The organism is Lactobacillus sp. UMNPBX16 (assembly GCF_002553775.1).
Lineage (GTDB): Bacteria > Bacillota > Bacilli > Lactobacillales > Lactobacillaceae > Lactobacillus > Lactobacillus crispatus.
In genome coordinates this window covers 115,344-173,014 of sequence record NZ_PCYU01000014.1, presented here as the reverse complement: position 1 = coordinate 173,014, position 57,671 = coordinate 115,344, and the positions used below count along the sequence as shown (strand labels likewise).

Here is a 57,671-nt window from a genome sequence, read left to right as displayed (position 1 = left end):
TAGTGGTCAACTTCGTTTGCGCCTTGATCACTTAATTGAAAGACGCTGATTCCACCTTTATCGCCAGCGTTATTAACAGTAAAAATTAAATTACCATCTTTTCGGAAATAAGTTGGACCACCAACGCTAATAATATTCTCAGCTTTGCCTAAACGGGCATCATTTGCTGCACCGGTAATAGGTAATTCATAAATCCCTTTGGAAGTTTTTTTGGTGTAACCTCCGATTAAAACCTTCATATATGTGGGCCTCCATCTCTAAATAAAAATAAGTCTAAAATAAAGTATAGCATGAAAGCGGATTAGACGCTTAAAAACACGATTTCCTGTTGAGCAAAAAATAATCGCCGATTTTGGGCTGCTTAAGTTTTTAAGCAGCTTTTCTTATGCTAAAATTATTTTTAAGGAGAGATTATATTATGAAATGGATTGCAAATATTAAAAAAATTGGTAAAAAGGCCGTCGATAATAAAGATGGCATGGTAATTTTATTTGGCGAGGGTGCTAATAAGGATTTGGAAGACGTTTCTGTCATTCAAAAATTCAGTACTGAGACGCCAGTTAGTGGTTTTGTTTTTAAAAAAGGCGATACAATCACTGTTGATGGTCAAACCTATGTTGCAAACTATGTTGGTCCGATGGTAGAGAGCAACATGAAGGCATTGGGACACGCAACCTTGTTCTTTAACCGTCCCGTTTCTAAGACGCCACTTGCTAATGCGATCTACTTTGATCCGGATATTGATCAACCATTACCTAATTTTAAGGTTGATGATGATATTGTTTATGAACACATTTAAAAATTAGGATGAATAGATGGAAAATAACCAACATAGGGGTGGAACTGTTTTTAAAAAATGGTTCTTAGATAATCGTTTTAGTATTGTTTTATTAAACGTCCTGCTATTCTTTTTAATTATTTGGGTCTTTAATAAAGTATCTTTTGTATTGAATCCTGCCTGGATCTTCTTTAGTGCAATTTTACCGCCATTATTATTAGCGGTAATTCAGTACTATATCATGAATCCGGTTGTTGATTGGTGTGAAAGAAAATTTAAGATTCCGCGAGTGGTGACAATTATAGTTTTATTCTTACTAGTAGTTGTCGCATTAATTTGGATTATTAATATCTTGGTTCCAATTGCACAGAATCAGATTAATTCATTGATAAAGAACTGGCCTCATATTTGGAATGATGCGGTTAATGCAACACAAAATGCGTTGCAAGATCCGCGTTTACATTCATTTAAAGGCAGTATCAAAGGCATGATTGATAATACGCAGAAGACCTTATTTAAATCTGGACAAAGTACCATCAATGCAACTATCGGCAATATTTCATCTGCCGTCAGCATTATTACAATGGTGGCTATGACTTTGTTAACTGCACCGTTTATTTTATTCTTCATGTTAAAAGATGGTCATCAACTGCGGCCATATATTACCAAGTTTGCACCTGAAAAGTGGCAACCTAGTTTTAGCAAATTATTATATGATATTAACTATGCTGTTGCTTCATATGTCCGTGGTCAAATTACTGTTGCCTTTTGGGTAGGTGTGATGTTCTCATTGGGTTACATTCTAATTGGTTTACCATATGGCGTGGCTTTGGCAATTTTAGCTGGGTTTATGAACTTAATCCCATACTTTGGTACACCATTAGCAATGATTCCTGTAATTGTAATTTCAATTATGACTTCAGGTTCAATGTTAATTAAGGTCTTAATTGTTTTTGCTATTGAACAAACAATTGAATCAAGAATTCTTAGCCCATGGGTAATGGGGAATAAAATGGAAATGCACCCAATTACAACAATTTTACTCTTGATTGGTGCTAGTGCCGTCTGGGGCTTATGGGGTGTAGTTTTCGGTATTCCAATTTATGCGATCTTGAAGATTATTGTGTCTCGCGTGTACAATTATTATCGAAGAGAGTCTAAACTCTTTGAAGAGAATGCTGTTTCTTCGACCACGGGGGATGCAGATCATGACGAAAGCGAATAAATACTAGATAGTTTTAAAGCGTGGCTTAAAAGCTACGCTTTTTTGATAAGGAGTTTTTTGAATGACTAATCATGTAGTTTTGTATGAACCATTGATGCCAGCTAATACTGGTAATATTGCTCGTACTTGTGCGGGGACTAACACTGTCCTTGATTTGATTGAACCACTTGGTTTTCAAATCGATAATAAAAAAATGAAGCGAGCAGGTCTTGATTATTGGGACAAGGTCGATGTACGCAGACATGATGACTTGAATGCCTTTTTGAAGACCTTAGGGCCTAATGATGAGATGTATTTAATTTCTAAATTCTCATCAAAAAATTATGCACAAGTCGATTATACTGATCCTAACAAGAATTATTACTTTGTTTTTGGTAAAGAAACAACTGGTTTGCCAGAAACTTTTATGCGTGAATACTATGACCGTAATTTACGTATCCCAATGTCTGATAACATTCGGTGCTATAACTTGTCTAATTCTGTAGCAATGGTTTTGCTAGAAGCTTTACGCCAGCAAGGTTTTCCTAATATGGAAACAACCCATCATTATGAAAATGACAAGTTAAAAGATGACTATGATCGTCCTGAAAGATATGAACGTAATCTAGGGGAGAATAAATAATGGATTTTGAAAAACAGACAGATATTATCGTACAGGCATTTCATTATGATTTAGTTGATGAAGATACCAAACCAATTAGTGACGTTAGACCAGGAATTAGAAAATTAGATGTTAGCGGTGACGATGAGCATTCAGAAGAAAATGGTAGTTACTATGATGTTGCTATTCAATATGATGTAATTCCTGCACCAGCTATGTTTGAAGCAAGCGGCTTGATTCATCAAATCGTGCAATTAAAAGATTACCATGGTGATGGCTCTGACATTAGTAATTCAGATTGGCAGTTACTAACTCGACCATTAGTTGAGCAACTTGAGACCTTGATCTATGAAACAACCCAATTAACTTTGGGTCAGCCGGTTAACTTGAACTTCAAGGCTGAATTCGATAATTAATCAGGTGAGTACATGCCTGCAAAAAAGAAACAAAGAAAGGCCAAAAAGAGCTACAATAAGCGAAAAGCAAACAAAAAGCAAAATCTTAATTGGAGTATTTGTGGTTTAGTCTTGATTTTAATAGCGGGGCTAGCTTTTGTCCGTTTCGGTATTTTGGGTAAGCAAATTGCAAATTTGATTCGAATGTTCTTCGGGGATTCCTATTTGTTTGCGGCAGGTTTACTGGGACTTTTTGGCCTAGTAAATTTAATCTATAATCAACCGATTCACTTAACAATTAAGCGTAGCTTGGGGTTAGCAATCGCTTTTTTGGGAATTCTGTTAATTCAATGTAACTTGTATTTTGAACATGAATTAGTTAACAGTAATTTCCTGAATTCTTTTTGGCATGCAATGGCTGCGGAGTTTGGTCGTGCTGGAGTCACTGAGAGCATTGGTGGTGGATTAATTGGTTCATTAGCTTATCAACTTTTTTATCCACTACTAGGGCAAATCGGTGTCCGTGTTTTTGCTATTTTATTGCTGCCAATTGGAATTTTGATGTTTTTTGATGTTAAATTTAGAACAATTATCGAAAAATTCCAGACAGTTAGTCAATTATTCATCAAAAAGAATAAAGAAGCTGGGGTAAAGGTCAAAGATAAATATAATGACGTTTTGGAAAAGCGGCGTCAGAAAAAAGAGGAACAAGACGAAGATTTAGTTGATGACGATAAACCGATTTTTCCTAATGTAGCAGACTTTGACCCTGCCGATCCAACTGATGACGATGTAACGCCGACGGCTGAAGACGTAGAAGTTGAGCCAGAGACCACACCTGATCCAGAACCACAAATTCAAATTGCACCACAACATGATGACGGGGTAAAGGAACTACCTAAGTCACATTCTTTTGCGGAAGATGATCAAAAGTTAAAGCAGGAATTAGCCGATGTCGATCATGGTGAACTAAAAACTGATGCGCCAGTCAATAAAGCTTATAAGATGCCACCTTTAAGCTTACTTGATCCAATTAAATCGACTGATCAGAGTACTGACCGTGATTTAATTAAGAAAAATACCCAAGTTTTGCAATCAACGTTTAAGAGTTTTGGCGTTAAGGTGATTATTAAAAAAGCTATTTTAGGACCAACTATTACGCGTTATGAAGTCCAGCCAGCTGTTGGCGTTAAGGTAAGTCGAATTGTAAACTTAGCGGATGATTTGGCTTTGGCGCTTGCGGCTAAAGATATTCGAATTGAAGCACCAATTCCTGGTAAGCCCTTTATCGGAATTGAGGTACCTAACCGAGCAACGTCTGTTGTTTCATTCAAAGACGTGATGGAACATCAAGATAATAAAGCCAAAAGCGATCCGATGGATGTACCATTGGGTAAAGATGTAACTGGAAGCATTATTTCTGCCAACTTAGCTAAGATGCCACACCTATTGATTGCTGGTTCAACTGGTTCTGGTAAGTCCGTAGCGATTAATACAATTTTAGCCAGTATTTTAATGAAGGCGCGGCCTGAAGAAGTTAAATTAGTTTTAATTGACCCAAAGATGGTCGAACTTTCAGTTTATAATGGTGTGCCGCATTTATTGATCCCTGTGGTGACCGATGCTAAGCTAGCCGCAAATGCACTGCGCAAAGTTGTTAAAGAAATGGAGCGCAGATATAAGCTATTTGCGGCTGGTGGCGTGCGAAACATGAGTGAATATAATCAAAAAGTTGCTGAAAACAATCGTGATAAAACTAAACCAGTGATGAAGCCGTTACCTTATATTCTAGTTGTAGTTGATGAACTTAGTGATTTGATGATGGTTGGTGGTCACGATGTTGAAGGCGCGATTGTTCGTTTAGGACAAATGGCACGTGCTGCCGGAATTCATATGATTTTGGCAACTCAGCGTCCAAGTGTTGATGTTATTACCGGTCTGATTAAAGCAAATGTACCATCGAGAATTTCCTTTGCTGTATCAAGTGGAGTGGATTCAAGGACTATTTTGGATCAAACAGGTGCAGAAAAATTACTTGGTCGTGGTGATATGCTTTATATGCCAATTGGGGCATCTAAACCTGAACGTGTTCAAGGTGCTTATATTGCTAGTGATGAAGTTGAACGCGTAATTGAATGGGTTAAGAAGCAACAAGAGGTTAGTTATGATGAGACAATGATTCCTAAAAAAGGTGAAAATTCATCAAATGCTGATAGTAAAGATGATGAGCCAGCAGATGAATTCTATGAGCAAGCTGTTGATTTAGTACGACGTCAACAGACGGCTAGCGTGTCAATGTTGCAGCGTAGGTTTAGAATTGGTTATAATCGTGCTGCTAGAATTGTTGATGAAATGGAAGCTAAAGGGATTGTTGGTCCATCTGAAGGCTCTAAGCCACGACAAGTTTTAGTGCCACCAATAAAGAATGAAGGTAATTCAAACAATGCTCACAACTAATATTGCAATTAGAAAAAATAAAAAGTTTACAACAGCCGCTATTGGCTGTTTTTTGCGTTTGCCGCTGACTAAACATAATTTAGCTTATGCTAGTTTGCTAGCGCGAATACAGATGAATAGCAGCTTAAGTTATCCGTCACTTGCTTTACAACAAAAAAGATTGGCAGAATTATATGATTTACAGCTGGAGATTATGCCACAAGTTTTTGGTAAAGAAATACTTTTGACTTATTATGCCAATTTTGTTGAGCCGATTGAGATTTTGGATCCACATTATACGTATGAAGAAATTCTTAATGTGATTGCACAAATAGTTAATCAACCTAATTTTGCGGAACCTTTGGTGGAATATGCTAAACGTCAATTAGCAGAAGAATATCAAGAACTGATTGAACAACCATCCAATTATGCGTTGGAGCAGTTTTTTAAATTGTGGTATCAGGATCAACCTGATTATGCGGAGACATTTATTGGCTCACTAGATGAAATCAAAGCTGCGACTAGCACGACTATGATGCATTATTGGCGTAATTTAGCTAATGTACCAATGCAAATTTTAGGAATGACCAGGGATAATAATCTGGTTTCTAAATTAGCTCAGGCTATGTTTCAACAAACTGGTTTAACTAAATCATTTCAAACAGCTAGTCTAACTATTCCAGCTAAAAGAAAGTTGATTGAAAAAGAGGATGATCAAGGAAATGTGCAAGCTCAATTGTTAATGGGCTTTGGTTTAGAACAAAGTATTGATTATCGCGGTCAAGTAATGGGAATATTATTATCGCAATATTTGGCAGGTGATCAATCATCTAAATTATTTACGCAAATTCGGGAGCAATTGGGAGCAGCTTATAATGTTGAAGCAAGCTGCTTTGCCAATAATTCTTTGTTTTTAGTCAGTGCAGGACTTGATCCTAGTAAGATTGCAGCGGCTCGAAAAATTATTTTATCCGAAATGGGTAAACTAGTTCAGGGTGAAGTAGAAGATGATTTATTTAAAAAGGCTAAAAAGGCAATTTTGCGTAATATGAAGATTGGTCTAGACGGTCAAAACTGGCAGATGGGTCAAATGTTGCGTGATGAATTGTTCTCGGGATATTTAGACTTTGATCGTGAAAATGCAATTAGGAGAGCTACACCTAAGCAGTTAGTAGCTTTCGTACAAAATTTATTCTTTAATGAAAGTTATGTTTTAAAATGATGACACCAAAAATTATCAAAAAAGAATATCAGTCAGGCTTTAAAGCCGAAATTATTTTAAAGCCACATTTTTATCAACGATTTTTCGGTATAATTGTTGACTTTGGTAGTAGTGATCCACAAAAGGTTGCCGGTTCGGCTCATTTCTTAGAGCATAAGCTATTTGCCAAAAAAGATGGTGATCTGTCAACGCAATTTGAAGATATTGGTGCTGACGTTAATGCATTCACGTCTTTTAATGAAACAATGTTTTATTGTAGTGGAATTGAGCATACGCCTAAAATGATCGATCTCTTGTTTGAATTGGTAGGGCAGCTGTATTTTACTAAGGAAAATATCGCGCAAGAGGCTCCGATTATTGAACAAGAATTGGCCATGTATCAGGATGACCCAACTTGGAGCGTAAATAATGCGATTATGCATGATATGTTTGGTGATTCTAATCTAGGGATCGAAGTTGTAGGTACGAAAGAATCAATTAATCAAGTTACAGTGAAAAACTTGACCCAAGTTTATGAGGCTAATTATGTGCCAGAAAAGATGCAATTTGTTGCTTGCGGTGATTTTTCTGATAATCAAGTGCAAACGATTTTGCGGCAAGTAGGAAAGCTGCAGCAAAAATATTTGCACGGGAAAGGTAAAAGCACAGCTGAAAAACAAGTTAGTTTTCGCATGTTACATGATCAAGTCTTGCCAGCCAGAGGTAATTCTAATTCCTTTGGTTTAGGAATTCGCTTTAAAAACTTTAAGAAAGTATTATTAAGCTTTGATTTGACTCAAATTCTGTTAGAAATAATGTTAGAATCAAAACTAAGTGCAATGGGACCATGGTTTGAAGAAATGAGAAAAAAGCAGTTGTTAATGGATTCGCTGCAGATTTCTGTTAATTACACCAGGCAGGGCGATTTTGCTACTATTTTTGGTGTAAGTCCTCAAGCTCAAGAAGTAATTGCAGAAATAAAGAGGGTATTGACGGAACCAATTAAGAAAAATTCAGCGGAATACCGTTTTATTAGACAAAACTTCATTTTGCAAAAGAAAGAATGGTTAGCACGCACTGCTAGGACAAGTAATGATCTGTCTTATTTGGCAATTGAATTAATTGAAGAAAATTTAGATCATGAAAATTTAACACAAAATATAGCTAAATTGCAGGCGATGAATTTTGATCAGTTTTATGACTACTGCCAAAAGATTATGAAAGACAGTGAACTTTGTTCTGCTTACTTAGAAAACAAGTAAGGGGTTGATAAAGTTGAAGCGAGCAATTGTCTTTGGTGCAACTGGCGGTATTGGTCAAGATATTTGTCGAGATTTGGCAGATGCCGGTTGGTCATTATACTTGCATTATCATTCTAATTCTCAAAAAGCTGAAAATTTAGTTCAAGAGCTGTTTGCTAAGCATCCTGACCAGGATTTTATGTCGCTACAGTTGGATTTTGCGACAGGGGATGCACAGTTAACAGATTTTGTTAAAAACTTGTTGCCAGTTAATGCAGTAGTTTTTGCTCAAGGAATTACTAAGTATGGTTTTTTAGGTGATGAAAAATTAGCAAATATCACTGATCTGATTAATATTAATCTTACTGTGCCAATTAAGTTAACTAAATTGTTAGAGCCACAACTGATGAAACGAGATTTTAGTCGTATAGTTTATTTAGGCTCAGTCTATGGTGGTGCAGGTAGTGCATTAGAAAGCGTCTATAGTGCAACTAAAGGTGGTTTAACCAGGTTCGCTCAGGCTTATGCGCGTGAAGTTGCTTCCAATAACTTAACGGTTAATGTAATTGCGCCTGGTGCGGTTAAAACCAAAATGAATGCATTCTTTTCTGAGGATACGATTCAAGAGGTAAAAGATGAAATCCCAGTTGGTCGTTGGGCCGATGGCAGTGATATTTCATACTGGGTTAGAACACTGCTAGATCGACGTAGTAGTTATTTAACAGGACAGACAATTTATGTTACAGGTGGATGGCTTTTATAACTAAGACGTTGTAATAAGAATTTTATGGTATACTCAACATGATAAATTAAAATTTGAAGAGGTAAATATGGCAGATATCGGAGATAAATTAAAGAGCGCCAGAGAGGCTAAGGGACTTTCAATTGCAGATATTGAAAAAGCTACTAAAATTCAGAGCAGATATCTTGAAGCGATTGAGAAGAATGAATTTGATAAACTTCCAGGCGATTTTTATGTTAGAGCATTTATTCGTCAATATGCACAAGTTGTTGGCTTGGATGGTAAGGAGTTATTAAGTGATTACCACGATGATGTACCAGAAGCTAAGCCAGATGAGTACGTAGAAAACTCGATTGATAATAAGAGTGAAGAAGTACGAGAAACCACCGACAATAAGAAAAATTTGTGGAAGAATTACTTGCCACGAATTGCGATCGGACTTGGTGTAATTATCGTAATTCTTGTAGTGTACGTTTTGTATGCTCGTCTTTCTTCAGGTGGTCAAAAGAACCAAGCTGATAATAATGATGTAACTGTTTCATCACAAAAGTCATCATCGTCATCTTCTAAGAAAGCTAAAAAAGTAGTAGTCAATAAAGTTAAGGTTACTAAGGTTAGTGACAATGAGTACCGAGTTACTGGCTTGAATAAAAACCGTCGCCTAGTTGTGCGTGCTGGTGAAAACCAAAATATTTCAGCAGGTGTACAAGTCAATGGTAATGCTAATAGCTGGCAATCAACTTTACTTGCTAATCAAAAGCACACTATGACTTTGCCAAGCAATGCAGAGAGAGTAGTGATTACTTTAGGCAACGATAATGGTACTTCAATCACTATTGCAGGTAAGAAAATCCCATATACAGCAAACAATGCGTACAGGACAATTACTTTGTTGATTGGTAAGGCTAAGGGAACTACTAGTCAAAATAATAGTAGTTCTAATAATACGGGCTCTACTAATAACAATACAACCAATAGTAGTTCTACCCAAAGCCGTACAACTACTCAAAGCAGTGCTACTCATCAAAGCAGTCGTCAACAATCATCTACTACTACTCAAAGTAGCCAACAAACCCAACAAAGTAGTCAAACTCAACAATCATCTACTACTCAATCATCAGCAGACACTAACAATGGCAATGATGGTGGAAATAATAACAACAATTAAAATCTAGGAGTGTTAGAATGAATTTACCTAATAAACTTACTGTTTTTAGAATCTTTTTGATTCCAGTATTTATGTTAATCATCATTTTTGGTGGGAATGCTAGTGTTCAAGCAGCAGGCTCAACTGTTGTTTGGAGTCGTGTTATTGCTGCTATCGTTTTTGCTGTTGCTTCGGCTACTGATTGGTTTGACGGTCACATTGCGCGTTCACGTAATATGGTAACCAATTTTGGTAAGTTTGCTGATCCATTAGCTGATAAGATGTTAACTATGACTGCTTTCATTTTCTTAGTTGAATTGAAACTTGCTCCAGCATGGGTAGTAGCTATCATCGTTTGTCGTGAATTGGCTGTTACTGGTTTGCGTTTGATCTTAGCAGAAAATGAAGGACAAGTTTTAGCAGCAAAGATGCCTGGTAAAATTAAGACTACTTGCCAAATGTTATCAATCATTTTCTTATTGATTGGTGACTTCTTCCACATTGGTACTATCTTACTTTACCTTGCGTTGATCTTTACTATTTACTCAGGTTACGATTACTTCCACCAATCATGGGGCGTATTCAAGGGCTCAATGTAAAATAGTATTAAGTCAAGAATGATTAAAAGAAGCATTTGCTTCTTTTTTATTTTGTAAAAAAATAATGGCGATTTTTTGCGTAATAAATAATAGAGGGTAAAAAATCCTTTGAACGTTCGTTTGCATTTCTCTTGCAAATTGGACGGCGGTCAAAGTATAATTATTAGGTACGAAAAATAGGAGGACATTAATGGCCAAAGACGAAAAACAGGCTGCTTTAGATGCAGCGCTTAAAAAAATCGAAAAGAATTTCGGTAAGGGTGCTGTAATGCGGATGGGCGAAAAAGCTGATACGCAAATTTCAACAGTGCCAACAGGTTCATTAGCTTTAGATGCTGCTATCGGTGTAGGTGGATATCCTCGTGGTCGTATTATTGAAGTTTATGGCCCAGAATCATCTGGTAAGACTACTGTAGCCCTTCATGCTGTAGCTGAGGTACAAAAGCGTGGTGGTACTGCAGCTTATATTGATGCAGAGAATGCGATGGACCCTGCTTATGCTGAAGCTTTAGGTGTAGATATTGATTCATTAATTTTGTCACAACCTAATACTGGTGAAGAAGGTTTGCAAATCGCTGATACTTTGATTTCCAGTGGGGCAATTGACATTGTAGTAGTCGACTCTGTTGCTGCCTTAGTACCACGAGCAGAAATTGAAGGCGAGATGGGGGATGCCCATGTTGGTTTACAAGCGAGATTAATGAGTCAAGCTTTGCGTAAGCTATCAGGTAATATTTCTAAGACTAAGACTATTGCCATCTTTATTAACCAGATTCGTGAAAAAGTTGGGGTAATGTTTGGTAATCCTGAAACTACCCCAGGTGGTCGTGCTCTTAAGTTTTACTCAACTATTAGATTGGAAGTAAGAAGAGCTGAACAGATTAAGCAATCAGGAGATGTTCTTGGTAACAGAGTTAAAATTAAAGTTGTTAAGAACAAGGTTGCTCCACCATTTAAGGTGGCAGAAGTAGACATTATGTACGGTAAGGGAATTTCACAAAGTGGTGAATTACTGGACATGGCTGCTGATAAGGACATTATCGATAAAGCAGGTTCTTGGTACTCTTACAAGAGTGATCGAATTGGTCAGGGACGTGAGAATGCTAAGAAGTATCTAGAAGAGCATCCAGATATTTATCAAGATATCCAAAAGCAAGTGCGTCAAGCTTACGGGATTGATGAAAAGTCAATTGCTGATCGTGAAGATCCAGAAAAGATCAAGGAGAAGCGCGAAGAAGCCAAGACAGAAAAAGAAGCTGCTACAGATAAAAAGTCTGATCAAGCTAAATAATTATGTCAAAAACCCTGGATTTATTTTCCAAGGTTTTTTGATTTAATTGACATGAACAGATAGGTTCTTTATCATAAAAGTTGTGTGAATAATTCTAAAAAAGGCGATAGTAATCATGAATAATATGTTAACAATTATGATTCCCGTCGCAACTGCCATTGTTTCACTCTTGGTGGGTTCAGTGGTTGGTTATGCAATTCGCAAGCATTCTTGGGAACAAAAAGCTCAAAATGCCCAGAATGATGCTGACCACATTTTAGCTGATGCTAAGGCACAGGTTGCTGCAGCACAAGCTGAAGTTAATGCACAAAAGCAAGCAGCAGCGGCTGTTAAGCAAAGTGCAGAAAATACTAAAAAAGAAAAAATTCTTGAAGCTCAAGAACAAATTCGTGATTTTAGGCAAAAGACCGAGGATGAGTTAAATTCCAAGAAAGATAATTTAGCTCGGGAGAAAAATCGTTTACAACAACGTGAAGATACCTTAGATCATAAGAATTCTTTATTAGATGAACGTGAAAGTGGACTCACGCAAAAGGAAGACCAATTAAAGCAGCAGTATGCTAGCTTAAAGGCAAAATTAACTGAGGCTGAAGAATTAGTAGAAACTAGACGGCAAAAGCTTTATGACGTAGCTAAGTTGGATGAGGAAGAAGCCAAGAAGATTGTGCTTAGTCAATTATCTGATGAACTAGTCAAAGAACGAGCCGAGATGATCAGAAATAGTAACGAAGAAGTAAAAGCTAAAGCTGATCATTATGCTAATCAGGTCATTGTGGATGCTATTCAAAGTAGCGCGGCAGATACAGTTGCCGAAACAACTGTATCTGTTGTTGATCTGCCAAATGAAGAGATGAAGGGACGGATTATTGGTCGTGAAGGACGCAATATCCGTTCATTTGAAGCTTTGACTGGAATAGATCTAATTATTGATGATACGCCAAAGGTTGTTACCTTGAGTGGTTTTGATCCAATTAGACGTGAAATTGCCAAAAGAGCGATGGAACGCTTAATCAAGGATGGCCGCATTCACCCAGCTAGAATTGAAGAAATGGTCGATAAGGCCAGAAAAGAAGTTAACGATGACATCTATGAAGCAGGTGAAAGTGCTTTGATGGAGCTGGGAATTCACCGGATGAATCCTGAATTAGTTAAGACGCTAGGTCGTCTTAAATATCGTACTTCTTATGGACAAAATGTTTTGTCACATTCAATTGAAGTTGGTAAGCTAGCAGGCACGATGGCTGCAGAATTAGGCTTGGATGAAAAATTAGCAGTTCGCGCGGGGTTATTACACGATATTGGTAAAGCCATCGATCATGATATTGAAGGTTCCCATGTAGAAATTGGGGTTGAACTAACTCGGAAATATCATGAACCAGATGTTGTAGTAAATGCGATTGCTGCACACCACGGCGATGTGCCTAAGTTGTCGTTTATTGCTGAACTTGTTGTTGCAGCAGATACGATTTCTAGTGCTCGTCCTGGTGCAAGAAGCGAGAGTTTGGAAAATTATATTAGACGTTTGACCGAATTGGAAAAGATTGCTAAGAGCTACCAAGGCGTTAAGCAGGCTTATGCAATTCAAGCGGGACGTGAAGTTCGTGTGATGGTTGAACCTGACGAAATTTCAGATGATCGGACAGTTATTTTGGCACGTGATATTCGTAATCAGGTTGAAAAAGAACTTGATTATCCAGGTAATATTAAGGTTACCGTTATCCGTGAAAAAAGAGTTGTGGCGATCGCTAAATAAATTAAAAAGTTTGGAAGATAATTTTTCCAAACTTTTTTTGCTATTTGTGCAAAATACTGACTACTTGTATAATTAGAACAAGTAAATAAGGAAAGTAGCCAAATATGTTTAAAATTATTGTTGAATTATTCTTATTAGTAATTATTTCAGCGGCAATTACACCGTTTATTCGACGGCTTGCCTTTGTCTTAGGAGCTGTTGATAATCCTAATGCCCGGCGAGTTAATAAGAAACCAATGCCAACGATTGGTGGACTGGGGATTTTTGTTACTTTTAATATCGGTACTTTTGTTCTGTTGCGTGAGCAATTTCCGACTCATGAAATTTTTTCGATTTTACTCGCTTCAAGCGTAATTGTTTTGACGGGATTGATCGACGATATTTTGGAGTTAAAACCTAGACAAAAAATGTTTGGGATTTTTATCGCTTCATTGATTATCTACTTTTTAGCTGGAATCAGAATGAATGTGTTAAAGGTGCCATTCATCGCACATGAAGTAAATCTAGGTTGGTGGAGTTTCCCAATTACTATTTTTTGGATCTTAGCTTTAACTAATGCAGTTAACTTGATTGATGGACTTGATGGTCTAGCTGATGGGGTTTCAATGATCTCTCTGACTACCATGGGGATCGTAGGTTATTTCTTCTTGCACACTCATCAGCTATATGTCCCAATTGCTTGTTTTATGTTAGCTGCCTGTTTATTGGGCTTTTTACCATATAATTTCCATCCAGCAAAAATTTTCTTGGGTGATACGGGTGCACTTTATATTGGTTTTATGATCGCCGTTTTATCTCTGAAGGGGTTAAAGAATGTAACTTTTATTTCATTGTTGGTCCCAATTATCATTTTGGGAGTGCCTATTACTGACACCGTTTATGCAATGATTCGGAGAAAGCTAAACAAAAAGCCGATTTCAGAAGCAGACAAGCATCATTTACATCACCAGCTGATGCGAATGGGGTTAACGCACCGACAGACGGTATTGACTATTTATGCATTATCATTGGTTTTCTCATTTATTTCTTTATTATTCCTGCTTTCGCCAACTTGGGGCACTTGGCTTCTGATCTTAGGCTTGCTGATTGCCTTAGAGTATTTTGTGGAATCAATTGGTTTATTGGGTGAAAAATACCATCCTTTGATGCATGTAATTCAGAAAATTATTAATCAAAAGAGTAAGACTGATCCAACAATTGAAGTTTGGCACTTAGGAGACGAAAAACCAGATCAATTGAAGAGTAAAAAAAATAATAAGTAGCAAAAGAGCATTTGGAAATATCCAAATGCTCTTTTTATTGTTCATGATAATTATTAGCTTCAACAGGAATTTCATTATAGCGTTTTTCACCATTAGTAAAGGTAACCTGTCCGGCCAATAAATTAGTTAGGTCTTCCTTAGGTTTAGCTTGTTGGTCATCGTTAACAAAAATATGAATTTTAACATCCACACCGTATTCGGTATTGGCAATAAAAATTTTTTGCTGTTTTAGGTAATGATCAACTTCATCGAAGCGGTTATAGGGTACGCTAAAAATTAATTCTTGTTGTAAAACGCGTTTAATGACGCCGACTTTTTCAACAACATTGGTGACACTATTGGAATAGGCACGAATTAAACCGCCTGCTCCTAATTTGATTCCACCAAAATAACGGGTTACTACGACTGTAACGTTTTTTAAATTCATTAATTGCAATACTTTTAATTCAGGAACACCAGCCGTACCTGATGGCTCACCATTATCGCTTTCTTTGACCTGGTCGTCATTTAAGCCGATCGTGTAGGCAAAGGTATTGTGCGAAGCATCGCGATATTTTTTAGAGATTTTTTGAATAAAATCGTTTGCCGCATCAGTAGTAGTGGTGCGGGCAATATTGGCAATGAATCTGCTCTTTTTGATAATTAATTCACCGGTGCCGTTTTCTTTAATAGTTAAAAAATTTTCCTTTTCTGACAAAATAATCGCCTCTTTTTGCGTAATAGATAATAGGGAGGTAAAAATATGGAAGATTTGACTCTATTATCAGGTCGTCAATGGATTGTTAGTCAAGAGGATTCTAGCACATTTGAGGGATGCCGCAAAATCCCAGTAATTGAAAAAGGTAAATGCAATCGCTGTGGCAGCCAAGTTAATAGTCGACTGCCTAATGGTAAATATTATTGTCGTGGTTGTATTGGCTTGGGACGTGCAAATGAGGGCGATTGGCTTATTAGAAAAGACAGTAATAATACTTTTTCTCATGTTAAAAACGGGGGATTAAGCTGGCAAGGTAAACTAACCCCATTGCAGCAGAATATTTCGGATAAATTAGTACAAAATTTTGAACAAAGAAAAAATACATTGGTTCATGCTGTAACTGGGGCGGGTAAAACTGAGATGTTGTTTCAGTTGATTGCTCGATGTATGAAAAAAGGAAAGCGCGCTTGTATTGCTACACCAAGAATTGATGTGGTAAATGAGCTGTTTCCAAGATTTTCGGCAGCATTTGCCCAAGTTGAGATCGGTAAGTATCATGGCCGTGAATTTAAGGAAATAGGGCTAGAGCAGTTGACAATTTGTACTACACACCAATTGATGAAGTTTTATCGTGCCTTTGATTTATTGGTAATTGATGAGGTAGACTCTTTTCCTTATGTAGGTAATCCGCAACTACATTTTGCGGCCAAAAATGCGGTTAAAACAACTGGGACTCGAATGTATTTAACCGCAACGCCAACGAACGATTTGCTTTTGGAAGCTAAAACAGGGAAGTTAGAAATTTTGCGCTTAAATCGGCGTTTTCATGGTGGATTATTGCCTGTACCAAGAGAAAGGCTTTTTATCAGGCCGTTTTTGCGGAAGGGACAAATTCATCCTAAATTAATGCAGGAGATTAAAAAAGTCATTCAAAGTGGTCATCCTTTGCTTTTGTTTGTACCACGGATTGAAGAAATTCCGCTTTATCAAGAAGCTTTGCGGAAAAAGTTGCAAAACAAAATTAAATTGGCCGGTGTTCATGCACAAGATCCGCAACGATTAGAAAAAGTACAGGCTTTTCGTGATCATAAATATGACTTATTGTTGACAACCACAATTTTAGAGCGTGGTGTAACTTTTAAAAATGTTTGGGTAATTATTATTGCAGCAGATGATGCAATTTATACTGCTGCTAGTTTGGTGCAAATTGCAGGTCGAGTTGGTCGGGCTCACGATGACCAAACGGGCTTAGTTTTGTATTGTTATCATCGTTATACCAAGAATATTCGACAGAGTATTAAGCAGATCAAGGGGATGAATAGATGAGAACTTGTTTATTATGTGAGCAGGAGTTTACTCCACCAGTACAATTTGCACAGCTTTTTTCTTTTAAACCAGCGCGAAAAAATAAGATTTGTTTACAGTGTTTAAAACAATTTGAAAAGCTAGCAGACAATCGCTGCTCTGGCTGTGATAAAGAACTAAGTCAAGGCTTTATGTGTAGCGATTGTCGAAACTGGCAAGCCATTTATGGCAAAAATATTCTGCATAATCATGCTTTATATCGTTATAATTCTGCTTTTCATGATTTGATGGTTGCTTATAAGCGGCGTGGAGATTATGTTTTGCGGGAAGTATTGCAAGATTTGTGTTATGACTATTTGGGTAAAACTAACTATGACTTTTATGTGCCCGTGCCCACTTCACCTGAACATCAATCAAGACGACAGTTTGATACAATTTCCGCTATTTATGCTGATATTTTGCCACTGACGCCGTTTTTAATTAAAAAGTCGGGTAGTCATGCCCAAGGGGAGAAAAACAAAGAGGAACGGCTTAAAACGCCTCAAAGCTTTTTGATTGATAAAAATATTAAAACCAAGGAAAATATAGTTTCAGGAAAAGTATTAATTTTGGATGATATTTACACGACCGGGCGCACGCTATATCACGCGCGAGACTGTTTACAGCAGGGTTTTCCCGAAATGAAAATTGAAAGCTTTTCAATTTGTCATTAGATTTGTTATGAAACGCTTACATTTTTTGGTATAATAAATTTGTAAAGAAAAACCGCATAGCGGTGAAAGGAGAATCTTATATGTTAAAGTACAATGTTCGTGGAGAAAATATTGAAGTAACTGATGCTTTGAGAAGTTATGTAGAAAAGCGGTTAAACAAGTTAGAGAAGTACTTCGAATTGAATCAAGATGTGATTGCACACGTAAACTTGAGAGTATACCGTGACCGCTCTGCTAAAGTTGAAGTTACTATTCCTTTACCATACTTAGTTTTGAGAGCCGAAGAAACCACGGATGACATGTATCGTAGCATTGACTTCGTTTCTGAAAAACTCGAACGTCAAATTAGAAAGTACAAGACTCGTGTAAATAGAAAGAGTCGTGAAAAGGGATTACAAGATTTCTTTGTAGAACAACCTGAAGAAGAAGAAAAGAAGCCTAGCGAATTTGATATTGTTCGTAACAAGCGTGTAAGCTTAAAGCCAATGGATCCAGAAGAAGCTATTTTACAAATGGACATGTTGGAACATGACTTCTTCGTATTTGAAGATGCAGAAACTAACGGCACTAGCGTTGTTTACCGTAGAAACGATGGTCGTTACGGCTTAATTGAAACTAACGAATAATTGAGTTAAAATACTTTTACACATTGGAACCTCGCGTGAGTTTTGCGTGGGGTTTTTTGTGTGAGATATTTTTCTTTTGATAGCAATCATGTTAAAATTAATCTGTATTTTTAGACTTTACGACATATAAGGACCGATTTAATGGCAAATATTTTAAAGAAACTATATAACGATGATAAACGAGAACTTAAAAAGTTTGAAAAAATAGCAGATAAGGTGGAAGCTCATGCAGATGAGATGAGCAAATTATCTGATGAGCAATTGCAAGCAAAGACACCAGAATTTCGTGATCGTTTAAAGAAAGGTGAAAGTTTAGACGATATTTTACCAGAAGCTTTTGCGGTTGCCCGTGAAGGTGCTAAGCGTGTATTAGGACTTTACCCATTCCACGTACAAATTTTGGGTGGTATTGCACTTCACTACGGTAACATCGCCGAAATGATGACTGGTGAAGGTAAGACTTTGACAGCAACCATGCCAGTATACTTGAACGCACTTGAAGGCAAGGGTGTACACGTTGTTACTGTTAACGAATACCTTTCAAGTCGTGACGAAGAAGAAATGGGTCAACTTTACAAGTGGCTTGGCTTAACTGTTGGTTTGAACTTGAACTCAATGTCACCAGACGAAAAGCGTGCAGCTTACAACTGTGATGTTACTTACTCAACTAACTCAGAACTTGGCTTTGACTATTTGCGTGACAACATGGTTGTTTACAAGGAACAAATGGTACAACGTCCATTGAACTACGCTATCATCGACGAAGTTGACTCTATCTTAATCGATGAAGCTAGAACTCCTTTGATTATTTCTGGTGAAGCTGAACAAGCAAACAGTGATTACATCCGTGCTGACCGCTTTGTTAAGACTTTGACTGAAGACAAGAGCGATGATGATGCCGACGATGATGAAGATCACGGCGATTACAAGATTGACTGGCCAACTAAGACTATTTCACTTACCAGAACTGGTATTGAAAAGGCTTGTCAACACTTTGGCCTAAAGAACTTGTACGATGTTGAAAACCAAAAGTTGGTTCACCACATTGACCAAGCTCTTCGTGCCAACTACATCATGCTTAAGGATATCGACTACGTTGTTCAAGATGGCGAAGTTTTGATCGTTGACTCATTCACTGGTCGTGTAATGGAAGGCCGTCGTTACTCAGATGGCTTGCACCAAGCTATTGAAGCTAAGGAAGGCGTTAAGATTCAAGAAGAATCAAGAACGCAAGCTACTATTACCTACCAGAACTTCTTCAGAATGTACAAGAAGTTGTCAGGTATGACTGGTACTGCTAAGACTGAAGAGGAAGAATTCCGTGAAATTTACAACATGCAGGTAATCACGATTCCTACTAACCGTCCAATTGCCAGAAAAGACATGCCAGACATTTTGTATCCAACTTTGGACTCTAAGTTCCACGCTGTAGTTGAAGAAATTAAGAAGCGTCACGCTAATGGTCAACCTGTTTTGGTGGGTACTGTTGCCATTGAAAGTTCAGAACGTTTGAGTAAGATGCTTGATAAAGCAGGTATTCCTCACGCAGTTTTGAACGCTAAGAACCACGCTAAGGAAGCTCAAATCATCATGAACGCTGGTCAACGTGGTGCGGTAACTATCGCTACTAACATGGCTGGTCGTGGTACTGATATTAAGTTGGGGCCTGGTGTTAAGGAACTTGGTGGACTGGCAGTTATTGGTACTGAACGTCACGAATCACGTCGTATTGATAACCAGCTTCGTGGTCGTTCTGGTCGTCAGGGTGACCCAGGTTACACCAGATTCTACTTGTCGCTTGAAGATGATTTGATGAAGCGTTTTGGTGGTGATCGAGTTAAGGACTTCTTGGATCGTTTATCAGATAATGATGATGATAAGGTTATCGAAAGTCGCTTGATTACTCGCCAAGTTGAATCTGCTCAAAAACGTGTTGAAGGTAATAACTATGATACTCGTAAGCAAACTTTGCAATACGATGATGTTATGCGTATTCAACGTGAAATTATCTACGGCGAAAGAATGCAGGTCATTGAAGCTGATAAGTCATTGAAGAATGTTTTAATTCCAATGATTCACAGAACAATTGATCACCAAGTAGCAATGTTTACTCAAGGTGAACGCAAGGAATGGCGTCTTGACTCATTACGCGATTTCATTTCCTCAAGTTTGACTTCAGACAAGGTAACTGACTCAATTGACTTCAAGACTATTAGTGTTGAAGATTTGAAGAAGAAGCTTTATGACATTGTTGAGCAAAACTTCGAAGATAAGGAAAAGGCCTTAGGCGATCCTAGCCAAATGCTTGAATTTGAAAAGGTAGTTATCTTGCGTGTGGTTGATGATCGTTGGACTGATCATATTGATGCAATGGATCAGTTGCGTCAATCAATTGGTCTTCGTGGATACGGTCAATTGAACCCATTAGTTGAATATCAAGATTCTGGTTACAGAATGTTTGAAGAAATGATTTCAAATATTGAATTTGATGTAACTCGTTTGTTCATGAAGGCTGAAATTAGACAAAATCTTAGTCGTTAATAAAGAAAAAGGGGAGTTAAGAGCTTCCCTTTTTTTGCAATAAAATAAAAGATGGTAGGTAAAAATGGAAATTAGTGAAATTCAAAGTGTGTTAGATGAACTAAAAAAACGTCTAAATCACTTTAGGGGGTCTCTTTGACTTAGATGCGATTGATGAAAGCATCGAAATTAATGAAAACAAGATGGCGCAGCCTGATTTTTGGAATAACCAGGAAAAAGCGCAAAAATTAATTAGTGAAACCAACCGATTAAAGGAAAAACGTGATTCATTTTTAAAATTGCAAACTAGCTACGAAGACGAAACTACTGCGGTTGAACTTTTGCGTGAAGAACCAGATCCTGACTTGCAAAAAGAAGTTGAAGCGGATCTAGCTACGCTGCAAGAAGATTTTCATAATTATGAGTTAGACCTGCTCTTGTCGGGTAAGTATGATAGCCATAATGCTTTGATGGAAATTCACCCTGGTGCTGGCGGTACAGAAGCGATGGACTGGGGACAGATGCTTCTAAGAATGTATCAACGTTATTGTGATACAGCTGGTTTTAAATTTGAAATCAACGATTATGAGCCTGGTGAAGAAGCTGGGCTGAAGAGCGTTAGTGCGCGAATTGTAGGTAAAAATGCTTACGGAATGCTTAAATCAGAAAATGGTGTCCATCGTTTGGTTAGAATTTCGCCATTTGATGCGGCTAAAAGACGGCATACATCATTTGCTTCTGTAGAAGTGATTCCAGAAGTTGATGACAGTATTCAAATTGATATTGATCCTAAGGATTTACGGATTGATGTTTACCGCTCTAGTGGTGCTGGTGGGCAGCATATTAATAAAACTTCTAGTGCCGTTAGAATTACGCACTTACCAACAGGAATTGTGACTACGTCTCAGGCACAGCGTTCACAATTGCAAAACCGTGAAACTGCGATGAATGAATTAAGAGCAAAGCTTTTTCACTTAGAAGAAGAAAAAAAGCGTAAGCAAAAGCAGGCTCTGAAAGGCGATCAAAAGGAGATTGGCTGGGGATCACAAATTAGGTCATATGTTTTCCATCCTTACAACCTAGTGAAAGATTTGCGGACAGGTCATGAAACAGCTGACGCTCAAGGAGTAATGGACGGAAAATTGCAACCGTTTATTTATTCCTATTTACAGTGGTTGCTTAGTCAAGAGAATCCAGATTAGGTTAAAAAATGAGTTTAATGGGAATTGTAACGCTTGTTTTAGTAGCGCTAATTATTTTAAGTTTATTGTTTGTTCTATTTAAGGCATTTATTTTACTTTTACCAGTAGCTGTAATTGCGATTTTAATCATTTGGCTTATTTATCGGTTTACTGGAAGGAAAAATCAAGATAATATGCCAAGTAGTGGAAGTTATCGTGAGTGGTTTAAGGCTACTAGTACTTCTGGTCCTAGACCAAGAAAAAAAGCTAGAAATGTCACCACTAAAGATATTGATAAATAGTTAGGAGGCCTAATATGGCTGATGAAGTTAGATTAAGCAAATTGATCCAGGACAATCAGAGTATCCTTGAAGTTTACCAAGGACAGGAATATATCAAAGATGAAGAAATTTATGTTTCTGATATTTATCGCCCTGGATTAGAATTAACTGGTTATTTTGATTTTTATCCTGCGCAACGAATTCAGTTATTGGGTCGGACAGAAATTTCATATGCGGCACGCTTGGACCATGATATTAGAATGCATGTCTTTAACAAAATGTGTACTAAGGCTACACCGTGTTTTTTGATTTCTCGATCTTTGCCTGTACCGGAAGAATTAACTACGGCAGCAGAGGAACACAAAATCCCAATTTTGCGTACAAGAGAGTCAACTACCTATATATCCAGTATTTTAACTGAATACTTGCGTGCTCGTTTAGCCAAAAGAACCAGCATTCATGGTGTTTTGGTTGAAATCAAAGGGATGGGTGTGCTGTTAACTGGTGCATCTGGTGTTGGTAAGTCTGAAACTGCTTTGGGATTAGTTCAAAGAGGACACAGATTAATTGCGGATGATCGAGTAGATGCTTTTCAAAAAGACCATAATACCGTTGTGGGTGAAGCACCAAAGATCTTAAAGCACTTAATGGAGATCAGAGGAATTGGCATTATTGATGTGATGAATTTATTTGGTGCCGGTGCCGTAAAAAATAGAACAGAAATCCAACTGGTAATTAATTTGGTTAATTGGGATCCAAAAGCTAATTATGATCGCCTAGGTTTTCAAGAAAATACGCGTGAAATCTGCAATGTACCAATTCCACAGGTTAATATTCCAGTTAAGGTTGGACGCAATATTGAAATTATTATTGAAGTTGCAGCGATGAACTTCAGAGCTAAGAAGATGGGCTATGATGCTACGCAAACTTTTGATAACAATTTAACTAGTTTAATCTCAGAACACTCAAAGGAAGACACGAATAAGGAGGAACTACATAATGACTAGTTTAATAATTAATCCAGTAGCTTTTCATCTAGGAAGTTTAAGCGTTAAATGGTATGGCATTATTATGGCAGTTGCCATTGTTTTGGCCTGCTTGATGGCAGTTAATGAAGGAAAAAAGCGGCAAATTATTCCTGATGACTTTGTTGATTTATTGTTATGGGCGGTACCTCTAGGTTATGTTGGTGCTCGAATTTATTATGTGATTTTTGAATGGAGCTACTACTCACAGTACCCAGAACAAATCATTGCCATTTGGAATGGTGGGATTGCCATTTATGGTGGATTAATCGCCGGTTTAATTGTACTGTTAGTTTTCTGCTATAAGCGTATGTTACCGCCATTTTTGATGTTAGACATTATTGCGCCGGGGGTAATGGCCGCTCAAATTTTAGGGCGCTGGGGCAATTTTGTTAATCAGGAAGCTCACGGTGCGCCAACTACGCTTCATTTTTTACAAAGTTTGCATTTACCGCAATTTATCATTGCCCAAATGAAAATAGGTGGGACATATTATCAACCAACTTTTTTGTATGAATCATTTTTTAATTTGATTGGTTTAATTTTAATTTTGTCCTTGCGTCATAAGAAACATCTCTTTAAGCAAGGGGAAGTTTTCATGACCTATCTTCTTTGGTATAGTGTAGTGAGGTTCTTTGTTGAAGGAATGAGAACAGACAGCCTGTATATTTTTGGTATAATACGAGTATCACAGGCATTAAGTTTAATCCTTTTTATTGGTACAATTGCCTTATGGATTTATCGGCGCAAGGTCGTTAAGCCAAAATGGTATTTGGATGGTAGTGGATTAAAATACCCGTATTCTAGAGATTAGAATTAATAAAAAGATTTTATTTAGAAAGTTTGAGAGAAAAAATGACGAAGATTGCAGTTTTAGGTAATGGTTCATGGGGTTCAGTATTGGGTTCGATGTTAGCCGATAATGGTAACGATGTAACTCTTTACGGTAACATTGATAGCGTTAATGAAGAAATTAATGCTCACCATACTAACAGTCATTATATGAAGGACTGGAAGTTGAATGAAAATGCCAAAGCTACTGGTGACTTAGAAGAGGCTCTTGATGGTGCAGAATTAGTTTTGTTTGTTTTACCAACTAAGGCCGTTAGAATTGTTGCTAAAAATGTTCGCAAAGTTTTAGATAAAACAGGTGCTAAGCCTTTGTTAGTTACTGCAACTAAAGGAATTGAACCAGGCAGCAAGAAGCTTATTTCTGAAATTTTAACTGAAGAAATTTATCCAAATGATGAAGATAAGATTGTGGCAATTTCAGGACCTAGTCATGCTGAAAACGTTGCTCAAAAAGATTTAACTGCTATTGCTTGTGCTTCAACAAATGAAGAAAATGCTAAGCGGGTACAAGAATTGTTCTCCAATGACTACGTTCGTTTCTACACTAACGATGATTTAGTAGGTGTAGAAGTTGGTGGTGCCGTTAAGAACGTAATTGCGATTGCTGCAGGTATTTTAGTAGGCCAAGGATATGGTGATGACGCCAAAGCTGCCTTGATGACTAGAGGTTTAGCAGAAATCACTCGTTTGGGTGTGCAATACTTTGGTGCTAAGCCAATGACCTTCTCAGGCTTGTCAGGTATTGGTGACTTAATTGTAACTTGTACTTCAGTAAACTCACGTAATTGGCGTGCTGGTAAACAAATCGGCGAAGGCAAGACTTTAGATTACGTTTTGAAAAATATGGGACAAGTTGTCGAAGGCGCTACTACTGTTAAAGCTGTTCACGAATTATGTGAAGAAAAGGGCATTGATATGCCAATTTCAGAGGCAATCTACCGTGTTCTTTATGAAGATGCTGATGTTGATACAGAAATTAAGAAAATGATGGGTAGAGAACCAAAGCCTGAAATTCGTTTATAAAAGATAAGCAAAATAGTTGGCAAGAAGTTAAATCTATTGTATTATTTACTTATCAAAAGTAAGTGGAAAGAAGGATAGATTATGGCTGATAAATACGACGTAATTATTATTGGTGCAGGTCCTGGTGGAATGACTGCTGGCTTATATGCTGCGCGTGCTAACTTAAAGATTCTTGTTCTTGATCGCGGTCCCTATGGCGGTCAAATGAACAATACTGATGCTATCGACAATTATCCTGGTTTTTCTGAAATCAAAGGTCCAGAACTTAGTCAAAAGATGTACGACACAATGATGAAGTTTGAACCAGATTATAAGTATGGCAACGTACAAAGTGTTGAACTCGATGGCGAGGATAAGTTAGTTAAAACTGATGATGGCAATGAGTATCGTGCACCGATCGTAATTATTGCTACAGGTTCAGATCATAAGCATTTGAATGTGCCTGGAGAAGAAGAATATTCAGGCAAAGGTGTTTCATATTGTGCCGTCTGCGATGCCGCTTTCTTTAAAGATGAAGATGTAGCTGTCATCGGTGGTGGTGATTCAGCAATTGAAGAAGGAATTTATCTTTCACAATTAGCTAAGAGCGTTACAGTTATTCACCGCCGTGATCAATTGCGAGCACAACCAACTTTGCAAAAGCGTGCATTTGCCAACAAGAAGATGCATTTCATTTGGAATGCACAAACTGAAGAAATCTTAGGCGATGACATGAAAGTCACAGGGGTTAAGTACCGCGATAAGGAAACTGGTGCCGAAAAAGAAATTCCAGTTGCTGGTGTCTTTATTTACGTGGGTGTTTTACCACAAACTGAACCTTTTAAGGATCTTGGTATCTTGGATGACCATGGTTGGATTGTAACTGATGATCATATGGAAACTAAGGTGCCTGGTATCTTTGCTTTAGGTGATGTTCGTCAAAAAGATTTACGCCAAATTGCTAATGCAGTTGGTGAAGGTAGTGTAGCTGGTCAAGCTGCATATAATTACTACCAAGACTTGCAAGACAAGAAAAATTAAATTTATTCGTTTTTTCATTAAGACATGTTCGTATTGGACATGTCTTTTTTTGTCTAAAGCTTAAATTAATGACTAATAAGTTTTATAATTAATAGCAGATAATAGAAAATTGTTAACAGTTTGAAAGCGCTTTAGAAATCCAATTTTTAATGAATAGAGGACATTGATGGACGCTAAAGAAATTTATACAGAATGGCAAAAAGCTACTAATTTACCAGATTATTTAAAAGATCAATTAAATACTTTGGGCAAGGATGAAAAATGGATCGAAGATGCCTTTGGACAGGATATTAATTTTGGTACTGCGGGGATGCGTGGTCGTCTTGAACCCGGTACCAACCGGATTAACTTGTTTACTGTAGGTCGAGTAACTGAAGGCTTAGCTCGTTTAATTGAAGAAAATGGTGCTGATGCTAAAAAGCGTGGGGTAGCTATTTCCTTTGATTCAAGATATCACTCAAGAGAGTTTGCAGAACATGCTGCCAGAGTTTTAGGTGCACACGGAATTCATGTTTACTTATTTGATGATTTAAGACCGACACCAGAACTTTCATATGCAGTACGTCATTTGCATACTTTCGCTGGAATTAATATCACTGCTTCACACAATGCTAAGCAATACAATGGCTATAAAGTTTACGGTGAAGATGGTGCACAAATGGCACCAGATAATGCAGATCGACTTTTTGCTTATGCTCAAAAAGTAACTGATATTTTTGCTGTCAAGGCTGCACCAGTAAAAGAATTGCGTGCTAATGGCACCTTGCAGTTAATAGGTGAAGATGTTGATGAAGATTACTTGAATGAATTGAAGCAAGTAACTGTTGATCCAGAGATGGTTAAGGCCAACGCTGACAAGTTAAAGATCATTTATACTCCACTTCATGGTACAGGCAAGATGCTTTATGATCGTGCTTTCAGACAAGGCGGCTTTGATAATGTGATTCCTGTGCCAAGTCAATCAATCATTGATCCAGAATTTCCAACCACAATTAAGCCTAATCCAGAATACCGTGATGTTTTTGAACCTGGTTTTAAGTTGGCAAATAAGGTAAATGCTAATGTCATTATTGCTACTGACCCGGATGCTGATAGAATGGGTGCAGCAGTTAGAAAAACTGATGGTGATTTCCAAGTTTTGACTGGTAACCAAATTGCTACTTTGATGGCTTACTACCTATTGGCTCATATGAAGGAAAATGGTCAATTAACCCCTGATTATGAGATCGTTACTTCAGTTGTTTCTAGTGCTTTGCCATTTAAGATTGCAGAGGACTTTGGTATTAAGACTAAGCATGTTTTGACGGGCTTTAAGTACATTGGTGAAGAAGTTGACCGGATGAATAAAGCTGGTGATGCTAAGTTCTTGATGGGCTTTGAAGAAAGCTATGGCTATTTGTTTAAACCATTTGCTCGTGATAAGGATGCCATGCAGGGTGCATTGATGTTTGCCGAAGTTGCTTCATACTATGCTTCACGTGGGATGACTGTCTTTGATGGTTTGCAAGAAATTTGGCAAAAGTATGGCGTTGCTTATGAAATTACCCGTGCAATTGAAATGCCAGGTATTGGTGGTCAAAAGAAGATGGCCGAATTAATGAGCAAGTTGCGTAATGAGCACTTAACCGAAATCGGCGGTAGTAAAGTGCTTAAGATTCAAGATTTCTTGCAAAAAGAAACTATTGAAAATGGCAAGAAGACACCATTAGAAGGGTTCCCAGAATCTAATGTGTTGAAGTACTTCTTAGATGATGAAACCTGGGTAGCACTTCGCCCATCAGGTACTGAACCAGTAATTAAGGCCTATGTTGGTGTAAACAAAAAAGACATTGCCACTGCAGAAAAGGCAGCTGAAGATTATCAAAAGGCTTTAGCAGATTTACTTAAATAATTAAGCATTTTTCGTGCGAAAGCACGTTCGCGGTAGTAAAATATAGATACTAATTAAAAAGTTGGACTATGCTTGTCCAACTTTTTTCTTGAGGAGTTTTTTATGATTAAACGACAAAAAAATCGCAAATTTGAATTAGTATCAAAGTTTAAACCAGCCGGTGATCAAGAGCAAGCTATTGATAAACTGACTGCTGGATTTAAAAAAGGATATAAAGAACAGATTCTGGAAGGTGCAACTGGTACTGGGAAAACTTTCACCATGGCCAATATTATTGCTAAGCTGAATAAGCCTACATTAGTTATTACGCATAATAAGACCTTGGTAGGGCAGCTATATGGTGAGTTTAAAAGTTTCTTTCCTAATAATGCAGTTGAATATTTTGTTTCATACTATGATTATTATCAGCCAGAAGCTTACGTTCCACAATCAGACACTTATATTGAAAAGGATTCGGCAATCAATGATGAAATTGATCAGTTGCGGCATGCTACTACCTCAGCTTTAATGGAGCGTAATGACGTAGTAGTTGTTGCTTCGGTTTCTTGTATCTATGGTTTGGGTGATCCTAAAGAGTATGCGCGCAGTGTCTTGATGATCCATGAAGGCGAAGAATATGACCGTAATACCTTGTTGCGTGATTTGGTAAATATTCAATATGATCGTAATGATATTGACTTTCAACGCGGTCGTTTTCGGGTCCGCGGGGATGTAGTTGAGGTCTTTCCAGCCGGCAATTCTAATCATGCTTATCGAATTGAATTCTTTGGTGATGAAATTGATCGCATTGTTGAAGTTGATTCGTTAACCGGTGAGGTGATCGGTGAGCGTGAGAGTATTTCGCTTTTCCCAGCTACGCACTTTATGACCAATGACGAGCAATTGCGGCGAGCTTTGGGAGCAATTTCTAAAGAGATGAAATTGCAGGTTAAAAAGTTCGAAGGCGAAGGCAAATTGCTTGAAGCTGAAAGAATCAAGCAACGTACTACCTATGATATGGAAATGATGGGTGAAGTTGGCTATACCAACGGAATTGAAAACTATTCAAGGCATATGGAAGGACGAAAAGCAGGAGAGCCACCGTATACTTTGTTGGACTTCTTCCCAGATGATTTCTTAATTTTAATTGACGAATCACATGCTACTATGCCTGAAATTAGAGCAATGTACAATGGTGACCGTAATCGTAAGCAAACCTTGATTGACTATGGTTTCCGTTTGCCATCTGCACTTGATAACCGTCCATTAAAGCTATCCGAATTTGAAAAGCATGTTAATCAAATTTTGTATGTCTCAGCTACCCCAGGTGATTATGAACTTGAACGAACAGATCATAAGGTTGAACAAATTATTCGACCAACCGGATTGCTTGATCCCAAGATTGAAGTAAGGCCAATTGAGGGGCAAATTGATGATTTAGTTGGCGAAATTAATAAACGGATTGACCGTCATGAACGAGTCTTTGTTACTACTTTGACCAAAAAAATGGCGGAAGACTTAACCGATTATTTGAAGGACTTAGGAATTAAAGTACGTTATTTGCACTCTGATATTAAGACGCTGGAAAGAATGCAAATTTTGCGTGACTTACGGTTAGGTAAGTTCGATGTCTTAATTGGAATTAACCTGTTGCGGGAAGGAATCGATGTACCGGAAGTTTCACTGGTAGCAATTCTGGATGCAGATAAGGAAGGCTTCTTGAGAGCATATCGGCCGCTGGTTCAGACTATGGGACGGGCCGCCCGTAATGCCAATGGTGAAGTAATCATGTATGCTGATACGATTACTGATTCCATGAGAGCAGCGATTAAAGCTACCAAGCGTCGGCGTAAAATTCAGATGGAATTTAACAAGGAGCATGGCATAACGCCTAAGACAATCATTAAGCCGATTCAAGACGTAATTTCGATTACTAAACCGTCGAGTGAAAAAGAAGAAAAATCTGATAGTTTTGCAGATCTTAATTTTGATGAATTGACGGCTAAGCAAAAGAAGACAATGATTAGCAACTTGCAAGAGCAAATGCAAGAAGCAGCTAAGAAGCTTGACTTTGAAGAAGCTGCTAACTTGCGGGATGCAATTATGGAATTGCAAAAATCATCAAGAAAACCGAAGACAAGAAAAGGAAAGAATTTTAATGGCAAATGATAAGATCGTTATTCGCGGAGCACGTGAACATAATTTAAAAGACATTAATTTAACTATTCCTAAGGATAAGTTAGTAGTTATTACTGGCTTATCTGGTTCAGGTAAAAGTTCTTTAGCCTTTGATACGCTTTATGCAGAAGGGCGTAGACGTTATGTGCAATCACTTTCTAGTTATGCTAGACAGTTTTTGGGGCAAATGGATAAACCAGATGTGGATTCAATTGATGGTTTAAATCCAGCAATTTCAATTGATCAAAAAACAACGTCACATAATCCACGGTCAACAGTTGGGACCGTCACTGAGATTAATGATTATTTACGTTTGCTTTGGGCCAGAGTAGGCCATCCAATTTGTCCTAATGATGGGACGCTGATTCAACGACAATCAGTTGATCAGATGGTTGACCGAGTGATGGCTTTACCAGAAAGAACGAAAATTCAAATTTTAGCGCCAGTTATTCGTGCTAAGCGTGGAGAACACAAGGAAGTATTTAAGCGAGTACAACGTGCAGGATATGTTCGTGTAATTGTTGATGGTGAGATGCACGAAATTGGTGAGGATTTTGAATTAGCTAAGAACAAGCGCCACTCAATCGATATTGTCGTTGACCGTTTGATTGTTAAGGATAGCATTAAGTCTCGCTTATTTGATTCTGTTGAAGCTGCACTTCGTTTGTCAGATGGCTACATGAATGTTGATGTAATTGGCGGTGAAATGCTTAACTTTTCTGAGTATTATGCTTGTCCAAAGTGTGGCTTTACTGTGGGTGAAATGGAACCAAGACTGTTCTCCTTTAATGCACCATTTGGTGCCTGCCCTGATTGTGATGGGTTAGGGATGAAGTTAGCAGTAGACGAAGATTTGGTTGTTCCGGACAAAACAAAATCTTTAGCTGAAGGTGCACTGGCTCCATGGAAGACTTCCAATTACTATACTGAAATGTTGGAACAAGCTTGCACGGCATTAAAAATTCCGATGGATAAGCCTTTTAATAAACTAACTAAACGTCAACGCGACATTATTCTGCATGGCTCAACTAAGCCGGTGAAATTCCATGTAACTGGTGACTTTGGCGTTAATGATACCGTTCAACCATTTGAAGGAGTAATGGCCAATGTTGAGCGGCGTTATAAACGACCAATGTCCAAGTTTATGCGTGATGTGATGGGCAAATATATGACTGAACTTACTTGTTCAACTTGTCACGGCAAGCGTTTGAATGAAAAAGCATTAGCAGTGAAAGTCATGGGCAAGGATATCGCGGAAGCTTCGGAGCTTTCTATTGATAAAGCACTTGATTTCTTTAAGGACGTCAAATTAAGCGAGCAAGAGACTATGATTGCTAAGCCGATTTTAAAGGAAGTACGCGATCGTCTTTCATTCTTGGATAGTGTAGGATTAGATTATTTAACTCTTTCTCGATCAGCTAATACCTTGTCTGGTGGTGAAGCTCAGCGTATTCGGTTGGCAACTCAAATTGGCTCAAACTTATCGGGAGTTATGTATGTTTTGGATGAACCATCTATCGGTTTGCATCAACGCGATAATGATCGGCTGATTGCTTCTTTAAAGAGAATGCGTGATTTAGGCAATTCTTTAATTGTGGTAGAGCACGATGACGAAACAATGCGGCAAGCTGACTATTTGGTTGATATGGGACCTGGTGCCGGTGTTTACGGTGGTAAAGTTATGGCACAAGGAACTCCTAAAGAAGTAGAGCAGAATCCTGATTCTTTAACGGGGCAATATTTGTCTGGTAAAAAATTTGTGCCGGTTCCATTGAAGCGTCGTAAAGGCAATGGTAAAAAGATTACAATTACTGGAGCTCAAGAAAATAATTTAAAGAATATTAATGTTGATTTTCCGTTGGGCAAATTTATTGTGGTCAGTGGTGTCTCAGGTTCTGGTAAATCTACTTTGGTTAATATGATCTTGAAACGCGCTTTAGCCCAAAAATTAAACAATAATTCAACTAAGCCAGGCAAATATAAGTCAATCAAGGGTTACAAGAATATTGAAAAAATTATCGATATCGATCAAAGCCCTATTGGTAGAACACCACGTAGTAATCCTGCAACTTATACTAGTGTTTTTGATGATATCAGAACCTTATTTGCTCAAACTAATGAAGCAAAATTGCGTGGTTATACTAAAGCAAGATTTTCGTTCAACGTCAAAGGTGGACGTTGTGAAGCCTGTCATGGTGATGGAATTATCAAGATTGAAATGAACTTTTTGCCTGATGTATATGTACCATGTGAGGTTTGTCACGGCACTCGTTATAATTCTGAAACATTGGAAGTAACTTATCGGGGAAAGAATATTGCTCAAGTGCTTGATATGACGATTAATGAAGCAACTAAGTTTTTCGAAAATATTCCTAAGATTCAGCGTAAACTCCAGACTATCGTTGATGTAGGTTTGGGCTATGTGAAATTAGGTCAATCCGCTACAACTTTATCTGGTGGTGAAGCTCAAAGAATGAAATTAGCTGCTGAATTGCAAAAACTTTCTACTGGTAAAAATTTCTATATTCTTGATGAACCAACTACCGGTTTGCATACCGATGATATCAAGCGTTTATTAGAAGTTTTGCAGCGGTTGGTAGATGAAGGCAATACGGTTTTAATTATTGAGCATAATCTTGATGTAATTAAAAATGCAGATTGGCTGATTGACTTAGGTCCTGAAGGAGGGGAACGTGGCGGTCAAATTGTGGCTACCGGTACGCCAGAAGAAGTAGCGAAAGTTAAAGAAAGCTATACTGGTCAGTATTTGAAACCAGTCTTAGAACGCGATACTAAACTAACAAAAGAAGCAAAAAAATAGGCTAGAAGACAATAGCCAATAGTTTTTATTAACCTTGAATAAGTGTAAAATAGTCTGCAAGGAGGAATAAAAATGGATATTTTTTCTAGTTCTAGAGATAATCACGGCTTTGACTGGGGCGCATTTATTGCCGGTATCTTAATGGTCGTAGTTGCGTTCGTGTTATTACGTCACCCAGCTAAAGGGTTGCATGCATTTGTCTTGATTTTTGCTATTGTATCAATCGTTCAAGGTATTGTATGGTTGGCTGCTTACTCACGCTTTCGTGAATTTTTCTCACGTAGTTGGGTAGCAATTGTGTCAGGTGTATTAGATATCATTATCGGTATCTTGTTCATTTGCTCATATGATATTGGTGGTTTGACTATCGCTTACTTATTTGCAATCTGGTTCTTTGTTGATTCAGTTGTAGGTATTGCTTGGTCATGGCACTTACGTGCATTTTCAACCGGATACTTTGTATTTAACTTGATTTTGAATATTTTAAGTTTGATTATTGCCTTCTTCTTAATTATTAATCCAGTAATCGCAGCCTTAAGCTTAGTATGGTTAGTTGCATTCTGGTTATTAGTCTTTGGCATTAATGAAATTGTGGTTGCATTTATGCACCGTTAATATTTGATAAAAATTTAAGCCGAAAGGCTTCTTTTTTTTGCACAATTATGACACACCCGGTATGATATAATTTGTAAAGAGGAGGATTTTAGCATGGCTGATGAGAAAAAACAATTATTAATAGTCACAGGCATGAGCGGAGCAGGTAAAACTGTGGTCGCTCATGACTTAGAAGATATGGGCTACTTTGTAGTCGATAATCTTCCTCCAACTTTATTAGGTAGTTTTTGGGATTTAATTAATAATTCCAATGACTTTCATAAGGTAGCCGTAGTAATTGATTTACGAGTTAAGACATTTTATCGCGATTTATTGGATGAAGTTAATTCACTTGAAGATAATGGCAATGTGCAAGCTACTATCCTATTTTTGGATGCTTCCGATGATGTCTTGGTTGCTCGTTATAAAGAAACAAGGCGTCTTCCGCCTTTAGCCAATAATGGCAAAGGTCGCTTGCTTGATGGCATTCAAGAAGAACGTCGTATTTTAATGCCAATTAAAAATAGATCAAATTATATTATCGATACGTCAAACTTGTCGACTAAGGAATTAAAGCAAAAATTAATCAATACATTTAGTGATCGCAAGCGGCAGCCATTTTCAATTGAAGTGATGTCATTTGGCTTTAAGTATGGGATGCCAATTGATGCAGATATTGTAATGGATGTGCGTTTTTTGCCTAACCCATTTTATATTTCAGAATTAAGACCATTTACGGGACTGGACAAGCGTGTATTTGACTATGTGATGAACAAAGAAGAAACACAGGTCTTTTATAAAAAATTGCTTGATTTGCTTGAAACAGCTATCCCTGGATATATCAAAGAGGGGAAGGAAAAGTTGACCATTGCAATTGGTTGTACTGGGGGTCAACACCGGAGTGTTTCAATTGCCCAACAGTTGGCACGAGATTTAGCTAAAAAATATCCAGTCGATATTACTCACCGTGAAGTGAGTCGTTATATTAGAAAGTAGGTGCGCACCTGTGCCATATGGAGAAACAAGGATTGTTCGCGTGATTAAAGGCAGACGTCCCCGTGTAGTCGTAATTGGTGGCGGTACGGGTTTACCAGTTATTTTGAATGCCTTAAAAGATCAAAACGCGGAAATTACTGCAATCGTAACGGTTTCAGATGACGGCGGTTCATCTGGTTCAATCCGTAACTTTATTAACGTAGTTCCACCTGGTGATATCCGTAATGTTTTGGTATCACTTAGTGACTTACCTCAGGAAGAAAAGAATATTTTTCAGTATCGATTTGATTCATCCGATTCCTTTTTTTCAGGACATGCAATCGGTAATTTAATTATTGCGGCATTGAATGAAATGCATGGCAATATCTTTGATGCAGTTCAATCTTTGTCAAAAATGATGAAAATTGATGGTCATGTTTTTCCAGCTTCCAATGAACCATTGACTTTAAACGCAGAATTCGTGGATGGAACTACGGAGTCTGGTGAAACTGAAATCACATCTAAAGATAAGCGGATTAAGCGTGTCTGGGTGACCGATACTGATTCGGATGAAGAGCCTAGAGCTGTTTTACCAGTACTGGCTTCGATTATGCAAGCTGATGCAGTCGTACTTGGGCCAGGTAGTTTATTTACTTCAATTTTACCTAACTTAATGATCTCTAATTTAGGTGAAGCAGTGCGTGAGACTGACGCCGAGGTTATTTATATTTGCAATATCATGACTCAGCGTGGTGAGACAGATCACTTTAGTGATGCGGAACACGTACAGGTAATTAACGATCACTTAGGTGGAAATTATATCAATACCGCTCTGGTTAATGGTGCCAAAATTGATATGAGCAAATTTCACCCAGAAGATTATGATGCTTATCTTGAGCCTGTTAAGAATGACTTTGAAGGCTTAAGAAAGCAAAACTGCCGTGTCATTACTGATGACTTTATCGATCAACGTCATGGATTGGTATTTCATGATGGTGAAAAGGTAGGAAAAGAAATTATTAATCTGGCATTTGAATCAATGTCACGTAAAAGAATGAAGGAAAATGATGGCTAGTTATGCTAGTGAAGTCAAAAAGGAGCTAACTTCGCTTGAGGTGCATCCAGAGCATGCCAAAGCAGAGTTAGCTGCTTTTTTGCGAATGAATGGTGTATTAAACTTGCACGATCATCAATTTAGCCTAGATATCACTACAGAAAATCCTGCGATTGCTCGACGAATTTTTAAGCTGATTAAGATTGCTTATGGTATTGAGCCATTGTTGATTGTCTCGCGCAAGATGAAATTGAAAAAAAATAATCAATATTTGGTACGATTGAATCAGAAGGTACAAGAAATCCTAGAAAACTTACAAATCTGGGATCCTGAAAAAGGTTTGGTAACGCGAATTCCTCAGAGAATTATGACTTCACGTGAAGGAGCAATGTCCTATTTACGCGGTGCATTTCTAGCCGGAGGTAGTGTCAATAATCCAGAAACGAGTCGTTATCACTTGGAGATTTATTCAACTTATGAGGACCATAATGAGGATTTATGTAAGTTGATGAATAATTATTTTTATTTAAATGCTAAAGCAACTAAACGTAGAAGAGGCTATATTGTTTATTTAAAAGAAGCCGCAAAAATTGGCGACTTTTTGCATATAGTGGGTGCACTTAATGCAATGCTTAACTTTGAAGATTTGCGTATTATGCGAGATATGCGAAATTCGGTTAATCGCTTGGTTAATTGTGATACCGCGAATATGAAAAAAACAGCCTCAGCTTCAGCTAAGCAGGTAGAAGACATCCAGCTGATTGAACAAGAAAACGGCTTAGATGATCTACCAGAGAAATTGCAAGTTTTAGCGCGTTTTAGATTGGCGCATCCAGAATTAACTTTAAAGGAAGTAGCTAATCAAATTCCGGATGGTCCGATTTCGAAGTCAGGAGTTAATCACCGATTTAAGAAACTACATGAGTTAGCTGAGAGTTTAAGAGAATAAGAAAAAGGAGCCTGCACAATGAGTGCAAGCTCCTTTTAGAGTGTGAATAATTTTTAATAATTAATTACTTCTTCTTATTAACCATGATTTCGTCAATCAAACCATATTCCTTGGCTTCTTCAGCAGTTAAGTAGTTGTCACGTTCAGTATCCTTTTGGATCTTTTCCAAAGGTTGACCGGTAGTTTCGTGCAAAATTTCGTTGATCTTCTTACGGCTCTTCAAAATTTCGTTAGCTGCAATTTGGATATCAGTTTGTTGACCTTGAGCACCACCTAATGGTTGGTGAATTAAAACAGTTGAGTTAGGAAGTGCAAAACGCTTACCCTTAGTACCACTAGTCAAGAGGATAGAAGCCATTGAAGCTGCCATACCAATTGCAATAGTTGATACGTCTGACTTAATAAAGTTCATGGTATCCATGATAGCTAAGCCGGAGGTGATTACACCACCTGGTGAGTTGATATAAAGTGAAATATCCTTGGTATTGTCTTGAGCATCAAGGAAGAGTAATTGAGCGATGATTGAGTTAGCCATTTGGTCATTAATTTCACCGCTAAGCATGATAATTCTGTCTTTTAATAAGCGTGAGTAAATGTCATAAGCACGTTCACCACGAGCAGTTTGTTCAATAACTGTAGGTACTAGCATAAATTTGCCTCCTAATTGATTTCGTATTAATTAGCACTCTTTCAAGTACAGTGCTAATTAAATCACTTCGTAATGAAAGTGTCAAATAAAGAAGCTCAATGGTAACAATGGTAATAAAAATGTATTTTAGCTAACAGTGTTTATATATTATAATATAAAAGTAAAATGCAAAATATAAGATACGGAGGATAGGTTTGAAGTATTCAAATAAAATTTTAACTGCTACTTCAGCTGTAGCACTGGGTGTTGGTTTGTTAATTGGTTCTACAAATGCAGTATTTGCAGATAATTCTAAAACTACTGATAGTAATACAGATACTGCTAAGACTGATTCCAGTGCGAAGAAGGGACCAGCTCAAACAAGTACTTCTTATGACTTAATGGTTAAAGTAGGTAGCAATAAGAATTATCCTGTTTATAAAAAGATTAGTAATGGTAAACCTAGCGGTAAGATTGCTGATGCTAGCGATTATCAATATGCTCATATTCAATCTGACCAGAGAATTAAGACAAAGGATGCAACTTATTGGCGTATTTATGTAAATGGTCGTAAAGTTGGTTATGTTAACCAAAACTACTTTACAAGAGATGCTATCGCTGTACCAAAGACTATCAGTTTAGTACAAAATAGTCACTACGATTTTGATCCAACTGATGCAGTAAGTTATGTAACCAATTATATGGGTACTGTAATTGATACAGCAGATATTAAGATTTCAGAAGATGCAATCGATTGCTCAACTCCAGGTACCTATAATGTTAAATATAGCTATGGTAAAGCAAAGGCAACTGTTAAGGTAACTGTCAGAAAGAGTACTAAGGAAGGAATTGCTGATGCTGATAGCGTCCAAGCTAAGCCATTTAACGGCGATTTGAAATCCTGGAAGACTTACTACGGCAGTTCTGCTAACTATGTGACTAAGACTGATTTTACTCCTGATAAGAATAAGCATGCTTATGATAGTGAAAGCGGAAAATTAGATTTCACTACTCGCTTCTTCCAACCAGTTTTATTAAGTGTTTACCGTGACATTAAAAATGATGACTATATTAACCGTGTAGGTCATATTCCTGAAGGAATTACCATGTCAAATGGCTGGTTGTACACTAGTTTATTAAGTAGTACCCTGATTAGCAATGGTCATATTGTAGGATATAATCTTAACCATTTAACCAATGCATTTAACGGACAATACTTACTTGATATGAGCCAAAAGAAGTTCAATTCTTACGTTAAGAACATTAAAGTTAGTCCATATATTCCAATTGGTCACGGTCAAGCAATGGGCTCAACTGATAAATACATTTACGTTCTAAATAACAATAATAAGGTTTCATACAAGAGCAATATGTCTGAAGAGTTAATCCAAATTCGGAAGAGCGATATGTACATTAACAAGATTTGGACTATTAAATGCTGGAACGGTAGTGATTCAGACGGTCGTTACTTCAATAATGGTGTTGTTGTAAATGATCACAAGCTTTACACAACTCTTTATAATAAAGAAAAAGACCAAACTGAATACTGGGAATTCAACCGCAAAGGCGATAACTGGTATCCAACTATGGTAGGTGCAACTAAGGGTGGCATTGTAGCAAACACATACACTCAAGGGTTTACTTATGATGCCAAGAACAATAACTTCTACCTTGCATTCAATGACGTAATTGCTAAGATTGCAACTGATGGTGAAGTTAAGGATACTTACCAATACCACACTGGTCGTGAAATTGAAGGTATCGCAACCTACAACAACAAGTTATACATGAACTTAGCTCAACGTGCTGAATTACTTGAAAGTAAACAAAAGTTGACTAAGTAATCATTATCGATATTAATTTAAATAAAGGAAATTCAATGAAAATATTGGATTTCCTTTATTTTTTTAGTTGTATAATTAGAAAAATGAGTTATTTAGTTAGGCAAAAGAATGAAAATATTAGAATTAAAACATATCCAATATAGTGCAGATAAAAAACAAATATTGCAAGATGTATCATTTAAGGTTAATAAAGGCGATTTTCTAACCTTAATTGGCCCATCAGGTGCAGGAAAAAGTACGATTTTACGATTGATTGCAAATTTAATTAGTGCTAATTCAGGCGATATTCTATATCAAGAAAAAAACATTAGCTCCTTAAATCCAGTTCAATATCGTAGAGAAGTTTCATATTGTTTTCAGCAGCCGTCTTTATTTGGGCAAACAGTAAGAGATAATTTGATTTTCCCGTATGAAATTAGAAAAGTAGATGTAAATGACAAGCAAATAGCTGATTTACTTAATCAAGTTGATCTCTCTGCTGATTTTTTAGATAAAAAGATTACTGCTTTATCAGGTGGTGAAAAGCAAAGAGTTGCGTTAATTCGAAACATAATATTTTTACCAAAGATATTGCTATTAGATGAAGTAACTACCGGGCTTGATAATCAAAGTAAAGATATTGTACATAATTTGATTAAGGATGTTTCTGAGAAAGGCGTGACAATTATTCAAGTTACACATGATCAAAGTGAAATTGATGAAGCAAGCAATATTTTAAGAGTAAAAAAAGGCGGAATAATCGAATGAAAAATGTTGTAGTTAGCAACTGGTCGTTAGTATTAGCTTTTGCACTGGTGTTAGTTTCCATTGGAATTTCTGCGAAAGAAAAGTTAGGACTAACCAAGGATATTTTAATTAGCGTGATTAGGGCGATAATTCAGTTAGTCGTAATCGGCTACGTTTTGAAGTTTATTTTTCATGTTAATGCCTTGTGGCTAACTTTGGTTTCAACTATTGTGATAATTTTTAATGCATCTTGGAATGCTAATCAGCGTGATCCTAATCCGGGGCGGAATATTTGGAATTCGATAATAGCCGAAGCGGTAGGGACTTACGTGACATTAGGAATTCTGATTTTTTCTGGCGTAATTAAACCAGTCCCTATGCAGGTCATTCCCATTACGGGGATGATTGCTGGAAATGAAATGGTGGCAGTTGGCTTATGCTATAAAGCGTTGAATGATAGCTTTAATGATCTGCATCAACAAGTTTTAGAAAAGTTGGCTTTGGGTAGTGATATTAAAACTGCATCGATGTCAATTTTAAGAAGGAGCATTAAGACTGCGATGCAGCCTACGATAGATTCGGCTAAAACTGTAGGATTAGTAAATTTGCCAGGAATGATGTCCGGCTTAATTTTTGCTGGTGTAAATCCCATTTATGCAATTAAGTATCAGATTATGATTACATTTATGTTGCTTTCTGCCACTGGCCTTGGAGCCGTGATTAGTGGCTATTTGGCTTATAAAAATTACTTTAATGATAGGATGCAATTGAAATAGGCAGTATGATAAAAATAATTTTCTACATTTAGATTTAGTTAAGTTATATTTCATAAGCGTTTGTAAAGGTGATTTAAGTTAACTTAAATCATATAGTAAAATTTGAGTTAAAATGAATTTAATTTTTCCAGCTATTGTAAATATCAATTTTGTCATGTTTAGATAATTTAGCCATAAATAAAAACCCCGAAATTCATGTCCGATTTTCGGGGTTCATATCATGATCAAAGTTTGAGCTTCATTATTTTATTGGGCTGATTTTTGTTTTAAAAACTGCTGTTTTTTCATCATTTGTTTTTGCAACTGCTTGGCATCGTTAACTGACATTACTTTCCAGTTGGAGGGAATAGAAAAAATATATTCTCTGTGTTTTAACTCCTTGTCATGACCAAAGACGCCAAACATTATTTGATTAAAGGTATTGCTATAGGTGTAGCGAGTAGTCTTAATCGTTACTTTTGGTTGGCTGCTTCGTTTTACTTTTGTCGATACTTTATCTAATTTAATAGATTTTGGCTTCTTTTGAAGCTGACCAGTTTTATAAAGGTAAACTTTTTCAGTTCCATTACCTAAAGGCTGATAAAGCAAAATTGGCAGGCGAGGAGTAGCACTGGAAACTAGAGTGTTAGTGCTTGAGGTTGTTTTAGTTTTCATTCCCCAGTGATTATAATCATGTTCTACAATGCCGACAACACAAAGAATTGTTATGATTAATGATAGCCATGCAATAAAAGTATGCCTTTTTCCAGGGATGATATTAAAGTAAATAAACATAATTGCAGCTACGATTAGAATTAAAAGTATCATTTAACCATCCACCTTTTCTTGATGTTCACGTGCTCGATTGCCCTTCTTTAAGAAGAATGCAAGAACTAATGCGATTAATGAGAAGAGGATACTCATTGCAAATGAAGCATGAAAACCGTCTAAAGTTGCACTGATTGCTCTAGTCTTGTATTCAAGTGGCAGTGCATGAAGTAAAATTTTACCAGGCATATTATTATTGGTAGTTGTAGTTAAAACAGAGACTAGAATTGCAGTACCAATTGAACTTAATACCTGTCTGAAAGTATTGTTAACAGCTGTACCGTGAGAAATTTTGTTTAATGGCAAAGAATTCATGCCGGAAGTAGTAACATTCATCATTACCAAAGCTACACCGACCATTCTGATTGCATAAAGAATGATAATCATCGTGTACGAACTTTGCTCAGTTAAAAAGACAAATGGAATGGTTCCAATGGTCAACAAAGTCATACCAGTAATTGCCATTTTACGTGCACCATATTTGTCGAATAAACGGCCAGTAATTGGCGACATAATACCAATCATCAATGCACCAGGTAGTAACATTAAACCTGAATGGAAGGCAGAAACGCCACGCAAATTTTGAATATATAATGGTAAAACCATTTCAATGCCGACCATCGCTAAGTTGGTGATACCACTTAAGGCAGCTGCCAGTGAAAATTCAAAGTGTTTAAAAACGGTAATGTCCAAAAATGGGTCATCCATTTTCAATTGGCGGATACCGAATAGGATTACAAATATAATTCCAAATCCAATAAATCCTAAAATCTCGGGATTGGTCCAGCCTTTGTTACCAGCTTCTGAAAAACCATACAACAGACTTCCGAAGCCTAGAGTAGAGGTTGTTACTGACCAAACATCAATTTTTTCTTTCTTAGTTGGTAAAACATCTTTAATTAAAAAGAAAGCTAAGATAATTACTATTCCCGCAATTGGGGCAATGATGCTGAAGAGGTAACGCCAAGAAAGGTTATCAACAATCCAACCAGATAATGTTGGTCCAATTGCCGGTGCTAAGCCAATAACAATCCCAACAGTTCCCATTGCTGCACCACGCTTATTAGCTGGGAAGATAGAAAGCATAATTGTTTGTAAAAGTGGCATAGTAACACCAACGCCTAATCCCTGAATGATTCTCCCAGCAAGCAGGGTGCCAAAGTTGGGTGCAATTGCGGCGATCACTGTTCCAATAAAGAAGATTGACATGGCTGACAAATACATTTTTCTTGAACCGAAGCGATTGATTAGCCATGCAGAAATTGGGATCATAACACCATTAACTAACAGAAAGGCTGTTGAAAGCCATTCAGCAGTTGCGGTGCTGATGTTAAATGAACGCATAATTGAAGGAAGCGCTGTTGAAAGCAGTGTTCCGTTTAATACAGTACAGAAAGAACCTATAATTAAAACTAAAACTAGTAGGTTTCGATTATAAGCTTTTCCATGAATATCCGTTGGTTGCTTATTCATGTAATGTTCCTTTCTCTTATAAAAGTTAACTATAAAAACTATAGGCTTAAAATTCATTATTGTCAAATAATCTTACAAGTAAGTTAGATAAATTAACACTAGTGTTGCAAAAGATAACAACAATATATAAAATATAACTATACTGTAAGGTGGTATCAGGATGAAATCTAAAAAAATTATGCATGACATTTTTCAAAATTTAGAAATTGGAATCGGTGAAGTTAGTAAATTGACTGGTGTTTCGCAAAGGCAATTGCGCTATTGGGAAACTAAGGGCTACATTAAGCCGATTTCAGATGATCAAAGTGGTGTGCGCCGCTATAATTTAGCGACCTTGTATCTAATTGTTTTTATCAAGGAACAATTAGATGAGGGCTTTACGTTGTCTGCAGCCTTTGAGCATTCAAAGGATATACGGTTGAAGAGTAGAATTGTTCATCAATTTTTCAGAGAAACTTTTGATGATGTTAAGGTTACTGATTCTACAAAGGGCTATGGGGAAATTGACTTAGGTGAATTTCAGGCTGAAGATGGCAGCATGCACCATTTCAAAGGTGTTGTAGATGAAAAAGGACAATACGTTAAGATGGATGAATAATGCAATTTTGATTTAGCTATTTTGCACTTTGTGTGTAAAAATGAACCACTTATTTGAGGTTTAAGTACAAAAGGGCTTCTTTTCTGTATTCTGATTATGAATTCAGAAAGGAAGTCTTTTTATGTTAATTGAAACTTTTAATCTAACTAAAAAATATGGTAAGAAGTTAGCTTTGAACAAGGTTAATTTGAAGATTAATCGTGGACAGTTGGTAGCTTATTTGGGCACGAATGGTGCAGGTAAATCTACTACTATTAACATCCTGATTGGCCTATTGAAACCAACTAGTGGCACTATCACGTATGCTAAGGATCTAAAAATCGGGGTAGTCTTTCAGAATAGTGTTTTAGATGATGTATTGACTGTCAAAGATAATCTATATTTAAGGGCAAGGATGTACAAAACTTTTTCTAAAGAGTGGTTAGAAAAATTGATTGGGTTGATTGGTATTAGAAGTTTCCTCAATCAAAAATACGGTACTTTGTCTGGTGGGCAAAAAAGAAGAGTGGATATTGCTAGAGCGTTAATTGATCATCCAGATATCTTATTTTTGGATGAACCAACAACAGGGTTAGATTTACAAACAAGAATTGTTATCTGGGATTTATTGCAAAAGCTTCAAAAAGAACAGGGGCTGACTATTTTCTTAACTACGCACTATTTAGAGGAAGCCGAAAATGCTGATCAGATGTATATTTTGGAAAATGGCAATGTCTTAGCAGAAGGCTCTGCAGAAGAAATTAAAGAGATGTATGCACCCAATCGGCTGCTAATTCGCCTAAAACAAGGGCAAACTTTTTCTACTAATTTTAAACAAATTTCTAAGTCAGATGATCAAATTGAAATCGATGGGCTTAATAGTAATCAGGTCATAGACCTTTTACATAAGTTTGAAGATAAGATTGATACATTTGAATATCGAAAAGGGTCAATTGATGATGCATTTATCAAGATTGCTGGAAAGGAGCTTCAATAATGTTCGCCTTAATGAAGAGAAATATCAAAATTTATTTTGCTAATAAACCAGGTGTAGTAATGTCATGTTTTGGTGCACTAATTTCATTTGTAATTTATATTGGATTTTTACAACAAAATCTTGTTGATTCTTGGCAAAATGTTAGTCATGCAAAACAATTATTGGACCTCTGGATGCTTGGCGGTATTGTTTCAATTGCAGGCATTACTACTTCGTTTCAAGCACTTGGTCAAATGGTGAAGGATAGGGAAAGCCGAGCAATTGATGATATGAAGTTAACGAATTTAACTCCAATTAGTGAAAGCATGGCCTACGTAGCTTCAGCATTAATAATAAGCTTCTTGATGCAGGTTATTACTTTTCTAGTGATGGCAATTTACTTTTCAGTGGTTGATAAGGTGAATATTCAATCAACTGTATATTGGTCAGCATTAGGTTTTATGTTATTAGGTGCAATTGGCGCAACTTTATTAAACTTAGTTATCGTTTTATTTATCAATTCTTCAACAACGTTTAGTCGTTTGTCGGCGGTAATTGGAGCAGCAGCTGGATTTATGGTTGCAACTTACATGCCTTATGGAACTTTATCAAAAACTGCGCAAAATATAGTAAAATTGTTTCCAAGTAGTTATGAAGCGGGAAGTTTTAGAAGCTTGCTCTTAAATAAATTAAGTCAGGAAGATGTTCCAGATGAAATGCGTCAAAAATTGATTGAATATTTAGGGATTCATTTTAAATTTGGGTCTCATCAATTAACTAACGGGGATAATGTATTGGTAATAATAGCTATGTCACTCTTATTGACAGTTATAGTAATATGTCTCGCAGTCATGCTTGATAGAAGGAAGAACTAACACGTGAATGTAGAATTTCAGTCAGATTCTAATTTGAAAAAAGATCAAATTAAGATCAAAGTAATTTCTTTAGAGGAAACAGCAGAAGTAAAAAATTTATTGGCTTATATTCAAGATTTTGGTAAAAAGGTAGATTCAATTCTGCCGGTAAAAACTGAAGATCGGATTTTAACTATTAAAATTGAAGAAATTATCAAAGTTGAGGTTGAAAAAACAGAATTAACTTTTTATACCAAAAGTGCTGTCATTAAAACTACAGGTCGCTTATATCAAGTTTTAGAGAAATTAAATAATGATTTTGTACAGGTATCAAAACATGGGATTATTAATTTGAATTATCTTGAAGCACTCGAGGCGGGATTTACGGGCAATATGATTGCAAAACTGGCTTTTAAACAGAAGACTGATGTTTCAAGAAGATATTTACCTGAATTAGAAAAGAAACTGGGATTATAAAATGAAAATTTGGCATAAAATTTTAGATTTTTTTGTAACTGGAATGGGATTTGGTGCAATTACTTGCTTGCTTATTTTAGGAATAGTATCAAATAGTGTAGGTGCAATTAATATCCCATTAATGAGCGTAATTGTTGTTTTCATTTGTAGTGGTTTGATTGGTGAATTGAGTTTTCTATTTGATACTAATCTGTCATATTTAATTGCGTTGTTGTTACATTTAATTGGTACATTTACGTTGTTTTCTATTATGATGCTTTTCAATCATTGGCTTATAGATTGGCAAACTTTATGTATCTTCATTTTTGTATATATCATAATTTGGATTGTGATTAGATTGACGCAAGAAAAAGATATTCAAAAAATTAATCGTCAGATTAAAAAGCGGAATGGTAAAGATGGATGAATAATGCAATTTAAAAGGAAAATCTTCCATTAGTGTATGTGCTACAAGTAAATCGTAGTTCACATATATTAATATGGGAGAAAAAGAATGAAGAAACGATTTTTAATTGCAGGTGCTTCTGCTGTGATGGTGACCTTGTCATTAACTGCATTGAATTCCAAGCCAGTTAAGGCAGCCAAAAATGCCGTTGATTTTATGACATATCTATCTAAAAACAAATCTTTGACTAAAGGGCAAAGGAGTTCCGCTAGATCAGCAGTGAAATTATTGAAAACAGGTCGCTTAGGTAAAAAGCCTAAGGCAAGTTGGTACAATGAATACGTTGACTTGCATTCAAATGATGATGCAACTAGTGCAAAGAATATTAAAGCTGTATTGCCTTATTTGAATAGTGTCAATAGAGCACGTAGAAGTGAAGGGGTTCGGTCATTAAAGGTGTCACCACTTTTGACAGCAGCCTCAATGTTAAATGCTGACTATCAAAAACGTGGTAGCTTAAAGCATACTCATTATTTCAAGTCGATTGGTTTGGAAAACATCGCTACTCAAAGTGTGGGTTTAGATCCGGTTGATACTTGGTTCTCTGAAAAGAAAAGTTGGAATTATGATGTAAAAAAGAATCATTCGTTGAAGCCGGCGAAGTATAGTCCAACTTGGACGGCAACTTATGATGCGGCCGTAGAGGGCACGAATGGCTATAAAGTGGCAGGACACTACTTGAATTTGATTAACAGAAATTATAGAGTAATGGGCTTTGCCAATGTAAGCAATACTGGTTATGGAAATGCTGATTCATATTTAGGAAGCAGTAAAGGTGCAGGAATTAGCGTTGCCAAGTACAAGGCATTGGTAAATGCTTGGGCTAATAAATAAAAATATACACTAAAAAGGAAGCAGTCTTTTGAAATTGCTTCCTTTTTAAAATTCTGTATTTAAATTTTATTTTGCCTTTGCTTCTTGATATTTCTTAATTCCTGGCAAGATTAAACCTAATGCAATCAAAATGATTGGCGTCAAGATATTAAGGAATAAGGTAAATGGATCTGGTGAGTAAATACCCAAGATACAACATACAGCAGTAACTACAAAACACCAAATACCGGCAGTATAGGCTAAGCCTTGATGTTTAGTCATTTGATAAGTAGTGTTGAACTTTTGCTGCTGTTTTCTTAAAGCGACATATGCCGCAAATACCCAAAGGTAACGAAGTGGCATAGTAGTTGAATTTAATTTAACTAATTGTGCCATAACAGCTTGAGCATTTGGTACTAAAGCTTGAATAGCAATTAAGCCACCAGAGAGGACAACAACCATCCAGATACCGTTGATGTAAGCACCATGCTTGTTGAGTTTTAATAAGCCCTTTGGAATAAATTCTTTAGCTTCTTTACTACCCAAAAGCATTCTAAGTGGTGCATCGATACTGATTACTAATGTTGAGAATTGACCGATTACGTTACACCATGAATAGATGTACATGAACAAGCCGCCAACATGGTAATATTCGCCCAGCTTGTCAAATGCCATGTAGGCACCATTAGAGATGTATTCGTTAAGGTTGGCATTAACCACCTTAGGGTCAAACATTAATGCCATGGCAAAAGTACCTAAAATAGCAGATACCATAACCATGATTGCTAAAGCCATCATAGCCTTAGGGAAGTTTTTGGAAGGATCCTTAACCTTATTAACATAAGGGGAGATCTTTTCACAACCACCAACGGCAAATACTAGGATTGAAAGAGAAGTAAAGTATTTTACGTTGAAGGTTGGCATCAAATTCTTCCAGTTAAAGTCAATACTGTGGAAACCAGCAGAAGGATTAATAGCTGGTGCGGTAAACATCATAATGATGAATAAGATTGACATGATAAACATTGAAGAACCAGCAATTGTTGCTAGGCCTTTCAATACTGGAATACCACGACTTGCAACCCAACAGAAAAGCAAGAAGACTACTAATGTAGCAAATTGTGTCCAAGCGGTAGGTAAGCCATCATACCATTTTGTATTTCCGAAGATACCCCAGGCCATCGCTCTTAAACCACCAGTACCTTTACTGGAAATATAAACAACGTGGCAAGCCCAGTAGGTCCAACCTGCGTAGTAGGCCCATTTTGCGCCCATAGTGGCATTTACCCAAGAGGAAACCCCACCTTCAGCATTCTTGAAGTAGCTCCAAGTTCACCAACCATTAAGGCATAAGGGACAAAGTAGAGAAGGAACATGACGATCCAGCTAAAGACAACCTTTGTCCCGTCAAAGTAGACGTACCCATTAACAACGTTACCAAAGCCCCACACGGTAGAGAAGGCCATCATTGCTAGGGTGGTCCACATCATCTTTTTGGAATTATTTTGTGATTCGACCATAAAATTTCTCCCTATTACTATTTATATATTTATGTGAACTTTTTAATTATATAACAGAAGCGTTTTCAAAGCCTTGTTGTTCAGGAAATTTTTTAATAATTAGATGTTTCATTTGATAAATTTGTGCTAAAATGAACGTGATTTTTTCATATGGGAGGATTAATAAGGATGTTAAAAGGGAAAAAGATGTTATTAACTTTTGTGGCCAGTGCTGCATTAGTTGGTGGTGTTTTTGCCATTAGTCAAAGCAAGGTAGATGCCAAAAGCTACAGCAAGGCAGTTACTAAGATTGCTGGCAATGGTAATTACGCTATTTATCATAATGTATCTAAAAAAGGACCATCAGGTGCATTTTCAAATACCAAGTACTTTAAGCATGGTCAAATTCAATCTAAGAAGTATGTTTCTACCAAGAAAGGTAACTTCTGGTACATTATTGTCGATGGACGCAATGTAGGTTGGGTAAGTCAAAACTTTTTTGCTAGAAACCAAATTTCAGTAGCTCAAGATGTTAGCTTAGTTCACAACAGCAACTACAGTTTTCCAACTAGGGATGCAATTAACTATGCAACAGATGGACAAGGTACTGCAATTAATCCGGATAAGGTTAATGTTTCACATAGCTCTGTTAGTTCAAGCCGTGCCGGCACTACTAAGGTAGATTATTCATATGGCAGGGCAAAGGCAAGCGTTAATGTAACTGTTCGTTCAGATACAAATGAAGGAATTACTAGTGCAGGTGCTTCTGTTAAGAGTGGTCCTAAGGCAGTTCATACTTGGAATGGTGGCTCAAAGGGATCATCAAGAAATTGGAATCAGGCACACGGTTATCGTTCAGAAACTAGCTCAAATAGCTATTCAGGTAACGGCATGACTTTGCGCACTCGTTTGTTCCAACCACGTTTTGTCAGCTTAGGCTATGGTCAAGCTGCTGATGCAATGGGACAAGTTGGGGTAATTCCTGAAGGTATTACTGTTAATGATGGTATTTTTACAGCTTCTATGTACACTAGCAGTAGCGACTCAAGAGGACATCTTGTTTCTTACAACTTGAATGCAATTAAGAGTAAATATGCTGCTCAAAACTTAACTACTATGGGATGGAGCACTTTTAGAAGCTACGCAAACAATATTAAAGTTTCACCATACATTAAGCTAGGTCATGGTCAATCACTTGGCTCTTCTTCAAGCTACATTTATGTTTTGGCTAATAACAATAAGACTGCTAATTCAACAGCTTCAGAAGAAATTATGCAAGTAAGAAAGAGTGATATGAAGATTAACAAAATCTGGACTGTTAAGACCTGGAACGGCAGCAGTGCATATCCTCGTTACTTCCATAATGCAACCTTTGTTGGCGACAACACTATGTATGCATTGTTCCACAATGGTGGTCGTCACCAATATGAATACTGGAAGTTAACTAGAAATGGTGACACTTGGACTCCAGAAGAAATCGGTGCTACTCAAAGTAATTTCGTAACTGGTTCACCAGTTCAAGGTTTTGCTTATGACAGCAACCACAATCAATTCTATATTGGTTTTAACGACTACATCTTCCGTGTAGCAGCAAATGGTACTTATAAGGGTAGCCATCATTTCAACACTCGCCGTGAAATTGAAGGCTTATCTGTTTCAGGCTCAACTTTGTACACTGAGTTAGCACAACGTGCTGAGTTGATGACTACAAGCACTAAATAATTGTGATATTGAAAAAGGCATTCCGTGAGGAATGCTTTTTTGGTATAAAAAAAGAAGAATACCGAGATGGCGGTATTCTTCAACATGTAGTTATATGGGCCCCCTGGGAGTCGAACCCAGATTCTAAGAACCGGAATCTTATGTGCGATCCATTACACTAAGGGCCCAGATGATTCACAAGTGGTAGTATATCAAAAAAAGTAATGAAATAAAAATGATTTTACTCGATTTACGACTTTTTTAAAATCGTGTATCTTTTTCTTGAATTACGAAAAATACATTGTTATACTAACAGTGTCGATTGGGAAATGTATGAATTGAATGAAAAGTACGTTTCTCTTATATTTTTAAGCATTCTGGGACACAAAACGACACGTAGGTGGTCGATAGATGTCCCATGGAAAGGAGGGAACGATGGATTCGGACTTTTCTTTGCTCGAAGCGCTCGTTCCCGACGTCTTAAAGATTCTTCGACAAAGGTATCTTGTCCTTGAGCAGATTTCGCTACATGCGCCAATTGGACGCCGGAGTGTTGCTCAGCATTTAGGGCTTTCAGAGAGAAACATCAGAACTGAGACTGAGTACTTAAGTCAATTAGGATTGATTGAAACAAAAAGTTTTGGGATGTTTTTAACTGAAAAGGGTGAGAAAACATTAAAAGATGCAGGACCATTGCTTGATCGCCTCTTTAATGCCGGTGAAACGGAAGTAGCATTAGCCAAAAAATTAGGGATTGAAAGAACATTGATCGTCCCTGGTAATGCGGATTTCCAAGACCGAGTATATGAGGAGATGGGAGAAAAATTAAGTTCAGCTTTGAATTTACTCTTGCCTTTAGGCCATTCAATAGTTACAATTCTAGGTGGAGCGGCGTTAGCTAGATCTGCTAAGTATTTATCACCAGATTTAGCTAACAATCGCCAGTTGGAATTTGTTCCAGGTCGAGGAGCTTTGGGCGAAAATGTAGAGACGCAAAGTAATACAATCGTCCAAGAAATGGCTGCTAAGACTTCAGGTACTTATAAGACATTATATTTACCTGAGCAGGTCTCAGATGATGCTTACAAATCTTTGATTCGTGAGTCCTCGATCGCAGATGTTCTGCAAGACATTTCTCAAAGTGATGCTGTGATTCATGGTATTGGGTTAGCTCAAGAGATGGCACAGCGCAGAGGCTATAATTCAATTAAGCTATCTGAACTTCGTGAGAAGAGAGCCGTCACCGAATGTTTCGGGTGTTTCTTCGATGAATATGGCAAGGTTATTGACCGCATCACCCAGGTTGGATTGCAGTTCGAGAACTTATACAAAATACCCCACATATTTGCTTTTGCTTGTGGTGCCCGAAAGGCTCAAGCAATTAAAGCTTATATGCCTAATGCGCCTCATCAAACCTGGCTAATCACTGATGAGGGCGCCTCAAATATGATTTTAAAGGGGAAATGAAATCCCGTTTAAAATAAATGTTGTTTATAGTTCTTAAGGAGGACTTTAGGTTATGACAGTTAAAATTGGTATTAACGGTTTCGGCCGTATCGGTCGTTTAGCATTCCGTCGTATTATGGACCTTGGCGAAAAGTCAAAGGACATTGAAGTTGTTGCTATCAACGACTTGACTACTCCAGCAATGCTTGCTTACTTGCTTAAGTACGACACTACTCATGGTACTTTCAACCACGAAGTTTCATCAACTGAAGATTCAATCGTAGTTGACGGTAAGAGTTACCACGTATACGCAGAACCACAAGCACAAAACATTCCATGGGTTAAGAACGATGGTGTTGACTTTGTTCTTGAATGTACTGGTTTCTACACTAGCAAGGCTAAGTCACAAGCTCACATCGATGCAGGTGCTAAGCGTGTATTGATCTCAGCTCCAGCTGGTAACGACTTGAAGACTATCGTTTACTCAGTAAACGAAGACACTTTGACTGCTGATGACAAGATTGTTTCAGCTGCTTCATGTACTACTAACTCACTTGCACCAATGGCTAACGCTTTGGACAAGGAATTCGGTATCGAAGTTGCTACTATGACTACTATCCACGCATACACTGGTACTCAAATGACTTTGGATGGTCCTTCACGTAGTGGTAAGGAACAAGACGCTCGTGCTGCTGCTGAAAACATCATTCCTCATACTACTGGTTCAGCTAAGGCTATCGGCTTGGTATTGCCTAACTTGAACGGTAAGATGAACGGTCACGCACAACGTGTTCCAGTTCCAGATGGCTCAGAAACTGAATTAGTATCAATCTTGAGCAAGAAGGTTACTGCTGACGAAGTTAACGAAGCTATGAAGAAGTACGAAAGCCCATCATTTGCTTACAACGGTGACCACATTGTTTCTAGCGATGTTCTTAACATGACTGCTGGTTCAATCTTTGACCCAACTCAAACTATGGTAACCACTGCAGGTGACAAGCAATTAGTTAAGACTGTTGCTTGGTACGACAACGAATACTCATTCACTTGCCAAATGGTACGTACTTTATTACACTTTGCAACTCTTTAATCATTAATTTTAATTAACTGATTATATAGTTAAGTGGTAATTGAGAAGGCGGAGGGAGATTCTTCCTTCCGCCTTTTTTTGAAGAAAAAATATCAAAATAATCGGAGGATTATAATGGCTAAATTAATCGTTGACGATCTTGATGTTAAGGGCAAAAAGGTCTTAGTACGTGTAGACTTTAACGTGCCAATTAAGGATGGCGTTATTGGTGACGACAACCGTATCGTTGCTGCACTTCCAACTATTAAGTACATCATTGAACACGGTGGCAGGGCTATCTTACTTAGCCACTTAGGTCGTGTTAAGTCAGATGCTGACAAGAAGGAATTATCATTAAAGCCAGTTGCTGAACGTTTAAGTGAACTTCTTAAGAAGCCTGTAACTTTTGTACCATCAAACGAAGGTAAAGAAGTTGAAGACGCTATCAACAACATGAAGGATGGAGACGTTATCGTTCTTGAAAACACTAGATTCCAAGACATCGACAACGACTTTGGTAAGCGTGAATCAGGTAACGATCCTAAGCTTGGCGAATACTGGGCAAGTCTTGGCGACATGTTTGTAAATGATGCATTTGGTACTGCTCACAGAAGTCATGCTTCAAACGTTGGTATCGCAACTGCTATGAAGGAAGCTGGCAAGCCTGCAGCAGCTGGTTACTTGCTTGAAAAGGAAATCAAGTTCTTAGGTGATGCTGTTGAAAACCCAGTACACCCATTCGTAACTATTCTTGGTGGTGCTAAGGTTTCAGACAAGATTGGTGTTATCGAAAACTTAATTCCTAAGTCAGACCACATTTTAATCGGTGGTGGTATGGCTTACACATTCTTAGCAGCTCAAGGCCACAGCATTGGTAAATCATTATTTGAAGCTGACAAGGTAGACCTTGCTAAGGAATTACTTGCTAAGGCTGGCGACAAGATCGTTCTTCCTGTAGATAACGTAGCCGCAACTGAATTCTCAAATGATGCTTCACGTGAAGTTGTTGGTGATGATATTCCTGACAACATGATGGGTCTTGACATCGGTCCTAAGACTGTTGAAAAGTTCAAGGAAATCTTGAAGGATGCTAAGACTGTTGTTTGGAACGGCCCAATGGGTGCATTCGAAATGCCTAACTTCGCTGAAGGTACTTTGGAAGTTGGTCGTGCATTGGCAGACCTTAAGGATGCAACTACTATCATCGGTGGTGGTGACTCAACTGCTGCTGCTAAGCAATTAGGCATTGCTCCTAAGATTACCCACATTTCTACCGGTGGTGGTGCTTCACTTAACTACCTTGAAGGTAAAGAATTGCCAGGTATCGCTTGCGTTTCAGACAAATAATAGTAAGGAAAGGACAATAGATTAATGAGTCGTACACCAATTATTGCTGGTAACTGGAAGTTACATATGAATCCAGAACAAACTACTGAATTCGTTAACGCTGTTAAGGATAAGTTACCAGACCCAAGTAAGGTTGAATCACTTATTTGTGCACCTGCAGTTGACCTTGACGCTTTGAGAAAAGCTGCTGAAGGCTCAAACTTACATATCGGTGCAGAAAACTGTTACTTTGAAGACGAAGGTGCTTACACTGGTGAAACTTCACCTAAGGTCTTGAAAGAAATGGGTATGGACTACGTAATTATTGGTCACTCAGAACGTCGTGGTTACTTCCACGAAACTGACGAAGACATTAACAAGAAGGCTAAGGCAATCTTTGCTAATGGCTTGAAGCCAATCATTTGCTGTGGTGAATCACTTGAAACTCGTGAAGCTAACAAGCAAGAAGACTGGGTAGTTGCTCAAATTAAGGCTGCTTTAGACGGCTTAACTGCTGAACAAGTATCTTCACTTGTTATTGCCTACGAACCAATCTGGGCTATCGGTACTGGTAAGACTGCTTCATCAGATCAAGCTGAAGAAATGTGCAAGACTATTCGTGAAACTGTTAAGGACTTGTACAACGAAGAAACTGCAGAAAACGTTCGTATTCAATACGGTGGTTCTGTAAAACCAGCTAACGTTAAGGAATTAATGGCTAAGCCTGATATTGACGGTGGCTTGGTTGGTGGTGCTTCATTAGTACCAGAATCATTCTTAGAATTGGTAAACTACCAAGACTAATTCATAAAAAATAATTTAGATTAATAATCTAGAATTTTTAGGGTCAAATCATTAGATTTGGCTCTTTTTTATATAGTTTGATAGTTAAAAACAAGTTCGTTGATAAAGTAAATAAAAATGATCAAGCCATTGATAAATCACTTGATCATTTCACTATATTTTTTAATAGAAATTAAAGTTGTCTTGTTTAGAAAAATAGATGTACTAAGTTAAATAACAAATTATTAAGCTATAAGCTAGCTCTAAAGACATTATTTAGCTGTCTTTAAAGTAAAATAATAACATCTAGCCCTTGTATTTTTGGCTGAACGAAGTATAATAAGCTATGGAGATTAAATCAAATTAGATTTAACCTTCATTATTCAGTCTCTGCCTAATAATTCCTTATTACTTAATAAATATAAACTTTATGGCAGAAGATACATCTATATCTATATCACTTTCTAGAAGAGCAGTTATGAAAATTTTCATGACTGCTTTTTTTGTTTAATTTGGATTTACCTCAAATCCAATTGGCGGAAAACTAGGCAGTTTCAAAGGCGTAACATGCCATTGTGTAAATAGAACGGATGTCAAAAGAATAAAGGGGACGTCTTCAGGCTTAGTAATATCACAAATTAAAACGCCTCCGCGATCTCCCATGATTGTTTGGACACTTGCTACACTCTTGATTCCAGAACGAAAAGTATAAGTACCACGTTTAATACTACCTGTAACAATATACTTTAATTGGGTCAAATAGAATATGTTTGCAGTAGGTGTGTTTAACTTTTTTACGCCTACTAAAGAGTGGTTGACGACATCAATTGTGAACGAAGCAATTAGGCCCGCACCATCAGAAAACAGACGTCCCACTTCCTGTTTACGGAAATTATTTAGATATAAAGTGTGATTTGGATTATCAAGATTGCCTTGAATAAAAAATTCAGCTTTTCCATTTTGATTAAGCACAGGAATTTGACCGTAATCCTTTTCCTGATTAAGTTCTAGCCAAAATCGCATACTTACTCACCTCATAACTTTAAATATTGTTATTATCTGCAATAAATTTATTTAAAATATAAGCTACTCCATCTTCATTGTTTCTCTTGGTGACTACCTGAGCTATTTTCTTAATAGCTGGAATCGCATTGCCCATCGCAACGCCAGTACCTGCTGCTCGGATCATACTCTCATCATTTAAATTATCACCGATTGCAGCGATTTCCTCAGGCTTGATACCTTTTAACTTGGCATAATCAAGTAAGGCAAGACCTTTTTGAGCATGTTGGTCATTGATTTCAATATTAGAAGATGAACTTGAAGTTACTACTAGATCGCCCATTGTAGCGATTTCTTTTTTGATATCGGTAAAAGCTTCATGTCCCCGAGAGTCAAAAGCAATGATTTTCATTACTTCTATTTTAGGATCTTGCAATAAATTATCGAAACTGTGGATTTGTTTCATATTCATAATAGTCTTATTACCAGCAGAAATTGCTACAGCTTGACGAAAATCAAGTAGAGGATTTAGATCTACCATTAAATGAGCTACATTTGAAATACGTTGATCTAGATTTTCACTATAAACCTGATTGGCAGTTAAAATTTCAAAGTAAAAGCCTGCTCGATGTAGTAAATGCACTAGCTGTTGTGCTTTTGCCTTGGGAATGCTGTGTTTGATCATTAATTGCTCATTTTCGTCAAAAACCAAGGCACCATTAAGATTGATAAAACCGGTATGCAAATCAGCATCTTTGAGAATTGAACGTGATTCGCGTGGGGCCCGGCCAGTCGCAATTAAAAATTCAATGCCGCTACTTTGTGCATTTTTCACAGCTTTTGCATTAGCAGCAGAAACAGCCATCTCTGAATTAAACAATGTGCCGTCAAGATCACAAGCAACTAATTTGATCATAATTTCTCTCCCATTTAGTATTAAATTAATGATACCATAAAGAGGAGAAGAAAAGAGGGTGTAAGACTTGGCTAAAGAATTAATTGGCAACGATTGGGATCAAGTATTGGATCCTGTTTTTGCAAGTGAGAAATATCACGAATTGCATAATTTTTTAAAAGAAGAATATTCTACTAAACAAATTTATCCTGATATGTATCATATTTTTACGGCTTTTAAATTAACGCCGTTTGCTAAAACTAAAGTGGTAATTTTGGGTCAAGATCCATATCATAATCCTGGTCAAGCTAATGGAATGAGTTTTTCCGTCATGCCAGGTACAACTTTGCCGCCATCACTTAAAAATATCTATAAGGAACTCTATGATGATGTCGGAGCTCGGCCTGTTAATCACGGTTACTTAAAAAAGTGGGCCGATCAAGGTGTGCTTTTGCTGAATGCGGTTTTGACGGTACCGTATGGGCATGCTAACGGTCACCAAGGCAAAGGTTGGGAAGATGTGACTGATACTGCAATTAAGGCTCTGAGTGAGCGTGGAAAAGTCGTCTTTATTTTGTGGGGTCGATTTGCTCAAAACAAGATTCCATTAATTGATCAAAGTAAGAATTTTATCATTAAATCATCACATCCAAGTCCATTTTCGGCTGATCGAGGGTTCTTTGGCTCGCGACCGTTTTCGCGGTGTAATATGGCATTGAAGAACTTTGATGAAACGCCGATTGACTGGCAATTGCCAGAAACGATAAGTAAATCTGATTTAGCATAAGAGGTAAAAAATGAGCGTATTTTCATTATTCAAAAAACAAGTTGAAGCAGCAAAAGATAAGAAAAGAATTGTTTTTCCAGAAAGCGATGATTTAAGAATTCTTACTGCCATAGCTAATTTGAAACAAGATGGCATTATCGAACCAATTTTAATTGGAAATCCAGATGAGATTGCTAAGTTAGCTAAAGAAAATAATTTAGACTTAGCTGGTGTTAAGATCTATGACCTCAATCATTATGATGAACTTGATCAAATGGCAGCGGAATTTGTTAAAGCTAGACGAAAAGATACCAGTATTGCTGAAGCAAAGCTCAAGTTAGCTCAAGGTAATTACTTTGGTACCATGTTGGTGAAGATGGGAAAAGCAGACGGTATGGTTTCCGGTGCTGCTCACTCAACGGCTAACACTGTT

The 57,671-nt window shown here is 37.2% G+C and carries 53 protein-coding genes, 1 tRNA gene and 1 pseudogene (2 of these 55 cut by a window edge); 46 read left to right on the top strand and 9 right to left on the bottom strand.

The window, feature by feature from the left end:
* Positions 1 to 239: the 5' end (the start) of a lactonase family protein gene (locus tag CP367_RS04335; protein WP_057726545.1), read on the bottom strand. It extends 790 nt beyond the left edge of the window; 239 of the gene's 1,029 nt are visible here — the first part of the coding sequence; the start codon lies at positions 237 to 239; its stop codon lies beyond the left edge, outside the window.
* A 179-nt stretch (positions 240 to 418) separates the two neighbouring features.
* On the opposite strand from CP367_RS04335, the gene CP367_RS04330 reads away from it, so the two are divergent.
* The 13 genes from CP367_RS04330 (at position 419) to CP367_RS04270 (ending at position 14,671) form a co-directional block, all read left to right on the top strand.
* The gene (locus CP367_RS04330) at positions 419 to 799 is read left to right on the top strand and encodes a PTS glucitol/sorbitol transporter subunit IIA (RefSeq protein WP_005721518.1); all 381 of its coding nucleotides are present in this window, start codon (positions 419 to 421) and stop codon (positions 797 to 799) included.
* A 16-nt stretch (positions 800 to 815) separates the two neighbouring features.
* The gene (locus tag CP367_RS04325) at positions 816 to 2,003 is read left to right on the top strand and encodes an AI-2E family transporter (protein ID WP_005718622.1); all 1,188 of its coding nucleotides are present in this window, start codon (positions 816 to 818) and stop codon (positions 2,001 to 2,003) included.
* Positions 2,004 to 2,064: 61 nt separating this feature from the next.
* On the top strand, positions 2,065 to 2,625 hold the full coding sequence (locus CP367_RS04320; protein ID WP_005718623.1) for a tRNA (cytidine(34)-2'-O)-methyltransferase: 561 nt from the start codon (positions 2,065 to 2,067) through the stop codon (positions 2,623 to 2,625).
* On the top strand, positions 2,625 to 3,020 hold the full coding sequence (locus CP367_RS04315; RefSeq protein ID WP_005718624.1) for a DUF1149 family protein: 396 nt from the start codon (positions 2,625 to 2,627) through the stop codon (positions 3,018 to 3,020). The genes CP367_RS04320 and CP367_RS04315 overlap by 1 nt, the downstream gene beginning before the upstream one ends.
* 12 nt (positions 3,021 to 3,032) lie before the next feature.
* Positions 3,033 to 5,456: a DNA translocase FtsK gene (locus tag CP367_RS04310; RefSeq protein WP_005718625.1), complete on the top strand. Its 2,424-nt coding sequence runs from the start codon at positions 3,033 to 3,035 to the stop codon at positions 5,454 to 5,456.
* Positions 5,443 to 6,657, top strand: coding sequence for a pitrilysin family protein (locus CP367_RS04305; protein WP_005722708.1), 1,215 nt, complete (start codon positions 5,443 to 5,445; stop codon positions 6,655 to 6,657). The genes CP367_RS04310 and CP367_RS04305 overlap by 14 nt, the downstream gene beginning before the upstream one ends.
* Positions 6,654 to 7,898, top strand: coding sequence for a pitrilysin family protein (locus tag CP367_RS04300; protein WP_089146336.1), 1,245 nt, complete (start codon positions 6,654 to 6,656; stop codon positions 7,896 to 7,898). Before CP367_RS04305 ends, CP367_RS04300 begins: the two co-directional genes overlap by 4 nt.
* Positions 7,899 to 7,911: 13 nt before the next feature.
* Positions 7,912 to 8,640 (top strand): elongation factor P 5-aminopentanone reductase, encoded by a 729-nt coding sequence (gene ymfI, locus CP367_RS04295; protein WP_089146335.1) that lies wholly within the window; start codon positions 7,912 to 7,914, stop codon positions 8,638 to 8,640.
* 67 nt (positions 8,641 to 8,707) lie between these two features.
* Positions 8,708 to 9,787, top strand: coding sequence for a RodZ family helix-turn-helix domain-containing protein (locus CP367_RS04290; RefSeq protein ID WP_013086048.1), 1,080 nt, complete (start codon positions 8,708 to 8,710; stop codon positions 9,785 to 9,787).
* A gap of 17 nt (positions 9,788 to 9,804) precedes the next feature.
* Positions 9,805 to 10,365 (top strand): CDP-diacylglycerol--glycerol-3-phosphate 3-phosphatidyltransferase, encoded by a 561-nt coding sequence (pgsA, locus tag CP367_RS04285; RefSeq protein WP_005718631.1) that lies wholly within the window; start codon positions 9,805 to 9,807, stop codon positions 10,363 to 10,365.
* 190 nt (positions 10,366 to 10,555) lie between these two features.
* Positions 10,556 to 11,656 carry a recombinase RecA gene (gene recA / locus CP367_RS04280; RefSeq protein ID WP_013086050.1) on the top strand — a complete coding sequence of 367 codons (1,101 nt, stop codon included), beginning with the start codon at positions 10,556 to 10,558 and terminating at the stop codon, positions 11,654 to 11,656.
* 115 nt (positions 11,657 to 11,771) lie between these two features.
* A complete protein-coding gene (gene rny / locus CP367_RS04275; RefSeq protein WP_089143525.1) occupies positions 11,772 to 13,409 on the top strand; it encodes a ribonuclease Y in 1,638 nt (545 codons plus the stop codon).
* A 104-nt stretch (positions 13,410 to 13,513) separates the two neighbouring features.
* Positions 13,514 to 14,671, top strand: coding sequence for a glycosyltransferase family 4 protein (locus tag CP367_RS04270; RefSeq protein WP_005718634.1), 1,158 nt, complete (start codon positions 13,514 to 13,516; stop codon positions 14,669 to 14,671).
* A 34-nt stretch (positions 14,672 to 14,705) separates the two neighbouring features.
* On the opposite strand, the gene CP367_RS04265 is transcribed toward CP367_RS04270, so the two are convergent.
* A complete protein-coding gene (locus CP367_RS04265) occupies positions 14,706 to 15,368 on the bottom strand; it encodes a YigZ family protein (RefSeq protein ID WP_089146334.1) in 663 nt (220 codons plus the stop codon).
* Positions 15,369 to 15,413: 45 nt separating this feature from the next.
* Between CP367_RS04265 and CP367_RS04260 the strand changes: the two genes are divergently transcribed.
* The 17 genes from CP367_RS04260 to whiA all read left to right on the top strand — a co-directional run bounded on the left by CP367_RS04260 (position 15,414) and on the right by whiA (position 36,355).
* A complete protein-coding gene (locus CP367_RS04260) occupies positions 15,414 to 16,694 on the top strand; it encodes a DEAD/DEAH box helicase (RefSeq protein ID WP_089146333.1) in 1,281 nt (426 codons plus the stop codon).
* Complete coding sequence (locus CP367_RS04255) at positions 16,691 to 17,386, top strand: ComF family protein (RefSeq protein ID WP_089146332.1); 696 nt, start codon at positions 16,691 to 16,693, stop codon at positions 17,384 to 17,386. The genes CP367_RS04260 and CP367_RS04255 overlap by 4 nt, the downstream gene beginning before the upstream one ends.
* Positions 17,387 to 17,466: 80 nt before the next feature.
* Positions 17,467 to 18,012 carry a ribosome hibernation-promoting factor, HPF/YfiA family gene (gene hpf, locus CP367_RS04250; protein WP_013086054.1) on the top strand — a complete coding sequence of 182 codons (546 nt, stop codon included), beginning with the start codon at positions 17,467 to 17,469 and terminating at the stop codon, positions 18,010 to 18,012.
* Positions 18,013 to 18,153: 141 nt separating this feature from the next.
* On the top strand, positions 18,154 to 20,553 hold the full coding sequence (gene secA / locus CP367_RS04245; RefSeq protein ID WP_061204544.1) for a preprotein translocase subunit SecA: 2,400 nt from the start codon (positions 18,154 to 18,156) through the stop codon (positions 20,551 to 20,553).
* Positions 20,554 to 20,617: 64 nt separating this feature from the next.
* A protein-coding gene (prfB, locus tag CP367_RS04240; RefSeq protein WP_098034847.1) for a peptide chain release factor 2 occupies positions 20,618 to 21,734 on the top strand; the annotation gives its coding sequence in 2 pieces (ribosomal slippage) (positions 20,618 to 20,689 and positions 20,691 to 21,734; 1,116 coding nt in all).
* An 8-nt stretch (positions 21,735 to 21,742) separates the two neighbouring features.
* Positions 21,743 to 22,015, top strand: a complete 273-nt coding sequence (locus CP367_RS04235) for a hypothetical protein (protein ID WP_013086056.1) — start codon at positions 21,743 to 21,745, stop codon at positions 22,013 to 22,015.
* 14 nt (positions 22,016 to 22,029) lie between these two features.
* On the top strand, positions 22,030 to 23,001 hold the full coding sequence (gene hprK / locus CP367_RS04230; RefSeq protein ID WP_065990292.1) for an HPr(Ser) kinase/phosphatase: 972 nt from the start codon (positions 22,030 to 22,032) through the stop codon (positions 22,999 to 23,001).
* Positions 22,994 to 23,833 (top strand): prolipoprotein diacylglyceryl transferase, encoded by an 840-nt coding sequence (lgt, locus tag CP367_RS04225; RefSeq protein ID WP_065990290.1) that lies wholly within the window; start codon positions 22,994 to 22,996, stop codon positions 23,831 to 23,833. Before hprK ends, lgt begins: the two co-directional genes overlap by 8 nt.
* A gap of 41 nt (positions 23,834 to 23,874) precedes the next feature.
* Positions 23,875 to 24,894, top strand: a complete 1,020-nt coding sequence (locus CP367_RS04220; protein ID WP_089146331.1) for an NAD(P)H-dependent glycerol-3-phosphate dehydrogenase — start codon at positions 23,875 to 23,877, stop codon at positions 24,892 to 24,894.
* An 81-nt stretch (positions 24,895 to 24,975) separates the two neighbouring features.
* Entirely contained in the window at positions 24,976 to 25,914 is a 939-nt protein-coding gene (trxB, locus tag CP367_RS04215; RefSeq protein WP_005718646.1) for a thioredoxin-disulfide reductase, read from the top strand.
* A gap of 166 nt (positions 25,915 to 26,080) precedes the next feature.
* Complete coding sequence (locus tag CP367_RS04210; RefSeq protein WP_057727008.1) at positions 26,081 to 27,805, top strand: phospho-sugar mutase; 1,725 nt, start codon at positions 26,081 to 26,083, stop codon at positions 27,803 to 27,805.
* A gap of 102 nt (positions 27,806 to 27,907) precedes the next feature.
* Positions 27,908 to 29,953 (top strand): excinuclease ABC subunit UvrB, encoded by a 2,046-nt coding sequence (uvrB, locus tag CP367_RS04205; protein ID WP_005722724.1) that lies wholly within the window; start codon positions 27,908 to 27,910, stop codon positions 29,951 to 29,953.
* Complete coding sequence (gene uvrA, locus CP367_RS04200; RefSeq protein ID WP_005722725.1) at positions 29,943 to 32,783, top strand: excinuclease ABC subunit UvrA; 2,841 nt, start codon at positions 29,943 to 29,945, stop codon at positions 32,781 to 32,783. Before uvrB ends, uvrA begins: the two co-directional genes overlap by 11 nt.
* Positions 32,784 to 32,855: 72 nt before the next feature.
* Positions 32,856 to 33,398: an HdeD family acid-resistance protein gene (locus CP367_RS04195; protein WP_005718654.1), complete on the top strand. Its 543-nt coding sequence runs from the start codon at positions 32,856 to 32,858 to the stop codon at positions 33,396 to 33,398.
* A 93-nt stretch (positions 33,399 to 33,491) separates the two neighbouring features.
* On the top strand, positions 33,492 to 34,373 hold the full coding sequence (gene rapZ, locus CP367_RS04190; RefSeq protein ID WP_005718656.1) for an RNase adapter RapZ: 882 nt from the start codon (positions 33,492 to 33,494) through the stop codon (positions 34,371 to 34,373).
* A gap of 10 nt (positions 34,374 to 34,383) precedes the next feature.
* On the top strand, positions 34,384 to 35,427 hold the full coding sequence (gene yvcK / locus CP367_RS04185) for a gluconeogenesis factor YvcK family protein (protein WP_005718658.1): 1,044 nt from the start codon (positions 34,384 to 34,386) through the stop codon (positions 35,425 to 35,427).
* Positions 35,420 to 36,355, top strand: a complete 936-nt coding sequence (gene whiA / locus CP367_RS04180; protein WP_005722729.1) for a DNA-binding protein WhiA — start codon at positions 35,420 to 35,422, stop codon at positions 36,353 to 36,355. The genes yvcK and whiA overlap by 8 nt, the downstream gene beginning before the upstream one ends.
* A 64-nt stretch (positions 36,356 to 36,419) precedes the next feature.
* On the opposite strand, the gene clpP is transcribed toward whiA, so the two are convergent.
* Positions 36,420 to 37,004: an ATP-dependent Clp endopeptidase proteolytic subunit ClpP gene (gene clpP, locus CP367_RS04175; protein ID WP_005718663.1), complete on the bottom strand. Its 585-nt coding sequence runs from the start codon at positions 37,002 to 37,004 to the stop codon at positions 36,420 to 36,422.
* A gap of 194 nt (positions 37,005 to 37,198) precedes the next feature.
* Between clpP and CP367_RS04170 the strand changes: the two genes are divergently transcribed.
* From CP367_RS04170 to fetB, 3 genes are all read left to right on the top strand, one after another.
* Positions 37,199 to 38,827 (top strand): SH3-like domain-containing protein, encoded by a 1,629-nt coding sequence (locus CP367_RS04170; RefSeq protein WP_065990286.1) that lies wholly within the window; start codon positions 37,199 to 37,201, stop codon positions 38,825 to 38,827.
* A gap of 108 nt (positions 38,828 to 38,935) precedes the next feature.
* The gene (locus CP367_RS04165; RefSeq protein WP_005718667.1) at positions 38,936 to 39,574 is read left to right on the top strand and encodes an ATP-binding cassette domain-containing protein; all 639 of its coding nucleotides are present in this window, start codon (positions 38,936 to 38,938) and stop codon (positions 39,572 to 39,574) included.
* Entirely contained in the window at positions 39,571 to 40,329 is a 759-nt protein-coding gene (gene fetB, locus CP367_RS04160; RefSeq protein WP_013086064.1) for an iron export ABC transporter permease subunit FetB, read from the top strand. Before CP367_RS04165 ends, fetB begins: the two co-directional genes overlap by 4 nt.
* 246 nt (positions 40,330 to 40,575) lie before the next feature.
* Here the strand turns inward: fetB and CP367_RS04155 are convergent, their stop codons facing one another.
* Both CP367_RS04155 and CP367_RS04150 read right to left on the bottom strand, forming a co-directional pair.
* Positions 40,576 to 41,136: a DUF4811 domain-containing protein gene (locus CP367_RS04155; protein WP_065990284.1), complete on the bottom strand. Its 561-nt coding sequence runs from the start codon at positions 41,134 to 41,136 to the stop codon at positions 40,576 to 40,578.
* On the bottom strand, positions 41,137 to 42,609 hold the full coding sequence (locus CP367_RS04150) for an MDR family MFS transporter (RefSeq protein WP_061204551.1): 1,473 nt from the start codon (positions 42,607 to 42,609) through the stop codon (positions 41,137 to 41,139).
* A gap of 160 nt (positions 42,610 to 42,769) precedes the next feature.
* Between CP367_RS04150 and CP367_RS04145 the strand changes: the two genes are divergently transcribed.
* The 6 genes from CP367_RS04145 to CP367_RS04120 all read left to right on the top strand — a co-directional run bounded on the left by CP367_RS04145 (position 42,770) and on the right by CP367_RS04120 (position 46,772).
* Positions 42,770 to 43,207: a MerR family transcriptional regulator gene (locus CP367_RS04145; protein ID WP_013086067.1), complete on the top strand. Its 438-nt coding sequence runs from the start codon at positions 42,770 to 42,772 to the stop codon at positions 43,205 to 43,207.
* 121 nt (positions 43,208 to 43,328) lie between these two features.
* Positions 43,329 to 44,183, top strand: a complete 855-nt coding sequence (locus tag CP367_RS04140) for an ABC transporter ATP-binding protein (RefSeq protein WP_089142986.1) — start codon at positions 43,329 to 43,331, stop codon at positions 44,181 to 44,183.
* The gene (locus tag CP367_RS04135) at positions 44,183 to 45,037 is read left to right on the top strand and encodes an ABC transporter permease (protein ID WP_089142987.1); all 855 of its coding nucleotides are present in this window, start codon (positions 44,183 to 44,185) and stop codon (positions 45,035 to 45,037) included. The genes CP367_RS04140 and CP367_RS04135 overlap by 1 nt, the downstream gene beginning before the upstream one ends.
* Before the next feature lie 3 nt (positions 45,038 to 45,040).
* Positions 45,041 to 45,493 (top strand): LytTR family DNA-binding domain-containing protein, encoded by a 453-nt coding sequence (locus CP367_RS04130; RefSeq protein WP_089142988.1) that lies wholly within the window; start codon positions 45,041 to 45,043, stop codon positions 45,491 to 45,493.
* Position 45,494: 1 nt separating this feature from the next.
* Positions 45,495 to 45,899 (top strand): DUF3021 family protein, encoded by a 405-nt coding sequence (locus CP367_RS04125; protein ID WP_089142989.1) that lies wholly within the window; start codon positions 45,495 to 45,497, stop codon positions 45,897 to 45,899.
* 87 nt (positions 45,900 to 45,986) lie between these two features.
* The gene (locus tag CP367_RS04120) at positions 45,987 to 46,772 is read left to right on the top strand and encodes a CAP domain-containing protein (protein ID WP_089146330.1); all 786 of its coding nucleotides are present in this window, start codon (positions 45,987 to 45,989) and stop codon (positions 46,770 to 46,772) included.
* 66 nt (positions 46,773 to 46,838) lie between these two features.
* Here the strand turns inward: CP367_RS04120 and CP367_RS04115 are convergent.
* A pseudogene (locus CP367_RS04115) lies at positions 46,839 to 48,271 on the bottom strand (APC family permease).
* 168 nt (positions 48,272 to 48,439) lie between these two features.
* On the opposite strand from CP367_RS04115, the gene CP367_RS04110 reads away from it, so the two are divergent.
* Positions 48,440 to 49,972 carry an SH3-like domain-containing protein gene (locus CP367_RS04110; protein WP_089146329.1) on the top strand — a complete coding sequence of 511 codons (1,533 nt, stop codon included), beginning with the start codon at positions 48,440 to 48,442 and terminating at the stop codon, positions 49,970 to 49,972.
* A 95-nt stretch (positions 49,973 to 50,067) separates the two neighbouring features.
* Here CP367_RS04110 and CP367_RS04105 read toward each other — a convergent pair.
* Positions 50,068 to 50,139 (bottom strand) — tRNA-Arg (locus CP367_RS04105).
* 247 nt (positions 50,140 to 50,386) lie between these two features.
* On the opposite strand from CP367_RS04105, the gene CP367_RS04100 reads away from it, so the two are divergent.
* The 4 genes from CP367_RS04100 (at position 50,387) to tpiA (ending at position 54,596) form a co-directional block, all read left to right on the top strand.
* Entirely contained in the window at positions 50,387 to 51,418 is a 1,032-nt protein-coding gene (locus CP367_RS04100; RefSeq protein ID WP_089146328.1) for a sugar-binding transcriptional regulator, read from the top strand.
* A gap of 52 nt (positions 51,419 to 51,470) precedes the next feature.
* Positions 51,471 to 52,487: a type I glyceraldehyde-3-phosphate dehydrogenase gene (gene gap / locus CP367_RS04095; RefSeq protein ID WP_005718691.1), complete on the top strand. Its 1,017-nt coding sequence runs from the start codon at positions 51,471 to 51,473 to the stop codon at positions 52,485 to 52,487.
* A gap of 114 nt (positions 52,488 to 52,601) precedes the next feature.
* The gene (gene pgk, locus CP367_RS04090) at positions 52,602 to 53,813 is read left to right on the top strand and encodes a phosphoglycerate kinase (protein ID WP_089146327.1); all 1,212 of its coding nucleotides are present in this window, start codon (positions 52,602 to 52,604) and stop codon (positions 53,811 to 53,813) included.
* A gap of 24 nt (positions 53,814 to 53,837) precedes the next feature.
* On the top strand, positions 53,838 to 54,596 hold the full coding sequence (tpiA, locus tag CP367_RS04085; protein WP_005718695.1) for a triose-phosphate isomerase: 759 nt from the start codon (positions 53,838 to 53,840) through the stop codon (positions 54,594 to 54,596).
* A gap of 486 nt (positions 54,597 to 55,082) precedes the next feature.
* On the opposite strand, the gene CP367_RS04080 is transcribed toward tpiA, so the two are convergent.
* Together CP367_RS04080 and CP367_RS04075 are read right to left on the bottom strand one after the other, a co-directional pair.
* Complete coding sequence (locus CP367_RS04080; protein WP_005721490.1) at positions 55,083 to 55,598, bottom strand: hypothetical protein; 516 nt, start codon at positions 55,596 to 55,598, stop codon at positions 55,083 to 55,085.
* Between the two features lie 19 nt (positions 55,599 to 55,617).
* Positions 55,618 to 56,493 carry a Cof-type HAD-IIB family hydrolase gene (locus CP367_RS04075; protein WP_023488014.1) on the bottom strand — a complete coding sequence of 292 codons (876 nt, stop codon included), beginning with the start codon at positions 56,491 to 56,493 and terminating at the stop codon, positions 55,618 to 55,620.
* 67 nt (positions 56,494 to 56,560) lie between these two features.
* Here CP367_RS04075 and CP367_RS04070 point away from each other — a divergent pair, with 67 nt between their 5' ends.
* Complete coding sequence (locus tag CP367_RS04070; RefSeq protein WP_005718702.1) at positions 56,561 to 57,259, top strand: uracil-DNA glycosylase; 699 nt, start codon at positions 56,561 to 56,563, stop codon at positions 57,257 to 57,259.
* A gap of 10 nt (positions 57,260 to 57,269) precedes the next feature.
* Positions 57,270 to 57,671: the beginning of a phosphate acetyltransferase gene (pta, locus tag CP367_RS04065; RefSeq protein ID WP_089142993.1), read on the top strand. The gene runs 588 nt beyond the window's last position; only the first 402 of its 990 coding nucleotides appear in the window; its start codon is at positions 57,270 to 57,272; its stop codon lies off the right edge, out of view.

Excerpts from the sequence above, each read along its gene's own strand:
- CP367_RS04330 (WP_005721518.1), top strand. The coding sequence starts at position 419 with ATGAAATGGATTGCAAATATTAAAAAAATTGGTAAAAAGGCCGTCGAT.
- CP367_RS04325 (WP_005718622.1), top strand. The coding sequence starts at position 816 with ATGGAAAATAACCAACATAGGGGTGGAACTGTTTTTAAAAAATGGTTC.
- CP367_RS04320 (WP_005718623.1), top strand. The coding sequence starts at position 2,065 with ATGACTAATCATGTAGTTTTGTATGAACCATTGATGCCAGCTAATACT.
- CP367_RS04315 (WP_005718624.1), top strand. The coding sequence starts at position 2,625 with ATGGATTTTGAAAAACAGACAGATATTATCGTACAGGCATTTCATTAT.
- CP367_RS04310 (WP_005718625.1), top strand. The coding sequence starts at position 3,033 with ATGCCTGCAAAAAAGAAACAAAGAAAGGCCAAAAAGAGCTACAATAAG.
- CP367_RS04305 (WP_005722708.1), top strand. The coding sequence starts at position 5,443 with ATGCTCACAACTAATATTGCAATTAGAAAAAATAAAAAGTTTACAACA.
- CP367_RS04300 (WP_089146336.1), top strand. The coding sequence starts at position 6,654 with ATGATGACACCAAAAATTATCAAAAAAGAATATCAGTCAGGCTTTAAA.
- CP367_RS04290 (WP_013086048.1), top strand. The coding sequence starts at position 8,708 with ATGGCAGATATCGGAGATAAATTAAAGAGCGCCAGAGAGGCTAAGGGA.
- pgsA (WP_005718631.1), top strand. The coding sequence starts at position 9,805 with ATGAATTTACCTAATAAACTTACTGTTTTTAGAATCTTTTTGATTCCA.
- recA (WP_013086050.1), top strand. The coding sequence starts at position 10,556 with ATGGCCAAAGACGAAAAACAGGCTGCTTTAGATGCAGCGCTTAAAAAA.
- rny (WP_089143525.1), top strand. The coding sequence starts at position 11,772 with ATGAATAATATGTTAACAATTATGATTCCCGTCGCAACTGCCATTGTT.
- CP367_RS04270 (WP_005718634.1), top strand. The coding sequence starts at position 13,514 with ATGTTTAAAATTATTGTTGAATTATTCTTATTAGTAATTATTTCAGCG.
- CP367_RS04260 (WP_089146333.1), top strand. The coding sequence starts at position 15,414 with ATGGAAGATTTGACTCTATTATCAGGTCGTCAATGGATTGTTAGTCAA.
- CP367_RS04255 (WP_089146332.1), top strand. The coding sequence starts at position 16,691 with ATGAGAACTTGTTTATTATGTGAGCAGGAGTTTACTCCACCAGTACAA.
- hpf (WP_013086054.1), top strand. The coding sequence starts at position 17,467 with ATGTTAAAGTACAATGTTCGTGGAGAAAATATTGAAGTAACTGATGCT.
- secA (WP_061204544.1), top strand. The coding sequence starts at position 18,154 with ATGGCAAATATTTTAAAGAAACTATATAACGATGATAAACGAGAACTT.
- CP367_RS04235 (WP_013086056.1), top strand. The coding sequence starts at position 21,743 with ATGAGTTTAATGGGAATTGTAACGCTTGTTTTAGTAGCGCTAATTATT.
- hprK (WP_065990292.1), top strand. The coding sequence starts at position 22,030 with ATGGCTGATGAAGTTAGATTAAGCAAATTGATCCAGGACAATCAGAGT.
- lgt (WP_065990290.1), top strand. The coding sequence starts at position 22,994 with ATGACTAGTTTAATAATTAATCCAGTAGCTTTTCATCTAGGAAGTTTA.
- CP367_RS04220 (WP_089146331.1), top strand. The coding sequence starts at position 23,875 with ATGACGAAGATTGCAGTTTTAGGTAATGGTTCATGGGGTTCAGTATTG.
- trxB (WP_005718646.1), top strand. The coding sequence starts at position 24,976 with ATGGCTGATAAATACGACGTAATTATTATTGGTGCAGGTCCTGGTGGA.
- CP367_RS04210 (WP_057727008.1), top strand. The coding sequence starts at position 26,081 with ATGGACGCTAAAGAAATTTATACAGAATGGCAAAAAGCTACTAATTTA.
- uvrB (WP_005722724.1), top strand. The coding sequence starts at position 27,908 with ATGATTAAACGACAAAAAAATCGCAAATTTGAATTAGTATCAAAGTTT.
- uvrA (WP_005722725.1), top strand. The coding sequence starts at position 29,943 with ATGGCAAATGATAAGATCGTTATTCGCGGAGCACGTGAACATAATTTA.
- CP367_RS04195 (WP_005718654.1), top strand. The coding sequence starts at position 32,856 with ATGGATATTTTTTCTAGTTCTAGAGATAATCACGGCTTTGACTGGGGC.
- rapZ (WP_005718656.1), top strand. The coding sequence starts at position 33,492 with ATGGCTGATGAGAAAAAACAATTATTAATAGTCACAGGCATGAGCGGA.
- whiA (WP_005722729.1), top strand. The coding sequence starts at position 35,420 with ATGGCTAGTTATGCTAGTGAAGTCAAAAAGGAGCTAACTTCGCTTGAG.
- clpP (WP_005718663.1), bottom strand. The coding sequence starts at position 37,004 with ATGCTAGTACCTACAGTTATTGAACAAACTGCTCGTGGTGAACGTGCT.
- CP367_RS04165 (WP_005718667.1), top strand. The coding sequence starts at position 38,936 with ATGAAAATATTAGAATTAAAACATATCCAATATAGTGCAGATAAAAAA.
- fetB (WP_013086064.1), top strand. The coding sequence starts at position 39,571 with ATGAAAAATGTTGTAGTTAGCAACTGGTCGTTAGTATTAGCTTTTGCA.
- CP367_RS04155 (WP_065990284.1), bottom strand. The coding sequence starts at position 41,136 with ATGATACTTTTAATTCTAATCGTAGCTGCAATTATGTTTATTTACTTT.
- CP367_RS04150 (WP_061204551.1), bottom strand. The coding sequence starts at position 42,609 with ATGAATAAGCAACCAACGGATATTCATGGAAAAGCTTATAATCGAAAC.
- CP367_RS04145 (WP_013086067.1), top strand. The coding sequence starts at position 42,770 with ATGAAATCTAAAAAAATTATGCATGACATTTTTCAAAATTTAGAAATT.
- CP367_RS04140 (WP_089142986.1), top strand. The coding sequence starts at position 43,329 with ATGTTAATTGAAACTTTTAATCTAACTAAAAAATATGGTAAGAAGTTA.
- CP367_RS04135 (WP_089142987.1), top strand. The coding sequence starts at position 44,183 with ATGTTCGCCTTAATGAAGAGAAATATCAAAATTTATTTTGCTAATAAA.
- CP367_RS04125 (WP_089142989.1), top strand. The coding sequence starts at position 45,495 with ATGAAAATTTGGCATAAAATTTTAGATTTTTTTGTAACTGGAATGGGA.
- CP367_RS04120 (WP_089146330.1), top strand. The coding sequence starts at position 45,987 with ATGAAGAAACGATTTTTAATTGCAGGTGCTTCTGCTGTGATGGTGACC.
- CP367_RS04110 (WP_089146329.1), top strand. The coding sequence starts at position 48,440 with ATGTTAAAAGGGAAAAAGATGTTATTAACTTTTGTGGCCAGTGCTGCA.
- CP367_RS04100 (WP_089146328.1), top strand. The coding sequence starts at position 50,387 with ATGGATTCGGACTTTTCTTTGCTCGAAGCGCTCGTTCCCGACGTCTTA.
- gap (WP_005718691.1), top strand. The coding sequence starts at position 51,471 with ATGACAGTTAAAATTGGTATTAACGGTTTCGGCCGTATCGGTCGTTTA.
- pgk (WP_089146327.1), top strand. The coding sequence starts at position 52,602 with ATGGCTAAATTAATCGTTGACGATCTTGATGTTAAGGGCAAAAAGGTC.
- tpiA (WP_005718695.1), top strand. The coding sequence starts at position 53,838 with ATGAGTCGTACACCAATTATTGCTGGTAACTGGAAGTTACATATGAAT.
- CP367_RS04080 (WP_005721490.1), bottom strand. The coding sequence starts at position 55,598 with ATGCGATTTTGGCTAGAACTTAATCAGGAAAAGGATTACGGTCAAATT.
- CP367_RS04075 (WP_023488014.1), bottom strand. The coding sequence starts at position 56,493 with ATGATCAAATTAGTTGCTTGTGATCTTGACGGCACATTGTTTAATTCA.